This window comes from Pedobacter sp., assembly GCF_041645105.1.
Classification (GTDB): Bacteria; Bacteroidota; Bacteroidia; order Sphingobacteriales; family Sphingobacteriaceae; genus Pedobacter.
Map to the genome: position 1 here is coordinate 519,045 of NZ_JBAZQQ010000002.1, position 57,671 is coordinate 576,715.

Here is a 57,671-nt window from a genome sequence, read left to right on the forward strand (position 1 = left end):
CTTCATCTAGATATTCACGTGTAAAACTTAAGAAATTCCTGAAACTGCCATCTTCATTCTGCATATATTGTATATAGCTCAAATACACAGGCAATAGTTCTAAAGCAACTTTACTTTTATTTTGCTGATATGCGAGGATGGCCATTATTAATGCCCTGGAGTTATCATCCAGACAATAGCCTTCCTTTAAGTTGGGAATGCCATATTTAGCATGCTGAACTATTCCAGTATCATCAGTTAAACGCTGAATATGAGCCAGATTGAAGGATGGCATAGCATCAGCATCAATAATTTGTTTATTTGGTCTCTCTTTCTTGATTAAAGATTTTGAGATGGCTTCTTCCAATACATCAATGAATACCTTTCCAGTTGTAGGCCAACGTAAGTGTAAACCATATTCATAAGCATTTGCTTTTAATATATTTAACTTCTCATTGTCTTCAAACAGTTCATTTACAATTTTTGCCAATCCATCTGCATCTTTAAAGTCAAAAAGGCAACCTCGGTTGTCTTCCAGTAATTCTTGTGCATGCCAATAGGGTGTAGAAATTACTGCGGCACCAGCTCCAATGGCGTAAGATAAGGTTCCACTTGTAATCTGCGCTTCATTTAAATAAGGTGTAATGTACATATCGCAGGCTGTTAAATAATCAAACAGCTGCTTTTCAGATACAAATTTGTTTATAAAAGTAAGGTTGTCCTCCACATTGAGCTTTCTGGCCAGACGCTTTAAGCTATCGCGATACTCCTCTCCCGAATTTCGGATCACTCCTGGATGTGTGGTACCAAGAACTACATACATTACATCAGGGTTCTTGGCTACTATTTTTGGTAAGGCTTCAATTACTGTTTCCAGCCCTTTGTTTCTACTGATGAGGCCAAATGTGAACAGCACCTTTTTATCTTTAAATGGCAAAGAGGTCTTCACAGGATTATCTGCTAAAGCCTCAAGATCAGGAACACCATGTTCAATTAGTTGAATTTTACTAAAAGGAATACCATAAATGCTGGTTAAAAAGCTCACAGCTCTATGACTCATTACTACAATCCTGGCCGAATGTTTAGCAATTTCCCTGATAATGGTCAGTTGCATATAGGTCGGATCTTTTAATATAGTATGCAAAATAGTGACCAGCGGCTTTTGCAGCCTTGCAATAAGGGGAAGAATGTAAACACCATTTTCACCACCATATATACCAAATTCATGTTCCATAATACATACATCCACCAAACTGGTATTGATGTAATCAGCGGCACGGATGTAATCTTTCTGATTCTCTTGTCTGATTTGATATTTAACTTCTTCCGGATATTCGTAGCTGTCGATATGTTCAGTATCATTCAGTGCAACTACATAACTATCCTCAGAAACTGTTGTTTTATCGAAGCCTATTGCTCTAACAAGATTGTGATTAAATGTGGCGATTCCACATTCGCGTGGCGGGTAAGTTGAGATATAAGCGATTTTCATAATTTCAAGGATTCTTATTATGATATTAACAATCTGGAAGGCAGATTGTTCTGTCTGAGTGCTTTTTCTTTATAAGAAACTATTAAATGTGTGTCTGATTTTAGTTTTGGTAGGTTTATTCCATGAATTAGTGTGTATTATTTGTGTAGATATGGAAGTTTTTGAACAAAAAAAGTCCTGAATGGGCTATCTTTTTTGAGATTTAGCTCATTCAGGACAAATTGCTAGAATAATAGAATAATCTTATTTGTTGTTTAAGAATACAAACTTATGATCGAACATATCCAGTTTTATCTTACTGTCCTTATCTACTTTTCCGGATAATATCTCTTTAGATAGTTCGTTTAAAATTCGTTTCTGTATCACTCTTTTTAAAGGACGTGCTCCAAACTGCGGATCATAACCTAATTCTGCCAGCCAGTCTAAAGCTTCTGTAGAAGCTTCAATCTCAATGCCCATTTCAGCAAGTGTATCCTGAACATGTTTAAATTGAAGGTTTACGATATCCCTTAATTCAGCACGATTCAATGGAGTGAACATAATTAATTCATCTATTCTGTTTAAAAACTCAGGTCTGATGGTTTGTTTTAGCAGTTCAAACAACTCATTTTTTGTTTTTGCAACTACTTCATCATGATTTTCTTCATTTAGGTTTTTAAAGTTATCCTGAATTAGATGAGAACCGATATTGGAGGTCATGATGATAATTGTGTTTTTAAAATTCACCACACGACCTTTATTATCTGTTAATCTACCGTCGTCTAATACCTGTAACAGTATATTGAATACATCAGGATGCGCTTTTTCGATCTCATCCAAAAGTACTACAGAATATGGCTTGCGACGTACAGCTTCCGTCAGTTGTCCACCTTCATCATAACCTACGTATCCTGGAGGAGCACCAATTAATCTTGAAACTGCATGACGTTCCTGGTATTCGCTCATATCGATCCTTGTCATAGCATTTTCGTCATTGAACAGAAACTCAGCCAATGCTTTTGCCAGCTCTGTTTTACCCACACCAGTAGTCCCCAGGAATATGAATGAACCTATTGGTTTACGTTTGTCCTGCAAGCCTGCGCGTGAACGACGAATTGCATCAGATATGGCCTCAATAGCTTCATGTTGTCCGGCCACACGTTTGTGTAATTCGGCTTCCAGATTTAATAGTTTTTCCCTTTCACTCGAAATCAGCTTGGTAACAGGAATACCTGTCCATCTACCTACAACACCTGCAATATCATCAGCGGTAACCTCTTCTTTCAGCATTCGTCCTTCAGATTGCTGAACTTCCAATATTTTTTTCAGTTCTTCAACCTTATCTTGTGCTTCTTTTATTTTACCATAGCGTATTTCAGCTACTTTACCGTAATCTCCTGCACGCTCAGCTTGTTCAGCTTCAAGTTTATAATTTTCAATCTGTTCAATTTCATTGTTGATGTTGTCAACCAGATCTTTCTCTCCCTGCCATTTAGCTTTAATCTGATCCCTTTCGGCTGATAGGTTAGCAATCTCTTCTGCTAAGGATTTTACTTTATTGGTATCGTTTTCACGTTTAATTGCTTCCCTTTCAATCTCAAGCTGCATTATTTTCCTGTTCAGTTCATCAACTTCCTCAGGTACGCTATCCATTTCCAGGCGAAGCTTTGAAGCGGCTTCATCCATCAGGTCAATTGCTTTATCTGGTAAAAACCTGTCTGCAATATAACGTTGAGACATTTCTACAGCAGCAATAATTGCCTCATCTTTAATCCTCACTTTATGGTGCGTTTCATATCTTTCCTTTAGTCCACGCAGTATAGAAATAGCATCCTGTGTATCTGGTTCATCAACCATCACTTTTTGAAAGCGGCGTTCCAGCGCCTTATCTTTTTCCAGATATTTCTGATACTCATCAAGCGTAGTTGCACCTATAGCACGTAGTTCTCCACGGGCTAGAGCTGGTTTTAGAATGTTTGCAGCATCCATTGCGCCTTCGCCACCACCGGCACCAACAAGAGTATGAATCTCATCTATGAATAAAATGATGTCGCCATCACTTTGAGTTACCTCTTTAACTACAGCCTTTAAGCGTTCTTCGAATTCGCCCTTATATTTTGCACCTGCAATCAGCGCCCCCATATCCAAAGAGTAAACAGTTTTTGTTTTCAAGTTAGTTGGCACATCACCTTTTATAATTCTATGTGCAATACCTTCTGCAATTGCAGTTTTACCGACTCCCGGTTCACCAATCAGAATTGGATTGTTTTTCGTTCTTCTTGATAAAATCTGAATGACACGTCTTATTTCTTCATCACGACCAATTACAGGATCTAGTTTACCTGATTCTGCATATTCGTTTAAGTTACGGGCATATTTATTTAGTGCATTGTAAGTGGCCTCAGCATTTTGATCAGTCACATGATTATCGCCACGTAAAGCAACAATAGCCTTTTTAAGGTCTTTTTCTGTTACACCCTGATCTTTTAAGAGTTTAGCTGTATTATCGTTTACTGAAAGCAGACCTAGCAGTAAATGCTCAACAGAAACAAACTCATCCTTAAATTCCTTTAAGTACGATTGTGCTTTCTGTAAAGCAGAGTTACTTCCTGAAGTTAAATACGGACTGCTGCCTGTAACTTTAGGGAATTTCTCTATTTGTCCATCTAATTGCTGATTGATCACATTTAGATTTACATTCAGCTTCTTTAATACATAAGAAACTACATTTTCATCAACAGTAAGCAACCCTTTTAAAATATGGGCTGTCTCAATAGCTTGTTGCTGATTGCCCTGCGCTATTTCGGAAGCCTGTTGAATTGCTTCCTGTGCTTTTATTGTAAAGTTGTTAAAGTTCATAACAGCTATTTAACAAAGTAAATGCCTACTTGTTTTTTTTATCGAAATCGGAAGTTTTGTCGGTAATTATCAATTGTTTATGACTAAGTTACCTCGTAGTAGCAGTTTTTTAAGAAATAATGTCAGTTATTTTCTTGTAATTAATAAAAATAGGGTTGAATTAAAGTGAGAATTTTGTAGATCATTATTATAATTACAAGATGAATACAGAATAATCTCCTGATTATTCTTTACGCAGTCTAAAATCTGCCCCATAATGAGATTAATTTACAGTCTTTTTTCCAGTAATAATTTGGTGTCATCCAACATTTTTCGGGTTAATTTGCGATCTTTGGTGGTACTTTACATCCTAATGCGAGCTCTGATAAGGAGATTGGGCTGTCATATCTTGCGATACTAATGAAAGAATTTATAAGATTATATCTGGATGCCTATAAAGGGCTATCAACCCCAGCGTGGATGCTGGCACTAGTCATGTTGATTAACAGAAGCGGAGCCATGGTTATCCCTTTTTTGGGTGTTTATATGGTTAATCATCTTCATTTTAGTCTTGAAGATACCGGACTTGTTTTAAGTTGTTTTGGTGTTGGTGCTGTTGGTGGCTCATTTTTAGGCGGCTGGCTAACAGATAAGTTTGGGCATTTTAAAGTTCAGCTGATCAGTTTAATTCTAACTGTACCCATGTTTTTTTTATTACCTGAATTAGATACGGTAGTTAAACTTGGGGTTGGTGTATTCATGCTGAGTATTATTTCAGAAACATTCAGACCAGCAAACTCTGTTTCTATTGCTTATTATTCAAAACCAGACAATATCATCAGGTCTTTTTCTTTAAACAGGATGGCATTAAATCTTGGGTTTTCAATAGGGCCAGCATTAGGCGGCTTTCTTGCTGCAATTTCCTATACATTCTTGTTTTACGGTAATGCTATAGCCGCTTTTTTTTCTGCCCTTTTGTTTTTTCTTTATTTCCGGAATCGAAAGGGGAATGAAAAGAAAGTAATTGAACAGGAAAAGGATAATGATGTTCCAAATGTGAACCGTTCACCTTACAGAGATACATTATTTGTGTTATTTAGTATATTGAGTTGCATATTCGCCATTTGCTTTTTTCAATTGCTTAGTACATTACCTTTGTATTATAGAACAATTTATATGCTTTCTGAAGCAGAAATTGGAGTCATATTAGCCTTTAGTGGCTTGGTCGTGTTTCTTCTTGAAATGCTTCTCGTACACATCGCAGAAAAAAGGATGACAGCTAGAGCTGTTATTGTATTGGGTGTTTTGCTTTGTGGTTTATCATTTCTTATTCTTAATCTGGCGAATGGAATATGGGTGTTATATATGTCTATTTTTGTTCTGTGTATATCAGAAATCCTTGCTATGCCATTTATGGCTACGGTAACCTTACAGCGTTCATCTTTAAAAACAAGAGGTGCTTATATGGGAGTTAATGCCTTATCTTTTTCAGCAGCACATATTTTCTCACCATTCCTAGGTACAAGGATTGCTTCGGAATATAGCTTCGAAACCTTATGGTATGGGACAGCTATCGTGTTGTTGTTAACAGCAATAGGATTTCTTGTTGTTATGAAAAAGATGAAATTGGCTGATTTTTAAATATAAAATTTCTAATTAAGGGTAACAATTTGGTATTCCGGTTTATATCTAATAAACCAAAACCAATATGTTATGAAAAAGCTTATTTCTTCTCTGGCTGAGATTCCATTTTCAATAATTGCCCAGCAGTTTCCAGAAGCACCCATGTGTTTTTATGCTTTAAAAACAGTATTGTCAAATTTTATATTCCAAAATGGTTATAAAACACTATTAGCAATGGATATGAAAACTCATGGCTGTGTATTTAGTTCAGAAAAACCAATAACTATTACAAAAGTGGGTTACAGAGCATGGAAGCCTGGTATTTCATATAGTTTCTCGATTTGGCAGGTAGGTAAGGATCACTCATTGAGTACTTGTTTTATTTCTCCACGTGATACAGAAAAGATTGAGTTCTTTACATTGAGGCGCCCGGTTTTTATAGAAAGTGGTAAAACCTATTACATTACACGTACGTATGTTGAAAGTGCTGCGAGTAACAATCAGAGTGATTATGTAGGCTGGTTAAATAGTAACGAAAGGGGGACTGTTTATCCGGTAAAGCAACAAGTAGTGACTCTTATTAACGGTTTTTTTAGCGATGATATTAATCCTCTGCAAAGTGATAGTATGTCTAATATCCGAACTACTACTTTATTGCCGTTTATAGATTTTGAATATACCCTACAATACAGATGAAGAGCATATGAGGTATCATGAAAAAGGGTGCTTTTAGCACCCTTTCCTATGTATGATTTGTTATTTTAATATCTCTGCAAGTCTTTCTGTCTGATGATCAGCCAGTTTTTGTAATGGACCAGATGCCAGCATTTTCATCATCATATTCAGGTCTGCCGATATGATATGCGATGCTGTAGTGCCTCCTTTTCCGTTATCTGCTACTGTCCATTTTAATTCCAGATCAAAAGGAGCTTTTTCTGTTGGAACAGCGATTAGCTCTTTGTTTTCTACGCGACTGGTGATTTTAATAGCCAGTTTTGCCATGTTCTGTATCGTAAAACTCGCCTCATCTTCTGTAGAAGACCAGTTGTAGATATTTTCAGGCATAAGTTGCTGGTGATTATTCATATCTGCTAAAAAAGCATATACTTTTTCTACAGGTAAATTGACGTCAGTCGTACTTTCAATAACTGTCATGATGATCAGGTTAGTTTTTCTAATTCATTACCCCACTCTGCTGGGTTTCTACGCCATTTAGTTAAAAGATCAATGTCTTTCTCTGCAATAAAGCTATGTTCAGCAGCGTATTCAATGAGTGTATTATAGTTAGATAATGTTGCATAACGACATTTAGCAGCCGCAAAGTTTTCATCAGCCTGATCAAAGCCATAAGTAAAAATGGCTACCAGTCCGGCAACAGATAATCCTGCATTTCTCAAGGCATCAACAGCTTGTAAACTACTTTTTCCAGTTGAGATCAGGTCTTCTATTACAACTACTCTTTGTCCTTCAATGATTTCGCCTTCAATAAGGCTTCCAGTTCCGTGTTCCTTCGCTTTAGATCTAACGTAAGCAAATGGTAATCCCAGTTCCTGAGCTACTAGGGCACCCTGCGGAATACCTGCAGTGGCAACTCCTGCAATAAGGTCTACAGATCCGAACTCTTCCTGTATTAATTGGGTAAGTTTTTGTCTGATGTAGGTTCTTACAGATGGATGGGAAAGGGTGATCCTATTGTCACAATAGATAGGCGATTTCCAACCTGAAGCCCAGGTAAATGGGTTATTAGGTTGTAACTTAATTGCTTTTATTTGTAATAAAAATTCAGCTACCTTTAATTCAATATCACTTTTATTATACATGGCTCAAAAATACAGAATTCTTTACAATTTGTGTTAACACTACGTTATTGTTATAATGCGTAGTGCGTAAAATTGAAGAAAATGCTCGGTTAAATAAATAATTCCTATAGACACAAATATCGGCAATTATATTTGGCGTTAAAAGAGGTTTTTTGACTTAGACTGATTATCAGATGAATAGGGTTTTTTATTGTTGGACTCTATTGAAATCATAAAACTATTTCCATACAAAATTTTGTTAAAGGCCTTTATTTTTAAGTCAAAAAAATATAATTCTGTTTTTTGATTGTCACTTGGTGGAAAACGCAGTAGTTTTTTTATCCCAATTCTTTTTAAAGAGGTCTTATGACCTTTGTGGGCTTGTAATGACAAGCAATTTAGAACTGAAATGAAAGAAATTAATATAGAAAGATCTGTTACAAACCGTAAAATTGATTCATTTGAACGTTATTTATATGATATGGGTAAGTATCCATTATTAGCGGTGGAAGAGGAAGCGATACTGGCTAAAAAGATTCGCAGAGGCGATCAGGCAGCTTTAAATAAACTGGTTAATTGTAATTTGCGGTTTGTTATAACTGTTGCTAAAAAATACGAATTACCTGGTATTTCACTTCCTGATCTTGTTTCTGATGGGAATATAGGATTGATAAAAGCAGCGAAACGTTTTGATGAGACTAAAGGCTTTAAGTTTATAACATATGCTGTTTGGTGGATCAGGCAATCTATTCTGCACAGTCTGGCGATAAATAAGCGTATGATACGGTTGCCCGGAAATCAGTTAAAAGGTGTCCTGGATTTAAGGAATGCAGAAACTGAACTAGAACAGCATCTACACAGATTTGCAACTGTAGAGGAGATTGCAGAATATATGGATTTGCCTTGCCGACTTATTTTGGAATATATTTCAAATACAGCTTATACTTATTCATATGATGTGCCGATATCATCAGATGGACCGGCGACCAAAGTGGGGACGATTAGTGATACTGAATCGGACTCGCCGGATGCCCAATTGGAAAGTGATACTATAAATATTAATATTGGTTTATTGATGAATGTATTAACTGCAAGAGAAAGAGAAATACTTTGTCTTGCTTATGGAATCGGAGCGGTAAGGTCTTTCGAAAACAGAGAGATAGGGGCGATGTTGGGTATTAGCGCAGAGACAGTCCGCCGTGTAAAAGGACATGCATTGGGAAAATTAAAATCAAGGAAAAATATTGCTATGATGAAAGAATACGCATAAATTTACACACGAAACAATTATAACCATACAGCTTAGAAGTAAAGAATCATTCCTATGAAAACTTACAGGATTTACATCAACGATATTACCTTATATATAACTTCGATTGTTCCTCAGCTTAATGAAGAAATAGAGCGGTTGACTGTACTTGGTTTTAATTTTCAGACATTTTATGCGCAGTTGGATAAGGTTTCTGGTAAAACCTTTGTATTGCTTACAGAAGATCCAAAGTCTTTGTTCAAAAGTATTAAAGAAAGCTGTGTCATTATTAAAGCCGCTGGTGGATTGGTAGAAAGTGCGAAAGGGAATTACCTTTTTATTTTTAGAAATAAGAAATGGGATTTGCCAAAAGGAAAGGTTGAAAAAGGTGAAGGAATGAGGGAGGCAGCATGGCGTGAAGTAGAGGAAGAATGTGGAGTCAAAATCTTTACTCAAGAGGAGAAATTGTGTAAAACCTATCATGTATACACCTTAGGATCTAAAATAGTCCTTAAGAAAACAAATTGGTACCGCATGACAGTTAAAGGGGAACCTAAATTGATTCCTCAAAAAGAAGAAGGTATTACCAAAGCCAGTTGGTTAAGCAAGGCCGAATTGGAGCCTGTAATTGCCAATACATATCCCTCTATTATGGATGTCCTGGAAGCAGGCGAGCTCTTGCCACAGCGGGTCTTATAGGTGAGAGATTGCTTCTTTAGGTAAAAATGGACTTACGTCGCCATGGTTACGAAGTATATCTCGAACAATGGTCGAACTAATCGCTGAATATTCAGGTTTGCTGAGTATGAAAATAGTTTCCATTTCAGGCATCATGGTTTGATTGATTTGCGCAATGGCTCTTTCGTATTCAAAATCTCCGACTGAACGAATTCCTCTTACCATATAAGTTGCGTTGATCTTCTTGCAGAAATCAACAGTCAGTCCTTCATAAAGTTGAACATCTACTTTCGGACTATCTTCAAAAACAGATTTTACAATCTCTTCTCTTTTCTCTGCAGATAAGTAGCTTTGTTTAGAGCTGTTTAATCCTATACCAACAACAACTTTATCAAATAAAGGTAATGCACGCTTAAGTATATCAACATGTGCAATGGTTATGGGGTCGAATGAGCCAGGGAATAATGCAATCCTCATATTGTTTGGGGTTTTTCAAAAAAGCTAAATGAAGAGTTACCGTAACGTCTTGTTTCTTTATATCCGGGTTGGTCTTTCATTTTTAGTAAAGATGGATGTTCTACTATTAACAAACCATTATCAGTAAGTAAGTTATTGCGCATCACCAGTTCTGGAATAAGTGGAATTGTACTCAGGTCATATGGTGGATCGGCAAAAATGATCTGATAAATATGTTTGTCACTTTCCAAAAATTTAAAGACATCAGCTTTTTGAGCATCAATTTCTGTAAGGTCGTATTTTTTGATAACCGACTTTAACCAGAATACGCAGCCAGAGTGTTTGTCGACCGAAGTAACTTGTTTAATTCCTCTTGAAGCAAACTCAATGCTAATGCTCCCTGTACCACTAAACAGATCGAGAACATTACATTCTTCAAAATCATAGGTGTTATAAAGTATGTTAAACAGGGCTTCTTTTGCCATATCTGTAGTAGGTCTCACCGGTAAACTTTCCGGAGCATGAAAGCGGATTCCTTTTAATTTCCCTCCAATTATTCGCATATATCAAGGGCTAAAAGACTACTGTAATAATGAGCAGGCATATCATCTAGAATTCTGTGGTCAATCTCCTTGACAGGGGGTAAATTGAATGTAATGGTGTTGAAATACTTTTCAATGCAGAGGTAGCTTTCGTCGCCAGTATGAATGATACCACTTAAATGAACTTCAGTGTTAGAGGTGTCTATATTGATCTGACTGATGATCAGCAGCAGATAGTAATTGAATTCTTCTGCATTATCAATCTGATAATAATTTTGAAAGATTAATTTTTCACCTACAGTATACAATACATTAAAAGACGTTGCGGTGAAATCCAAAGTTAAAACGGTCTTATCCTTTTCTGCAGCCAATGCAAGAACAGGGGCATTTTGAGTATAGAGTCTGCAGTTTTTTAGTGAAGTAGCAAGTGCATCTTCTGTAAACTGTTGCAGACTAAATATAGAAGTAAAGCCAAAGCTGTTAAATGGCCTTGTATATAAATTATTGGAATGATCGGTCGTAAAAAAACTCGCGTATTGGTTTAATTGCTCCGGGTCATATAGTTCATTAGGAATATTTATGGTATTTTCTGTGTAAACAGCAGCTTTGATTTCATTAAATGGCAGCGTTAAATAAATATCATTTTTAAGTTTTGCCGCTAATCTTGCCGGAACATTATCACATTCCTGTTCATCGTAAACTGCTTTAAGTTGTCTGCAGCTTTTATCAATGATGGCGTAGGAGAAACTGTCTGGTGTTATTTTTAACAACAGGTCGCAATCTGCAGCCGTATTCAGTTCAAATTCCGGATCAACCAGTAGTATGCTGTTTTTATTATCCATATTAGCAAAATTAATCCTTTTTTCTATAAGATCACCATCGCATATTTGTTAAATGGATAAAGCAGCAATTATTGAAGCTTCTTATGAATTCAATCCCACTACGGAACAGCTTGATTTTTGTAGAGAAATGGCTTCTTTTTTATCGCATGATTTAGGGAATCAGTGTTTTATATTGAGGGGCTATGCGGGGACTGGTAAAACTACTTCTGTAGGCGCTTTGGTAAAGGCATTGACAAAATTTAAATTCCGGTCGGTATTATTGGCGCCAACAGGGAGAGCTGCTAAGGTAATGAGTAATTATACCGGTCGAAAAGCGCTTACTATACATAAGAAAATATACAGAAAACGTGCTGCAGTTGGCACAGATTTATCTTTTCAGATAGCACCTAATATAGCCGAGCATACCTTATTTATTATAGACGAAGCTTCTATGGTTGCCGACGAATGGATTACCCAGACTGGGTCATCTTTTTTGAAGGACCTGATGGAGTACGTGTATAATGGGAAAAATTGTGCAGCGATGTTTGTGGGAGATACAGCCCAATTACCTCCGGTAGGAAGTATTGAGAGTCCGGCATTAAACGCTGAATATATGGCTGCTAACTTTGGTATGCAGGTTAAATCTGTAGAACTTAAAGAAGTGGTTCGACAAGAAAAAGAATCAGGAATATTGGCCAATGCAACTATGCTGAGAAAGTTGATTGGTGACCTGGAAGAAGAGGAGGATGGAAATGTTGTGCTCCCGAAGTTCATTACTAAGAATTATAAAGATATTTTTAGAATGACTGGTTTAAAACTGGTTGAGGGCTTAGAATACGCTTATAGTAAGTTCGGTATTGAAAATTCACTGGTGGTATGTCGTTCAAATAAGTCTGCCAATGTTTATAACCAGCAAATCAGGGCCCGTTTACTGTATCGGGAAGAGGAGCTGACGGGAGGCGATCAGATCATGGTTGTAAGAAACAATTATTTTTGGCTTCCGGAAAATGAGTCTACCGCCTTTATTGCCAATGGAGATATGGCCCGAGTTGTTCGGGTCCGACGTATAGAAGAAAGATATGGTTTCCGTTTCGCAGAGGTACAATTAGAGTTTTTAGATTTTCCGGAGGTAGGAGCTGTTACCTGTAAAGTGATGATGGATACTTTGACCGTTGAAGCGCCAAATTTATCTTATGAACAGAATAGCAAGCTATTCGAGGAGTTAAACCTGGATTATGAACATATTAAAAATAAGCGTGATAGGTTTAATGCAATTAAGGAAGATCCTTATTATAATGCGCTACAAATAAAGTTTGCTTATGCTGTTACTTGTCATAAAGCTCAGGGCGGTCAATGGGATGCTGTATTTGTAGACCAGGGATATTTGACTGATGACATGGTAGATATGGATTTTTTAAGATGGTTGTATACCGGAGTAACAAGAGCAAAAAAAGAATTATTTTTAGTTAATTTTGCTGCTAATTTATTCTTGGCTGCAGCTGAGGATGAATTTTAATACTAAACCTCTGCATATGAAATTTGCCTACTCTGTTAAACAAAAAATGAAGATTTCGGTTTTGTTGTTCTGCATTATGGCTTGTACGTTATTGATTCGTTTTTTGGAAGATAAAAGCGTAAAAAGTATGAATGAGTCATTCGTATCGATGTATAATGATAGATTAATACCAGCGACATACTTATTTTATGTAGCAGAAAATGCTTTTTTAAAAAAGTCATTATTTGAAAGGACATTATATGGGGCAGAGCAAGCTTTTGATCCGGCAGAACTTAGGCGAGAGTTGAAAAGACGGAATACTTCAATGGATTCACTAATTAATAAGTATGAGAAAACTTTTTTGGTAAAACAGGAGAAAGATCAGCTACATGAATTGAAAAAAGCCATAATCGCAACTGTCGAAGTTGAAGATAAAATACTTATGGTTGCTGCGGAGCAAGGGATGGAACCGGCCAGAATAATTTATAATAATGAAAGAGCGAAGACATCAATCGAAACGATCAAGAAATTGTCGGGTTTAATGAATATTCAAAAACAAGTAGGAGAAGAACTGATTAAAGATTCTGCATTTATGGTGTCGGGCAGCAAATTATACTCAGGTTTACAGGTAGCCCTGGCAATTGTCATTGGTATTTTAATAGTAGGAATAGTTTTTACCTCTAATGTTGTAAAAATCAGTAACGATAAATTTAATCTGAATTAGTTTAAAGGAAGGGAAACTGTAAATGTCGTTCCCTCATTTTCCTTACTTTGCAGGGTGAGTGTTCCTTTATGTTGTTCTATAATTTGTCTGGAAATATGAAGTCCAAGTCCGACTGATTTTTCTCCTCTAAGTCCAGGTCTGCCAGCCTTTGAGAATTGATCGAACAGAAGTGATTGCAGGTCTAAAGGAATGCCAATTCCAAAATCTGTAACCTTGATCATACATGAATCATCAAATTTTAAAACATCTATATTGATTGGGCTTCCAGATTTTGAGAACTTCAACCCATTTACAATCAGGTTATCAATTACTCTCGTTAATTTAGATGTATCTATAGCTGCTACAAGTTCCTGGTTAGAAGCATTAAAAACAATTTGACGTTCATTTTTTAGATTTTTCTGCCAGTTATAGCAGATTTTGTCCATAAAAGCAATGATGTTGGTGTTTTGAAGTCGGAAGGGTGTTTTGTCGTGTTGCGCAATTTCTAATAAATCGTCAATAATACTTTTCGCTTGTCGTGTTGAACTTAATATAAGTTGCATTTCTGTATTGTCATTCTCTTTTTGCTCTTCTAATACAATTCTTGTTAATGCTTCAATGTTATTGAGCGGGTTTCTTAAGTCATGAGCTACAAAGCCAAGGATTTCACTTTTCTGATGGTTTAGTAATTGTACTTCAAGATTTTTTTCTTCTAGCTGCTTTACTTTTACAAATTGTTCCGCTCTAAAGTAATAGCTATATCTTGAACAAGCATACATAAAAAATGAAAGAACCCCTGACATGATGATATTGAGTAGTTTTTGTAAGCTATTGATATCTGGAATCATCATGGCCACCACAAATAGAAAAACTATATAGATAGAAATAAGTATAATGTGTTTAAGTTCAAGAGCGAAGAAGATACTTACGGCCAATACACCTGTCAGAAATATGGTAAGTGTATTTTTGGGGTTAAACTGAGAAAACAGGTAACTAATCGTGAAGGAAGTTGACAATAGAAACAAACAGAATACCAGTACTATTGAGTTTCTGATACTTGTACTCCAATTCTCGCGTTTTATAGCATAGCTACTTAGAATGATAAATATAGCCGAACCACAAATCTGGATAAAGTTTAAGATATTGTAGCTGTTCAGATTGGGCATTGATGCCAGCTCTTCATTATAAAAAATGCTGGTCATACGCACTCCAATCGCTATCATGAGTAAAACTGTTGCAAGAATGGCTACTTGCTTAATGTTAATATAGCTGTAAGTATTCCTAAATTCATAAGTATACTTATCCGGGATTTTATATCTGAATAGATGGAACACCTTTTTATTTTGGTAGTAAAAATAATGAATGGAAACGAAATTATATGATTATTATATTATTTTTGCTGAAAGTAGTAGATATGAGCCCGATTGCAGCTATTGAATTTAATTATGCCTTTCTTATTAAGCTCTTAAAATTCGGCATTGTAGGTTTCGCTGGGTTAATTGTTGACTTTACCGTTACTTATATCTGTAAGGAGAAATTAAAGATTCATAAATATGTTTCCAGTTCTCTTGGCTTTACGATCGCTACTGCAACTAATTATAGATTGAATCGTTTTTGGACATTCGATAGCCATGATGAGGCAACAATGACCCAGTTTGGAAAGTACTTTATGATCTGCCTGGTAGGGCTGGTTTTAAGTAATATTTTAATCTATATCCTGAATGATAAACTGAAATGGAATTTTTACTTTGCTAAGGCATGTGCAATTGTCATTGTATCATTGTGGAATTTTTTTGCAAATTATCTGTATACATTTACCAATTAAATCCTGCTATTAATGTTGGAAACAAGAAAAAGAGCTGAGCAAACCTTGTTTGTTTTTTTAGGACTATGGACTTTAATCAACATTATTCAGGCAACTTTTGTAGAGGTACATGCCGATGAAGCCTATTACTGGGTTTATTCACGTTTCTTAGATTGGGGCTATTTTGATCATCCTCCTATGGTGGCCTTGTTTATCAAAATTGGAGATGCAATATTTCCATCTACCCTGGGATTGAGATTACTTACAGTTATTACAAGTACATTGTCTGTTTACCTTTTATGGAAAATAGTAAGCAAGTATGCATATAATGTTATGCTATTTGTATTGCTTTTTTCGTCGATCGTCTTGTTCCATGTTTATGGATTTATTACTTCTCCGGATGCACCATTGTTCTTTTTTACGGTATTGTTTTTATATATCTATCAGCGTTATGTAGAGGCCGATAAGTTTAAATGGGCATTTTTACTGGCCCTGGTTATAGCTGGTATGTTGTACAGTAAATATCATGGTATATTGATCTTGTTCTTTACCATTATTTCTAACTTTAAATTATTAAAAAGGCCTACTTTCTGGTTTGTTGTAGTCATTTCTATTATTGCCTTTATTCCTCATATCTGGTGGCAGATTCAAAATAATTATCCTTCCTTTTATTATCATGTAATAGATCGTTCGTCGGCTTATTATAAATTTAGTTTTACTACTGAATATATCATGGCGCAACTGGCACTGGCCGGACCGCTTGTTGGTTGGTACATGTATAAATCTGCTGTTAAGTTAAAACCGGAAGATGCATTTATCCGTGCAGTGAAATTTAATTGTGTAGGTATTTTCATATTCTTTTTGATCAGTACCTTTAAAGGAAGGGTTGAGGCACACTGGACTTTGCCAGCGATGATTTGCTTGTTGATTCTTGCTTATGTGGCTATATCCAGGTATCCTGTTCCTAAATGGCTTGAAAGGTTGGCTATAGTGAATATCTTTCTTATAATTCTTGTCAGATTGATCCTGATTTTCCCTATTGATGCTTTGAAGAAAGTGAAAATTGTAGATTATTATTATGGAAACAAGGATTGGGCAAAAAGTATAAAAGAGAAAGCAGGTGATGCACCTGTGATATTTAGCAATAGTTTTCAAATTCCTTCAAGGTATAATTTCTACACCCATAGTACTAAAGGTTTTGGTTATGATTCCAGGTATTATAGGAAGAACCAATATGACATTTGGCCATTGGAAGATAGCTTAAGAAACAAAAGAGCTTACTTTATTACGCATCCGGATGCAGGATTTGAACAGTTGGATACGATTAAGACTAGCAAAGGTGTTTATTATGGAGCTTGGTTAGATCAGGTTAGAATGTATCAAAAGGTTTCTGTAAATCCATTAGTGGTGCCGGAAGAAGTAAGGGCTGGTCAGACTCTAATGCTGGACTTGAAAGTTTATAACCCTTATGATGAAACTATTTCTTTGGGTAATGCTGATCAGAAGTGGAAATGTTATCTGGAATATGGCTTTAAGCATGGTCCTGATTTGGGGGAGTTTAAAGCTGTTGATGCGGATATCGAAAATGTGGTTATCGGTTCTAAACAATCTGTAATTATAAAAGCTTCGGTTCAGGTACCGGTTGAAGAAGGGAAATATAAAATGATTTTCTCTTTGAGGACGGATCCGTTTGGAGGAGCAAGGAATAGTGGTATGATCGCTATTAAAGTGAAAAAATAACCATTCTCCTCTAGGACTGGAATCTTTGCCTGAAGGAGGCAAAGTTCCTATGTCCTTTCGGAGAAGGTAATTTTTTTGTCAAGCATGATGTATAAATAGCAGGATGTTTAAAATTGGTGTATAGCTGAAATGATCAGATAATTGGATCGTTTCAGCTATTGTTGTTTTATGCTGTTTCTGTTATTTACGAGGTCGCTATAAAATCCTGGAAAATGATTATATTCAATTATGATTTGATTTTTTTATCCTAAAAAGCAGAATATTTATGTCGCAATAGCCCCTTAATTTGTCTGAATTACACCTTTACGATTTAATGGTTACGAATTATCTTTGATTATATAACGAATGATTATGAAATGTAAACCTTGTGTTATTGCACTTCTGTTTATAATGGTAGGTACAATTAGTAAGTCCCAGGATAGGGATAATCTAAACTATACGTTCAGCTTAACAGAAGCGATAGATTATTCATTGAAACATCAGACAGCGGTATTAAATTCAACTATAGATGAAGAGATAGCCCGAAATACAGTGAAGCAAACTGTAGGTATTGGGCTACCACAAGTTTCTGCTTCATATAGTTTTCAGGATTTTTTAAAGTTGCCTACAACCTTACTGCCTGGCGAATTTTCAAATCCTCCCTCAAGTACGCCTATACCAGTTAAGTTTGGTACAAAGTATAATTCAACAGCGGGTATTGAGTTGAACCAGCTGATATTTGACGGTAGTTATATAGTCGGTTTACAGGCCTCTAAAACTTATAAGGAGCTATCTGTAAGGAATAGTAAACGAACCAGGATAGAAACTGCAGTTGCGGTAACTAAGGCTTATTATGGAGCATTGGTAAACGGAGAACAACTTTCCTTAATTGATGCGAATTTAAGCCAGCTTACTAAATCACTAAATGATACTGAAGCCATGTTTAAAAATGGTTTTGTGGAGAAGATTGATGTAGACAGGTTACAGGTGTTGAAGAACAATCTGGAAACGGAAAGAGAGAATGTAATTCGCTTATTGCAGATGAATATCGATATGCTCAAATTTCAGATGGGAATGCCTGTTCAGGCAAGTCTTAAATTAACAGATAAGATCAGCGATGTGAGAGCAGAGCCTGTTCCGGTAATGGGAACGGATACAACGGCTTATAGGAGCAGGATTGAGTATTCATTGTTAGAGACGCAGAAAAAATTAAATGAGTTGGATTTGAAAAGACAGAAAAGCTTGTTTTTGCCAACATTAAGAGGTTTTGCCAGTGCATCAAAAAACTTTCAGTCGGACGAATTTGCTAAGCATTTTGATCAGAGTTTTCCTACTTCTGTAATTGGGCTTACGCTTTCCTGGAATTTGATTAGCGGCGGACAACGTATTTATCAGGTTCGTAATGCCAAACTGGAGGTCATGAAGACTGAGAATGAGTTGTTCAATGCTAAGAACGGAATTACTAATGAAATTTCTGTCGCGCAGAAAGTATATATCAACAGTCTGCGTTCAGTTGAAAATCAACAGCGAAATCTGACACTTTCGCAAGAAATATTAAGGGTGACCCGCATTAAATATGAGCAGGGAGTTGGTTCAAGTTTGGAAGTAACCAATGCTGAAACTGCAGTTAAAGAGGCGCAAAACCATTACATCACTGCTTTATACGATTTGCTGATCAGTAAAGTTGATCTGGAAAAGGCGGCGGGAAGAATTAATTATTAACCTCAAAAAATAGTTTTAACGATGAAAACATCACTATATACCCTGGCATTAGCACTTATCTTATCCTCCTGCTCAGAAAAGCCGAAAGATAAAAAGGCCGAATTAGAGAAGCTTAAAAAGGAGCGTATTGCCCTGGATGGAAGAATAGAAAAACTGGAAGCTGATTTGGGACAGAAAAAAGTTCAGGCTGAGTCGAAAGATGTTGTCGTGTCTGAACTTTCTGAAACGCATTTCAGGAATTATGTAGAGGTACAGGGTAAGGTTGATGCTGAAGATAATGTAGAGATCATGCCAGAATCTCCGGGAACAGTGACTGGTATTTTTGTAAGAGTGGGACAACACGTAAATAAAGGACAAGTATTGGCTCAGCTGGATGATAAGGTTTTGAAACAGAGCGTTGCTCAGATGCAGACACAACTTGATCTGGCTACTACAGTATTTAATCGTCAGAAAAATCTATGGGACCAGAAGATAGGTACAGAAGTTCAGTTTCTTACGGCAAAAAGTCAGAAGGAGGGATTAGAAAAACAGTTGGCAGGATTGAAGTCGCAGGCTGCAATGAATAAAATTAAAAGCCCTGTTTCGGGAACTGTAGATGCAATGGAGCTAAAATTAGGTGCTTCCGTTGCTCCTGGCTCGCATACTGGTATTAGAGTGGTAAATGCTAATAATCTTAAGGTTAAAGCATTGGTGTCTGAAAACTATGGAGGTAAGGTGAACCAGGGAGATGATGTTGAAGTTTCCTTACCTGATGTACCTGAGACTTTACAGGCAAAGATTTCATTTGCAGCAAAGGTAATTGATCCGGTATCAAGAGGGTTTAATGTTGAAGTGAAATTACCTTCAGGTAAAAGGTACCGCCCGAATATGTTAGCTGTATTGAAGATTGTAGATTATAGAAATGATAAGGCGTTGGTAGTTCCTGTAAATGCTATTCAGAAATCTGAAACAAGTGAGTATGTTTTTGTCGCAATGAATGGAACAGCAAAAAAAGTAGATATAAAAACTGGAAAAGTATCTGATGGTAAAGCAGAAGTACTTTCGGGTTTGAAAGCTGGTGATAAGGTAATTATAACAGGATTTCAGGATTTAAATGATGGGGACTCTGTTAAATTATAAAAGATTATTCATAAAAAGATATGAAGGATATTAATAAAGAGTTTCGACCGTCTAGCTGGGCGATTGATAACAGAACTGCCATTTATGTATTTACATGTTTACTCATGATTGCCGGTTATTTCTCTTACCAGAGTCTTCCTAAAGAGAATTTTCCAGAAGTAGTCATCCCTAAGATTTTTGTGCAGACAGTTTATTATGGAACATCTCCGGCAAATATGGAGAATCTGGTTACAAAACAGTTAGAAAAGGAAATCAGAGGGACATTAGGTTTAAAAAAAGTAACCTCAAGCTCATTTCAAGACTTTTCTTTTATTACTGCTGAGTTTAATGCCGGTGTAGATATCAAAGATGCGAAACAGCGAATAAAGGATGCTGTGGATAAAGCAAAAACGGATCTGCCCTCTGATCTGCCTGATGATCCGGTGATTATGGATATCAATCTTTCAGATTTGCCAATTATGTATATCAATATTTCAGGTGATTACGATCTGAAAAAACTGAAGGAATATGCTGATGATATTGAGGATAAGGTAGAAGGATTGAAAGAGATTGCCGGGGTAGATATTGTAGGTGCATTGGAACCGGAGATACAGATTAATGTTGACTTACGTAAAATGGAATCCGCTCAGCTTTCATTTACAGATATTGAAAATGCTGTGCAATATGAAAATCTTACCATCTCCGGTGGGTCTGTGAAAATGGATGGAATGCTACGTACCTTAAACATTAAAAAGGAATTTAAAGACGCGCAAGAGATTGGCGATATGATCGTTAAAACACCGACTGGTGGTTCTGTATATTTGAAAGATATAGCTGAAGTGAAGGACTCCTTTAAAGAGCAAAACAGTTATGCCCGCCTGTATGGCAAAAATGTAATTACCTTAAATGTACGTAAGCGAAGCGGGGAGAATCTGATTGAGGCATCAGATAAGATCAATGTTATGTTGAAGGATATGAAAGGAACGGTATTGCCTTCTAAGCTTGATATTACTATTACTGGCGACCAGAGTGACCAGACTCGTATAACACTACATGATTTGATCAATACCATTATTATTGGTTTTATCCTGGTTACCTTAATTCTGATGTTTTTCATGGGGGTAACGAATGCCTTGTTTGTGGCCTTATCTGTGCCACTCTCCATGTTTATTGCTTTTCTTTCCATGCCTGTTTTAGGGGGGATATTCGATTTCAATTTTACCATGAACATGATGGTGCTGTTCTCCTTTTTACTAGGTTTAGGTATTGTGGTGGATGATGCAATTGTGGTGGTGGAAAATACGCATCGTATTTTTGATAATGGAAGGGTACCTATTGTTCAAGCTGCTAAAACAGCTACAGGGGAGGTGTTTTTGCCGGTGTTATCGGGTACATTGACTACCCTGGCTCCATTTTTTCCACTGTTGTTCTGGCCTGGGATCATCGGTGAGTTTATGTATTTTCTACCAGTTACGTTGATTGTAACCCTTTCTGCTTCTTTGGTTGTAGCTTATATCATAAATCCTGTTTTTGCAGTCGATTTTATGAAACCTCATGATGATCATGAAAACGATAAGCCCACTTTTAATAGAGCTGTTAAAATTACTTTGCTGGTTTTTACTGTAGTAGCATTGCTGGGATACCTTGTTAATTTTGGAATAGGGAATTTTGTGGTATTGATGGCCTTACTTTATCTGTTGAATCATTTTGTACTGAGCAGGGTGATTAAGAAATTCCAGACTGTGATTTGGCCTAAGGCAATTAATGGTTATCACAACCTGATCGTTTGGGCTTTAAAACGTCCGCGGACCATGATCTGGAGTACAGTAGGTTTGTTTTTTCTCACTTTGTTCCTGGTCAGTGTAGTACCACCAAGGGTTGTGTTTTTCCCTACTGCAGATCCTAACTTTGTTTATGTTTATATCGAATTACCTGTGGGTACCGACCAGGCTTACACAAGTAAAGTGGTGGAAAAGATTGAAGCAAAAGTTATTAAAGTAGTTGGTCGCAATAATCCTGATGTATCTTCTGTCATTTCAAACGTGACTGTTGGAGTTACTGATCCACAAGGTGAAGATCAAGGTGAATATGCCAACAAGGGGAAAGTTACAGTTGCTTTTGTCCCTTTTGGTAAACGAACTGGAGAAGCGACCACAGGTTATCTTACTAAAATTCGTGATGCTGTAAAGGGAATTCCTGGTGCAGAAATTAGTGTGGCACAGGAACAGGGTGGTCCACCAACAGCTAAGCCAATCAGTATTGAAATTACCGGTGATAACCTGGATTCTATTGCGATAACATCGGATCGCTTAAAAAAGTACTTGGATAATAAACAGATTGCTGGTGTAGAGGAGCTTAAGTCGGATTTTCAAAATAATAAGCCTGAGATTATTTTTGATATAAACAGGGAGAGAGCAAATAGAGAGGGAATTTCAACAGCTCAGATAGGTGGTGCCTTGCGGACAGCACTGTTTGGTAAGGAGATATCAAAATTCAGGGATGAAAATGATGATTATGAAATCAATGTACGTGCTCAGGAGGATCAGCGGAATAATCTGGAAGCATTGAGAAACATGAAGATTACGTATAGGGATATGGCTATGAATGGTATCATCAGGCAGGTGCCGATCTCTTCTTTTGCTGATATTGATTATGTGAATACTTATGGTGGAATTAAGCGTAAGCAGCAGAAAAGGATCATTATTCTTTCGTCTAATGTTTTATCGGAGTATAATGCCAATGAGGTAGTAGCAAATATTCAATCTGAGATCAATGAATTTAAAGCACCTGACGGGGTGGAAATTAAGATGGCTGGTGAGCAGGAGGAGCAGTTGGAAACTGCGGCATTTTTAGGGACTGCCTTAATTAGTGCCTTGTTTATCATTCTGATTATTCTAGTGCTTCAATTTAATTCAATCACTAAACCAATTGTGATTTTAAGTGAAATCTTGTTTAGTATTATTGGGGTATTGCTTGGTGTGACCATTTTTAGAATGGAGTTGTCTATCGTTATGACTGGATTAGGGATTGTTGCACTGGCCGGAATTGTTGTGCGTAACGGGATCCTGTTGGTGGAGTTTGCTGATCTGATGGTGAGTCAGGGGATGGAGGTTCGGGAAGCTGTGATTGAGGCAGGGCGCACCAGGATGACCCCGGTGTTGTTAACAGCAACGGCAACTATGTTGGGCTTGATTCCGCTTGCTGTAGGGCTAAATATAGACTTTGTGACGATGTTTACGGAGTTTCATCCACACCTTTATTTTGGTGGTGATAATGTGGCTTTCTGGGGGCCTTTATCGTGGACGATTATTTTTGGATTGAGCTTTGCAACTTTCTTAACACTGGTCCTGGTGCCGTGTATGTATTTGGTGGCGGATAGTAATTCGAAAAAGGTTAAAAACCTATTAAAAGGGAAAAAATAACCATTCTCCTCTAGGACTGGAATCTTTGCCTGAAGAAGGCAAAGTTCCTATGTCCTTTCGGAGAAGGTGATTTTTTTGTCAAGCAGGGTGTATAAGTAGCATGGTGTATAGCAGCAGGGTGTTTAAGTAGCAGGGCTTATAATAGCAGGACGTTTAAAGGACTGGTATTTCTGTGGCTTTGATTTCTTGTATCAGTTGATCGATTTGATTTTTAGTGATGTTGGGCATGCAGATGATGTGCGACCAGCCACCTTCGGCTGCGAGTTGCCATTTTTGTCTGATTTTTACATCAGGCTCAGGGAAGTTTACTGTGATGGCATTGGCATTGCGCCATGCGGGGATACCGATTTCTTTGAGTTTTTCTTCTGCATAAGCGGCGGTTTCAAGGCAATGTTGAGCACGTTTTTTTAGGCCGGTTATACCCAGTTTTTTGATGGTATACCATAAGAAGAGTGGGCTATGTCCATTTCTAGAGCCTGAAATAGTAGTGTCCATACTACCGATGTAGGCTACAGAACGGGCAATGCGGTCGCGGTTTGATTTTTTGGCTACAACTACGCCGCAGGGCATGGGTGATCCTATGAATTTATGACCGCTAATGGCAATGCTATCAGCGCCGTCAGCGAAATCGAATGCTGGTCGTGGTTCAATTAAAGCACTGTAGCTGCCGGATAAGGCACCGTCTGCATGAATGTAATAATGTTTGATGGCCAGTTTCTTTAGGATGAGTTTGATTTTACTGACGTCGTCACGTGCTTCAGTCATGGTAGTGCCTATATTAGCCATAATGATAACAGGCATATGACGGTTCATTCTTATGGTGTTTTCCAGATCTTCGTAATCAATCTCTCCGTTGTCTTGGGTACTAATTACAATGTTAGACATATTCAATAGGTGCAGGTTCTTTTGTACACTGTAGTGCGTAGCCTCTGAGTAGTAAACCATTCCCTTTGGATGTAGCTCTCTGGCAAGGTACAAGCCATAAAGGTTTCCTTCAGAGCCACCATTGGTTACATACCCCCACCAATCGTCAGTTTGTGCTCTGAATAGATCGGCAAAGAATTGCACAACTTCTTTTTCTAATTCACGAGAACCAACAGCATAAGTGGATGGAACAAATGGATCACCAAGGTTATTCATAGGATATTCCAGAAAAGGGGTCAATTCTGAATAGTCGAAATCTTTGGATACAGGATATCCCATGAAATGTCCGGTATTCAATTTTACTTCTTCCAGTAATTTTTCCAATGTTTGGTTTTCGCCTGATGATAAGGAGTTTATGCTCATTTTTCTTTATGTAAGTTAGTTTTGTTTAAGTCGCAAATTTACACACAAAAGAATAATATGTTATTTGTGTTTATGGAATTAGAATATTATTCTGTATTTTATTTTTATTTAAAATTATGGTCTGAATTTACGTCTGAAATTTTGCACTAGCATTAATGAAATTTTGTGCATTAACAAACAATCAAGATTTACTTTTACATTTGCAGCCTAAATAAAAAGGGGGACGTAATGAACGGGCATCTGGAAAACATACAAACATCAATTATCCCATTAAGGGAACAAATCATTAATCATAAAGTATATGCAGTAATTGAAGACCTAAAGGATTTACGAATCTTTATGGAATATCATGTATATGCAGTGTGGGACTTCATGTCTTTGTTGAAATCTTTACAGATCAATCTAACCTCTACAAATGTACCATGGTTTCCTGTAGGTTCTGGTAGTACACGAGCATTGATCAATGAAATTGTTGCTGGTGAAGAATCAGATATTGACGCACATGGTGTTCAAAAAAGTCATTATGAAATGTACCTTGATGCCATGCAACAATGCGGTGCAAATATTAATGATATCACCCAATTTATTGAAACGTTAAAAGCTACAGGTAATTTTGAGGAGGCATATACCACTGCTAATACCCCATTAGAGGCCAGAAAATTTGTAGATTATACCTTTGAAATAATTAATAGCGGAGCAGCACATTTACAAGCCAGCACCTTTACATTTGGACGTGAGGATTTGATTCCAAATATGTTTCTAACTATCGTAAATGACCTGAACAGAAAATTTCCTGATCAGATCTCTCTCTTTAAATACTATTTAGACCGTCATATTGAAGTAGATGGCGATCATCACAGTCACCTGGCCCTGGCTATGACTTCAGAGCTTTGTGGCGAGAGTGAATCCTATTGGAAAGCTGCGGAAGCCGCAACCATTAGATCCCTTCAAAAGAGGATTGAATTATGGGATGGCGCTTATCAAAAGATCTGCTCTGCGAAATTAAGCTAAGGCTAACTCAACGGCCTGATAATCTGTACTACAGTAATTGTGGCAATATACTGCTATGCATATTATATGATCGTGCAATTTAATAAGTCATGCAACTATGACAAACGATTTGCAAGACCTGTTGCTATCATTTGCTGCTTTATTTAGGTCTTTTACTGTGGATCTGAGTTTTGACCAGGAATTTTGGTTGCTCAGAGGAGACATAGGATTAATTTTTTTCTTCCTTCAAAAAGAAAAAAACTTATTCCAGTCTCCGAAGAGTCTGCCTAAATTCCCTTTTTAACATATTTTAACATTATATTTCACTATTTGCTGCTGCGAAAAAAATAAGTTTGTCTAATTTTCGCAATAAATAAAAATGTGTGTATAAATGGAAGAAGTAACTAATATTACTGAGCATTCTTCGTATGGAACAGATATCCGTGCACTGAATGAAATGATACAAAAGGAAAGTGCTTTTATTGATCTCCTGATCATGGAAATGGATAAAGTGATTGTTGGTCAGCGGTATATGGTAGAACGTTTGCTGATTGGTTTATTAGCTGACGGACATATTTTATTAGAAGGGGTCCCAGGATTAGCAAAAACATTAGCGATCAATACTTTGTCGAAAGCAATTGACGCTGGATTTAGCAGGATTCAGTTCACACCAGATCTATTACCAGCGGATTTGCTTGGTACAATGATCTATAATCAAAAGAAAGAAGAATTTATAGTTAGAAAGGGACCATTGTTTTCAAATTTTATCCTTGCCGATGAGATTAACCGTGCGCCGGCGAAAGTGCAAAGTGCTTTATTAGAAGCGATGCAAGAGCGTCAGGTTACTATCGGCGACAATACTTTTCCGCTGCCAAAGCCATTTCTTGTTTTGGCAACACAAAATCCGATAGAACAGGAAGGAACCTATCCTTTACCAGAAGCTCAGGTAGACAGGTTTATGCTGAAAGTAGTGATCGGTTATCCGAAAAAGGAAGATGAAAAGAAAATTATGCGTGCAAATATTGCACCTCAGGGAATGCCGACACCAAATGTAGTTGTTCATACTGATGATATTTTAAGAGCAAGAAAGGTAGTTAAAGAGGTGTATATGGATGAGAAAATCGAACAATACATCATTGATATAGTTTTCGCTACCCGTTTCCCTGGTGATTATAAGCTGCCAGAATATAAAAATCTGATCAGTTTTGGAGCTTCCCCTCGTGCCAGTATCAACCTTGCATTAGCAGCAAAAGCTTACGCCTTCATCAAAAGACGTGGTTATGTAATCCCGGAAGATGTAAGAGCAGTTTGTCATGATGTTTTAAGACACCGTATAGGTTTATCTTATGAGGCAGAAGCTGAAGATATCAATACAGAAACCATCATTACAGGAATATTAAATGCTGTAGAAGTGCCTTAATTATGGATACCAAAGACCTGTTAAAGAAAGTTAGAAAGATCGAGATAAAGAGTCGTGGCTTAAGTAATCAGATTTTTTCTGGAGAATACCAATCAGCCTTCAAAGGGCGTGGTATGGCCTTTAGCGAGGTGCGGGAATACCAGGTAGGGGATGAAATCCGTACCATCGATTGGAATGTAACGGCCCGTTTCAACCATCCTTACGTAAAAGTATTTGATGAAGAAAGGGAAATGACAGTAATGCTGCTGGTAGATGTGAGTGGATCAAAGAACTTTGGAACACAAGTTCAGTTGAAACAGGAGCTAGCTACTGAGCTTTGTGCCGTAATATCTTTTTCTGCAATACAGAACAATGATAAAGTGGGGGTACTGTTTTTTAGTGATAAGGTGGAAAAGTTTATTCCACCGAAAAAAGGTAGAAGCCATATTCTGATGATCATCAGAGAGCTGATAGATTTTAAACCGGAGAACAAAGGTACCAATGTTGCAGAGGGATTACGCTATTTTACCAGCGCCATAAAAAAGAGATGTACGGCTTTTTTGATTTCAGATTTTATGAGTGGTCCTTTTGAAAATGAACTTAAAATTGCCAATCGAAAACATGATCTGGTTGCTTTAAGATTATATGATAAGCATGAGGAAACCTTTCCGAATTTAGGGTTGATTCCGATAAAAGATGAAGAAACTGGTCAGATTGAATGGGTAAATACAGCAGATAGAGATGTGCGCATTGCTTTTGCAGCAGCGGCATTGGAAAGAAACGATAAGCTGGAAGAGCAGTTCAGGAAATCTGGTGTAGATTTTACCAAAATCGGTACCCATGAATCTTATATTAAACCATTAATGACTTTGTTTAAGAAAAGGGAAACCAGGAGATAAGGATATGAAACAATATTTTAATTTCAGCTGGTGTTTGATCTTGTGTTTAGCCGGTTTAACTTATACGGCAAATGCTCAGAAAATAAAAGTTGAGGCTACACTGGACCAGACTAGTATCAAGCTGGGAGATCAGACTATTTTGCGTTTAAAGGCACATTTGCCAGTGAATGCTAATGTAGATTTTCCAGTACTTGCAGATACTATTTCCTCGAAAGTACAGATTGTAGAAATGGGCAAGACTGATACCCTTTCTGACCAAAAAAATCCAGGGATTACGACCATCAGCAGGCAATATACCATAACATCATTTGATTCTGGCCTGCATATGATTCCGTCCTATGCTTTTGGGAGTAAAGATGGGAATCTCACTACACAAGCAATTCCTTTAGAGGTAGCCGAAGTAAAAGTGGATACCACAAAAGCTATTTATGATATTAAAGAGCCATTAGCCGTGAGCTATTCATTTATGGATTGGTTAAGGGACAATAAAAAATTAGTAGCATTTTCGGTTTTAGGTGTTTTGCTTATTGCAGCACTGATATGGTACCTGATAAAAAAACGTAAAAACAGGCCGGTAAAAGTTGAACCAGCCAAACCTGCTGTGCCACTGGATATCCAGGTTTTAGAAAAGCTAAGTACTTTGAAAGTGGAGAAACTTTGGGAGCAAGGAAAAGTAAAAGAATACCATAGCGAGTTAACAGATATCATCAGGGATTACCTGGAAAAGAGGTATCATATCAATGCTTTGGAACAGACTTCCGAGGAGATATTTTCGGGATTAAGACATCTTGAAATCCCTGAACAGCAAAGAAATGGCTTAAGGCAAATGCTCTTGTTGGCTGATCTGGTGAAGTTTGCAAAGGCTAGCCCTTTAAATATTGAAAATGAACAGAGTATGGAAAATGCGATTAGTTTTGTAATGAACACAAAACCTGCTCCATTTACAGATCATAAAGTACAAAATAACAATAATGAACCTGTTTAGCGGAATTGAATTTGCCAATAAAGGCTTTCTTTGGTTGCTGATCATCATTCCTTTGATGATAGGTTGGAATATCTGGAGGAAGAATAAGCTTCAGGGAAGTTTACGGATGTCGGCTGTAAAAGGATTTTCATCAGTTAAAAAAAGTAAATATGCCAGCTTGAGGCACTACGGAATTGTATTGCGTATTTTGGCATTTATTGCATTGATTCTTGCCTTAGCTAGACCACAATCTGCTTTCAGTTGGCAAAATTCTACTACTGAAGGTATTGATATTATCATAGCTACCGACATCTCGGGAAGTATGCTTGCCGAAGATTTAAAACCAAACCGTTTGGAAGCAGGTAAACAAATTGCTATCGACTTCATAAAAGACCGTCCGGAAGACCGTATTGGTTTGGTTATTTTTAGTGGTGAGAGCTTTACTCAGTGTCCGCTCACTATTGATCATGATGTACTGATTAATCTTTTTGCTGAGATTAACAATGGAATGATTGAAGACGGAACAGCTATTGGAATGGGATTGGCGACAGCAGTGAACCGTTTAAAAGAAAGTGATGCTAAAAGTAAGGTGGTGATTTTGCTTACAGACGGTTCTAACACTACAGGCTCTATACCACCTTTAACGGCAGCAGAAATTGCCAAGCAAATGAATGTGAGGGTTTATACAGTGGGCGTTGGTACTAAAGGTTATGCACCTTACCCTGTAAAAACACCTTTTGGTACCGAGTATCAGCAAGTACCGGTGACTATTGATGAGGGAGTATTGAAGAATATCGCCAAATTAACAGGTGGACAATATTTCCGTGCTACTAATAATGCCACACTGAAAAAGATTTATCAGCAGATCGATCAGTTAGAGAAAGCGAAGATTGCCGTTACTCAATACCATAAAAAAACGGAACGTTTTGTCCCATTTTTGTTGATTGCATTGGGATTGCTGATGTTGGAGTTTTTGTTAAGAAATACAATTTTTAAAGGAGCCTTAACTTAATGATATGTTACGTTTTGAACACATAGATTTTTTATGGGGACTACTGTTAATCCCTTTGATGGTGGTTATCTTTCTGGTGGTTCGCAGATGGAAAAAGAAGGCATTATTGTCGTTGGGCGACGAACATACTGTTAGAAGAATGATGCCTGAAGTTTCTTTAAGCAGACCGGTTTGGAAGTTCAGTTTATTCGCATTGGCTTATGCCTCATTGGTAATAGGAATAGCAAATCCTCAGATCGGAACTAAAATTGAAGAAGGGAAGCGTAATGGAGCAGATCTGATGATTTTGCTGGATGTATCGAATAGTATGCTGGCCGGTGATCTGGCTCCAAATAGATTAGAAAATGCCAAACGGGCCATCTCTCAAATGATAGATAATTTACGCAACGACCGCATAGGTATCATTATTTTTGCAGGAGATGCTTATGTGCAGTTGCCTATTACTACTGATTATTCTGCGGCTAAGTTATTCTTAAATAATATCACAACAGATATTGTTCCTACACAAGGTACGGCTATCGGGGCTGCAATAGATATGGGGATGAAGTCCTTTAACTTTGTAAATGGCACCAGTAAGGCCATGATTTTGATGACTGATGGTGAAAACCATGAAGACGATGCAGTCTCTGCTGCTAAATCTGCCAGTGCAAAAGATGTTGCCATTCATGTTATTGGCTTGGGATCACCTGAAGGTGCGCCTGTTCCGATTTATAAAAATGGAAAGCCTGTAGGCTTTCATACAGATGAAGCAGGTAAAACGGTAGTCAGCAAGTTAAATGAAGAAATGTGTAAAGAGATTTCAGAAGCAGGTCAAGGTGTTTATGTGAGAGCAAGCAATGCTAACAGCGGTTTAAACATTGTGATGGATCAGGTGAATAAAATGGAGAAGAAGACCTACGATAGTAAGAACTTTAAGAATTATGAAGACAGATTCCAGTTTTTTGTTGGATTTGCGCTTTTGTTATTGGTTTTGGAATTCTTCATTTCTAACCGTAGAAATCTAAAATTGAGTGAGTTGAATTTATTTGAAGTGAGGTCATGAAGCAATTTATCATTGTTATATATATAGTATTACAGGGATCCGTTGTCTTTGCTCAAAAAGAAAAGAGAGATATCCACAATGGTAATAAGCTATATCAACAGCAGAAATATGCAGAAGCAGAGGCTAGCTACAGGAAATCTGTAGAGAAAACAAAGGAGTCTGTAGCCGGTAATTTTAATCTTGGTGACGCCCTATATAAACAGAAGAAGTTCGATAATGCTGCACAGAAATTTAATGAGATTGCTACTACGTCTGATAATAAATCTGTAAAGGCACAAGCCTATCATAACCTTGGAAATTCATTGCTGGAATCTAAAAAGCTGGAAGAAAGTATTGAAGCCTACAAGAAATCATTAATGAATAATCCTAAAGATGACCAGACGCGTTACAATCTTGCTTATGCTCAGGAAAAGTTAAAGCAGCAACAGCAGCAGGAAAAGGACAATAAGGATAAGAATAAGGATAAAAAGGATCAGAATAAAAAAGAACAGGACAAGAAAGATCAAGATAAAAAGGATCAGGATAAGAAAGACCAGGACAAGAAGGATCAGGAAAAGAAAGATCAGCAAGACAAGGATAAAAATGATCAGGATAAAAAGGATCAGCAGGGGCAACAGCCACAAGCTGATAAATTATCAAAAGAAGATGCTGAGCGAATGCTTGAAGCCTTAAAAAATGAAGAGAAGAATACCCAGGATAAGTTGAAAAATAAAAAGGCAAAAGGGGTAAAGAAACGTATTGTTAAAGACTGGTAAAGGAGTATAGCGCGAATAGAATGAAAATTAGGTATTATTTATTATCGGTGTTGCTTTTATGGTCGGCCTTTAGCTTTGCACAAGGCTCTAAAGTTACTGCTACCGCCTCCTCAACTCAAGTGGCAGCGGGAGAACAGTTTGAAGTTTATTTTACAACAAGTGGGAATATTTCATCATTTGATCGGCCATCATTTGCCGGATTTAATGTTTTATCAGGTCCGAATCAAGCTTTTAGTCAGAGTTCTGTGAACGGACAAACCACTTCGAGTATGACAATCAGTTTTGTATTGTCGGCCGCCAAAGAGGGAGAATATACCATAGGATCTGCTACGATGACTGTGGATGGTAGAGATTATAAATCTAACCCTTTACGGATCAAGGTGACAAAGGGTAGAGCTGGAACTCAACAACAACAGCCGTCTGGGGCAGGGGGGCGACAATCAGGAGCGTCACCAAGTGGTAAATCATCTGATATTTCAGGACGGTTGTTTATGCGGGCTATTGCCAATAAAACGAATGTATATCAGGGAGAGCAGATTGCTGTCACCTACAAGCTATATACAAATATCCCTATTGTAGGAAATGAAGCAGATAAATTACCTGATTTTAATGGTTTTTGGAGCCAGGAAATAAAGGGATCTAATAATATAGACTGGAAACAAGAGGAATATAACGGACAAAGGTATCATGTTGCAGTATTAAAAGAAATCATTTTATTTCCAGAGCGTTTTGGCAAGTTAACACTTGATCCATTGATCATGACTTTTCTGGTACGCACCACGGTACCATCTAATGATCCTATAGAACAGCTTTTTGGAGGAGGCTCTTATGAGGATGTAAAGTATAAGGTGAAAACAGCACCAGTAACGATTAATGTAAAGCCATTGCCAGATGCCGGTAAACCAGAAGGCTTTGATGGCGCTGTTGGGCAGTTTTCTATAGTTGGTTCTGTAGATAAATCTTCGCTTAAAGCTAATGAAGCATTAAATTATAACCTTAAAATTACCGGTTCAGGTAATCTTAAACTATTGAAAGCGCCCCAGGTGAATTTTCCTGCAGATCTGGAGAAGTATGATCCTAAGATTAATGACCGTATTACCGAGAGTATGAGTGGTGTTAGTGGGACAAGAGATTATACTTATCTGTTGATTCCGAGGCATGAAGGAAATTATACCATTGAACCATTAAAATTCTCTTACTTTAATCCTGCCACAGGAAAGTATGTAACGCTTAATGCCGGACCTTTTGAATTAAAAGTTGCAAAAGGTGCTCCAGGATCTAATGTTACCGCATATTCTTCAGGTAATCAGAAAGATATTAAAATGTTGGCTAAGGATATTTCCTATATCAAAACAAATACTTCTGGACTGTATAAAAAGGGAAGTGCTTTTTTCGGATCGGGTACTTATTATATTTTGCTTTTCCTGGGCCCATTGTTATTTATCGGTGCATTTATTTATCGAAATCAATACAGAGAAAAAAATAGAGATCAGGTAAAGGTAAAAGGAAGAAATGCAAATAAAATTGCAACTAAACATCTTGCGAATGCGCAAAAGCAATTAGCAGCAGGAAATAAAACCATGTTTTATCAGGATGTTTATAAAGGCTTGTATCAATACCTTAGTGATAAGTTTAATATACCTGCTGCTGAGTTGAATAAAGAGCATATAGTAGAGAAGTTAACTCAAGCTGGGATAAAAGAGGAATTGATTAGTCAATTGACAGATACACTAGACTTATGTGAAATGGCCAGATATGCTCCGATGGGAGTATCTGCTGAACAACAAGTATTTGATAAGGCTAAAAGTATCATTAACGACATTGAGAACCATGCGTAATTTATTAAAATATAATTTTTGTACCTGCCTGCTTTTATTGACCATGTCATTTTGTGGCTCGGCAAAGGAAGTCGATGCAGAAGCTTTATTTAAGCAAGGAAATGCTGCTTATGCTAAAAATCAGTTTAAAGAGGCTGCAATAGCTTATCAGGAAGTATTGGATGCAGGGTATCAATCGGCCGAGGTTTATTTTAACCTGGGTAATGCAAATTACAAGCTTTCAGAAATTTCTCAAGCGATTTTAAATTATGAGAAAGCCTTGAAAATTAGTCCTGGAGATGCTGATATTCAGTTAAACCTGCAATTGGCTAATCTTAAAATTACGGATAGGATAGAAGTGGTACCCGAGTTTTTTCTGACTAAATGGTGGAAAGCTTTTATTTATTTCTTTTCATTAAATACGCTATCTGTTCTTACTGTACTGTGCTTTATTGGAGGCTTTGGTTTTTTGATAGCTTATCTCTTTTTAGTTGCGCCCTTACCTAAGAAAGCAGCATTTTATTCAGGCATCACGACCTTGCTATTAGGAATTGTTTTCCTGATTATGTCTAGTGTTCAATTTCATTATCTGAATGATAATAAGCAGGGGATTGTATTTGCAGGATCAGCTGATGTTAAAAGCGGTCCAGACAGTAAACAAAAAACTTTATTCGTAATTCATGATGGTACCAAAGTAACCATACTGGATAGTGATGCAGACTGGATAAAGGTTACTTTGCCTAATGGAAGTGCTGGATGGATAAAACACTCGGATATTAAAGAGATTTAGGCCTTAGTTCATTCGCTACTCCTTTAATAAACAGGTAGTTTATTGTTCCACCAATCAGTCCGCCAACAATAGGAACCAAGCGTCTGCTGGCTTTTGACCCAAGACTTAAAAGTATACGTTCAGCTACTTCCTCCATGACATTTTTGCTGATTGCAAGTTTTGTATCTGCCTTAACTGACTTTGCTACAATTTTAAAGAAATCTTCAAAGCTGATTTTGTAGGTTCCTGTATTGTGATAAGAGATTGCTAAGGTTACTCTGAATTGCTGAGTAATAAGATTGATGACATCTAATGGAGTTCCGATGAGCATGGTGCCAATGCCGCCAACGCCAGTAATTACGCCAGAACCAGCAGCCAGTAATGCACATTGATTGATGAATTTATCAATACCCATACTGTCGACACCTTTTTTAATGTTAAGCTGATTAATCTGATTAAAGATCTGTTTAAATCCACCTTCTGCAAGGTTTTTAAAACCTTGTCGTACATCCGATTTCACTTTTTTAAAATTAACCCTTCTAATTGATGGTAAATTCATAATCTTTTAATTTATAAACTATTGAATCTACTTTCGTGCCAAACTAAAAGCCTCTGCGATTATTGAGTTTATTCTCTGGTGGAAATGGAGAATGCTGTTCAGTGAAGGAAAATGAAATTGGGACATTGAATTTCATTTTGACTGGAAGGCCATGTATTTTTGCAGGAATCCATTTAGGTGAATTCTCTATTACACTTAAGGCTTCAGTATCTAGTGATGGATACAATTTTCTTATGACTTCGATATTTGTAAGGGAACCATCGGTATCAATAATGAAACTTAAAAACACCTTTCCCCGGATGTCATTTTTCATTGCATCCTTAGGATAATTTACTGATCTCTTTATATAGCTATAAAAATTATCCATCCCTCCTTTAAAGGTAGCGGGTTGATAGAGAGAAGTGTATTTAGATTTAATCCCTTTAACTTCACTTTCTCCAGTGATAAATTTTCCATCGTGGTATTCTTCTTTATAACTGTAAATGCCATCGTTGCTTTTCATAGTCCAGATGCCATACTTAAGCCCATTTTTATATTCGCCATCCAAAATAGCACCGTCATATGAAGAAATATTCATAGTGACACGACCATTTCCATCTTGAACCATAACGCGATTGGTAGAATCAGCCTGATACATGACAAGTGTATCCGTTTCACGTGAGCGATTATTCGATTTGCTTTTTTCTATTTGTGAAGGCTTAATTTCGACCATTTTATTTAATAATCCATTTTCAAAGTAATAATATATTGGACCATTAATTATATTGTTCTTATAAGTTGTCATTTGACGTTTCTTTCCATTTTTGTAGTAGGAAATGTACTGGTCTTCATATCTTAGAGGACTAAAGGACGACAAGCTACCTCTGGTTTTAATTTTTCCATCCGGATAAGCTTCAATTAACTTAAAATAATTAGAACCACTATCAGGCTCTTGAATGATCCTGATGAAATCAGCACTATCGATACTGTAAACTCTTTTGTTATTGTTTTTATAAAAGTAAGTGTTTTGTTTCTTTTGAGCTATGGCACAATTAAATGTACCAAGGAGAATGAATAGCGAGAATAGTTTTTTAATGGTCATAAATGAAAGCGAAATGTTTTATACAAACTTAATGTTTTTCGAATATTTTTTGTTCAAAAGTTAAGGTGACTTTATTGTAACCCAAGCCTTTTAAAATAGGGGCTAATACATGGAGTGCATTTGAACGCGTTTGTTGTAAGATATCAGATTTACGAACCTCGTTATAAATTTGTTGTTCAGCACTTTTATATGCTTCATCAACAAGGTCTGCCTCTCTGAAAAAGGCCATTTTAGTATCATATACACGGGAAGCTTTATGGTCAATTTTGATATAACAAATTTCTGGTTGAGGAAGTTGTACTACTGCAGAGTCTCCATATACTTGTATATGTTCTGATTTAATTTTAGTGAGGTCAATACAGCCAACGGCATCAGCTTTGATGATCAATAATACACTGGCATCAGGTAAAAATGGTGTTTTGTTTTTGTGCTCCAGCACATCGCTGATGCGATATTTTACCAGTTCAAGTTTACCCATAGCTTCGACCCGGTCAACTAAAAGCTGATGTTTACTTTCAACGGTTGTTTTTAAACTCCACTTTGAAGTAACTAACCAGGCAATAAACCCGATTACTGCCAAAATTATAATAATTCTTATTAATCTAACCATATTTTAAAGTAACCAATTTACAGGCCAAATGTTGTATGTAAAGGCTAAGTTACTTCATCAGTAGACATTTTTATTTTCAATCTCATTCTTTTTTCTTGTTAATTTGCATCAATTATGACAGAAAATGAATTTTTAGTGTACTGCCAAAGTCAGGTTTCTGGCCCATTAAAAGACGATGACATCATATTGATGTTAACAGCCTGGGGCAGCATTAAGTATACGCAGGGTTACAATCAGGCCACAGAAGATAAGGAATCGGTAAAAGATGATGAATAAAGCTTAACCACAATATTATGGCTGCATTAGATATAATGGATATAAAAATCCTAAACCTTTTACAAAGGGACTCTTCACTTCATGTGAAAGAGATTGCCTCTAGAATAGGACTCAGCCAGTCCCCGACTTATGAGCGAATAAAGAAGCTTGAAAATGAAGGATACATTGATAAGTATGTTGCATTGGTTAATCGGGAGAAGTTAGGTAAGCACCTCATGGTTATTTGCACAGTGACACTTAAGGAGCAATCAATAGCCGCTTTAAAAGAGTTTGAACATTCTATTATAAAATTTAAGCAAGTTCTGGAAGTGATGTGTATTGCAGGAAGTAGTGACTATATCCTCAAAATTGCGGTAGAAGATGTAAATACCTATCATTCTTTTGTGATTGAAGAAATATCGTCTATTGCTAATATATCTAAACTGAGCAGTAGTTTTGTGCTTAAAGAGCTTAAAAAGGATACTGCTATCGAGATTGGATAAATCTCATAAGTAGGCTTATTTTATAAACCCCTGTTTGACTACGCCACAATCAAATTGTTCTACATTGCTGGGTTTTAGTTTAGCCAGATATTTTGTCAGCTTAGATAGTTGTTTCCCACTTCTAATTGTAACAGGGTGAATCCATATATAATACTCATCTAATAAATCATGTTGAATTAGAAGGGATACCAACTGGCAACTACCCAATACAATTATATCCTTTCCTTGCTGCTCTTTTAGTTTTTTAATTTCTTGTAGTATATTTCCATTAACTAGATGAGAGTTCCTCCAGGGGAGTCTGCTCAATGAACTGGAAACTACCACTTTGCTATAGAGGTTCATCATGTAAGCCATGGGGACATCCATTGCAGGTATACTTAGATCATTCTCCTTAAGCATCCAGTATCCGGCAAATGCATTGTAGGTATTTCTTCCAAGTAATACAGTATCGCATTCGCTTAGTATTCGGCTCATTGAGTTACACATTTCATGATTCCAATATGGGAAATGCCAGTCCAGGCTACCGTCAGGATCAGCGACAAACCCATCTTCGGTTATATTAATTGACAAAATGATCTTCCTCATTTAACTTCTGTATACATGATCTTCCGGATATGTTATCCAGGTCTTCAAAAAACAATTTTTTTTGTTATTCAAAGGTAGATGAGATTTATAGGGTCGATACTGTATAAACCCGACTACATTACGGGCCATTTGCGACTCTTCGTATTTATTTAATAGATCAGTATTAATTAATTCTTTAAATTTGATCAATGTAAAACTCAGCATATATTGTTTTCAATAAAGCCATATGAAACAGATATCGATTTTAGTGCCCTATGAAGCTGTTCCTTCTACAATATTGGATCCCAAAGCCATCTTTACTGTTGTCAACCAGTTTTTGGTGAATGCTGGAAAAGAACCCGTATTTGACATTCAGTTGGTGGGGCTAACTGAAAAGGTGACACTTAGCAACGGAGTGATATCAGTGAATACTGATACTATAATTTCTAATCTTGAAAAAACAGACCTTATCATTATACCTGCATTATCAGGTGATATGAAATCTACAATTGATCTTAATGCAGATTTTATACCATGGATCGTTAATCAATATAAGAAAGGAGCAGAAGTGGCCTCCTTTTGCCTCGGTGCATTTCTGCTGGCATCGACTGGCTTACTGAATGGAAAATCATGCTCTACACATTGGTTTTCTGCCAATGAGTTCAGGTCAATGTTTCCGGAAGTATCCATGACCGAGGGGAGTATTATTACAGAGATTGAAGGGCTTTATTCCAGTGGAGGTGCAACATCTTATCTGAATTTGATGTTACATATCATTGAGAAATATGCTGGTAGAGAGATATCTATTATGACAGCCAAGTATTTCGCTATTGAAATAGATCGCCAAAGTCAGTCGATATTTGTGATGTTTAATGGTCAGAAGAAACATGAGGATGAACCTATTAAACAGGCTCAGGAATTTATTGAACAAAACTATGCTAACGGATTATCTGTAGATATCCTTGCAGATAAGTTTGCCATTGGCAGGCGCCATTTTGAAAGACGTTTTAGAAAAGCAACAAGCAATTCACCTGCTGAATATATTCAGCGGGTAAAAGTTGAAGCTGCCAAGAAGCAGCTTGAAAACACTTCAAAGAATATAAATGAGGTGATGTACGAAGTAGGTTATGCAGATGTAAAAGCTTTCAGAACTGCCTTTAAGAAGGCAACGGGTATGTCTCCTATGGATTATAAGCATAAATATAATCGCCAGGCGGCAGCATAAAACTTACTTTGTAAATTGTTTTATGATTCTTGATAGTTCATCCGGACTGCCAAGGCCTGACTTGAACGGTTGATAGTAACCTGAATCGATTGCTATAAAACGTTCAGCATCACGAGCCTCAGACCAACCAGATTTTACAGAAGAAAGTACTGCTGGATTTTGGTCATGTAACTTCAACAGAATGGTAACAATTTCTGTTTTCAATCGCTGTGGTAATTGTTTATTTAACAATACTGGTCCCAAAGGGATTTCTGGAGACATTTTAATTAATCTTACTTTTTTATCATTCTCTTTATTAGCAATAAATGAAAAATAATCAACACTGCCCATTGCAGCAAGATCAGCCTGGCCACTAGCCACTGTCTGAATCGTTTGTTGATGCGTTTTTACATAATTTACTGATTGAAACTGAGTCTCAGCATTAATGATCCCAGCCCCTGTAAGTATTAATCTAGGCACTAAATTCCCTGAAGTAGAGCCCTCGGCAACTAATGCCAGTCTCATGTTTTTGGCTTCTCCTTTGATAGCTTCAAATGAAGTGATCTTCGAATTCCAAGGCACAACGAAGGCAGTTTTGTAATTGTCTTTTTCCCCAGTTTTCACCTCCAGTGCAGCAACAGCTTCCATTGTGGAAACTTCATTGCTGGCATCAAAAAGCATATAACCGAAAGTACTGATAAGTGCCAAATCCACCTTATTCTCATTGAGTGCAGTAATCAGGCTAAAGACTGTCGGATAACTCTTGCTTACTACTTTATATCCTGTCTTTTTTTCTAAATTGGCAGCTAAAGGTTGGATATTCTTCAATCTGTCATTATCGGAATACTGGTAAGTCGCGATAACAATAGTCTTGGAGAATTTATGATTTTTTTCTTGTGCTTTTGATGTAAAGGAGCTGCTAAGCAGAAGAACGAAGACAAAAAAGTTTCTCATAATATAAGTTTTTAAGCGTTTATTTTATGGCCAGTTGCTGGTCATCAGCATTAACTATTTGCTTGAAAAATGCATTGAAAGCCTCGGTTTCCTTTAAAGGTACTATGTCCTTTTTTAAGAGAAATCTTCGTTTCAATATAATCTTGTTTTCAATCTGTTGGTTTTCAATACTAAAATCTATAAAATCATTTGAAAGATTTAAGTTTTTAGGTAGCTGTACCATGCTTTTACCTGCAGGAAGTTCTAGTGTTAATTGTTCATTGGACTCATCTATACTAAAGATTTGAGTAAGGTCAATTCCAAATTTTCTGTTTGGTACCATTTGTAAAATAGAGGCGGGGATTTTATTGGACCATGGGATGGAGAATATAGACATTCCCGCAACAGGCTTAAACACATTAATGAGTCTATAAGAAGATTGGGCACTCAGTGTATCTGAAGTTGCGGTTGCAGGGTCCAGATTTTTAAAATTAAGTGAGTAGACTTCATTCTCCGGATAAGTAGCGCTGATGTCTGTTTTCATCTTTTTTAATTGATCTTTGTTACTCATGTCATTATAAGACGAACGAACATAGCTGACAGCAGAGCCTGTATTTTGATTTGTTTCACTGATTACCATATCCATATTTTCGATTTTTATTCCCGTCTGGTAATTCAACGTATTGTAGCCTCTTATTCGAGGATTAAATTTGATCAGTTCATTAGATTTAGTTCCTACTTCAAGTACATTTGAATTTATAAAACCAGTGCTGAATGTATTGAATGGCAGATTTCCTGAGGTAAGTTCCAGCCAGTAATCCTGATTGTTTATAGTTGCTTTTGCGATGCAGTGATTAAAGTCTATGCTAGGCAGCGGTAAGGTGCTTTGGCCATTATCTCTGGTACTCACTAAGGCTAAATTTGCCTCTATCCCGGCTTCTTTACACATTGCTACAAATAGGGTGGAAACATCTTTACAATCACCAATACGTGTGTTGATCACAGTAGATGGGTTTTGAGGAATTACTCCATTTTGTCTGAATGGCACCGAGCTATAGGCAATATTCCGGGTGATATAACTATAGATTGTTTTAACTTTTGCTAAAGGATCTGCATTCTTTTGATTTTGAAAGAGTTCTTTTACAGTAGATTTAACTTCGTAACTGCTACGTGCTTTTGCTGTTGCAATGTTGTTGTACCAATCAGATACAAATTGCCAGTTGGGGATAGAGGATAGATACAACTTATTAACTACATCTTCTGATGGAGGCATTTTGTCTTCATAAATTAAAGCATTTTGGTTTCCTTGTTGCCATATATACAGATCAAATTCATCTTTTTTGTTTTTTTGAGGAACAATAGCATCTTGAGAGAATACGTATTTGAATGGCTTTTCCTGATGAATTAATAATGAATATTTTTTATTAATAAAAGACAAGCCATCTGAGAAATAAAAAGAATCGGAAAAATGACTTGCCATTTGTCCGGTAAAATAATTTTCGATGGTATATCGAAGATTAACTACATCACCAATTTCAACATTAGTAAATACGAGGTTGTTTCCATTTTGCTCTGCAGGTACTTTAGTCCCATTTACTTTTATAACTTCCGCAACTTCGATATTATAACTTTGATCATTGTTGTAGGGGATATTGTATTCGGTATAGGATTCTAATCCCTTTTGGGTAAGTATTTTTGTCGTCTCGAAATGTTTTTCTTCAGATCCACCATTTTCATATACAACTTTTTGCACTTCTCTATTTAATACGATTACCTGATCATCAGGATGATCAGATGCTTTTGGAGCAGCATTGATTATGGCTTTAATATCTGGTTGTACAAAATAATCGAATACAGCTTTTTTCTCCTGTAACCTTCTAAGAGATCTGATAGCCTCATAATTGTTTGGACTAATCTGAAGTGTTTTATTGTAAGCCTCAATACTTTTCTCTTTTTGTTTACTAACGTTATATAAGAGCCCAAGTGAGGTATAGGTATCTGCATGATTCGGATCAATTAGAAGTGCCTGCAAATATATTTTTTCGGCATTGTCATATTGCTGAAGGTTATGGTACTGTGCGGCAAGATCTGAATATACCCCAAATGCTATGGGATTATTTTTTAGTTCATCTTTGTATATTGCCAGACCTTTCTCGCTATCTCCTTTATCAAAATAGATTCCCGCAAGGTATTTTGCAGATGCATAATCATCATTTTCTGCTATGTATTTTTCCAGAATAGTAATCGCATTTGGATCTTTTTTAATTTCCTTTTCGACTGCGTATTTAACACCAACGATATCAACCGAATTAGGGAATAACGCATATGACCTTTCAGCCAATGTAATTACCTCCTGCTGGTTTTGGAGTTTAGCAGCAACATTCATCTTCTTTAAGAAGATATTGTCATTCTCACCATATATCTTTTCCAGTTTCGCGATGGTTGCTGTTGCATTGTTGTAATCTTTCTGGTTAAGATACTCATTGTACATAAGTTCAAGAGCATATGAAGATTCCGGATCATTTGTTTTTATAGCTTCCTGAAGCATTTCAATGCCTGTTCTGTTATTCGCTTTTGAAAAAAGCTCAATCATCATCATGTTCAGATAAGTGCTTTTTGGGAAGCGGTTTTTTAGTTTTTCGAGCAAACTGCGGCATTCAAATATATCACCTTGTCGGAGGTAAAGTCTTGCCAACATTAATTGATTTAGATAATTATTTGGAGATTTTTTTAGCTCAGTTTCAAAATAATTAAAAGCTGTAGGTTTTATTTTGGTCGAAATGTAACTGTTTTCTTTTGTGTAATTTTGAGGAGTGGTAGTTGTAGTGATGTTGGAAAGTGGTATTCCTTTTTGATCCGTTAATCGAATCATGAAATTAGATCTGTCGGCATAACTTTCTCCTATTTGAACAAGGATTCTATTATAACCTTCATTTAGTTTAATTGAATTGATATAGGAATCAAGATCGTTATTTCTTTCTTCTGCCACGCTGAGTATAAGCTGATCATTAACCCATACTTTAACAGAGCCGGAAACACCTGTTCTTAATTCGGCAGTTATATTTGCTGGGCTTTTCACAAAAGTTTGTGCAAACTGAACTGCATTTTTGTAATTGTTGTAATAGGTGAAATCAAACCATTTATCCAATCGGTTGTATGGCACTGTTCGCCAGCCAAACTTACGGTTTCGTTTTCCGGAGAATACCGCATTCAGTTCAGGATGATCAATTACTTCGTATGTTTTATCAAACCCACTTGTTGAAATGTTTTCAAACTCACCGGTAATAAGCCAATTTTCGAGTTCACCAATCTGACCATAAGCCTTATTGGCCATCTCATAGTTTTTGATTTCCTGATAGTGTCTTCCAGCAAGAGAAAGGGCCATAGCAGATAAAGTTCCATCAACATCTTTTCTTTGAGATAGGCTATTGTAGAAAGCCATTTGTGCTGGTGATTTTCGGTAGCCAAGATAATTTGCCGGGCTTCCCCACAATGCAAACAAATAGGGTTCTGATTTTTTTGAGGTTGTATATAATTTGTTTAGATATGTAAAAGCTTCATTTTCTGGCTTATCCATTTCAGAGATAAGGCTTAAGCCTATGTTCGCATCATCTTGTGTTTTTGGATTTTTTGCTAGTTGTAAGAATAAATTTCTTGATGACAGACGGTCATTTTGTAAGAATTTACTCCATGCATTGTCGACGGTAACCTGTGCATTTAATTTTACGGAAAATAACAGGGAGAGGATTAAAAGAGTTTTAATTTTCATTTATTTAGAGAGTTAGTTTGGCTACTGTTTAGTATTCAATTATATGAAAAAAAGACGTCATTTCAGGATCGCTCTGGATATTTGTAGTATTAATTATTTTTCATTCATCAAATTCAATAGTTTTTAAAACAGAACTAAAATTGTTTTAAGCAAGATTCTTATAAATTCGTTTGGATACGCTAATCAAAAAATAATAGTACAATTATGATTTTAAGAGTTCAAACCATTCAGGCTATCGTTTTTTTAATTTTGATTTTATTTGGCTTTAAGACATTTGCGCAAAAGCCAGAGAAGCCTAACGTTTTGTTTATTGCTATTGATGACTTGAAACCTATTTTAGGTTGTCATGGCGATCAGTTAATTAAAACACCTAATATAGACCGTTTAGCTAAAATGGGTACGGTTTTTAAAAGTAATTATTGCCAGCAGGCTGTCTGTGGTCCAACCAGAGCCAGTATAATGACTGGAATGCGTCCTGATGTAACCAAGGTATGGGATCTAAAAACAAAGATGAGGGATATGAATCCTGATATTTTGACCATTCCACAACACTTTGCGGCTCAGGGATATTCCACCCAGGCTATCGGTAAAATTTATGATCCAAGATGTGTGGATAAGGATTTGGATAAAGTGAGCTGGACAGTCCCATATTACCAAACAGATAATAAATATTATGCAGCATCAACAGGGAAGACAGTTTTAAATTATTACCAGGCGAAAGAGACTAAGGCCTTGGTTGAAAAAAAGAGGAGGGACGATAACGGAAAGATTTTAACAGATCTGGAGTTGTTAGCTACTATCAGGCCTTCTATGGAAAGTGTTGATGTACCTGATCATGCTTATATTGATGGAGCCAATATGCTTCAGGCAAAGGATATTTTAAATGAACTCCAAAAGAAAAACGAACCTTTCTTTTTTGCGGTGGGCTTAGCTAAGCCTCATTTACCTTTTAATGCACCAAAGAAATATTGGGATCTCTATCAGCGGGATGACATGCCTGTTGCAGAGTTTCAGGAGCAATCAAATCATGCAATAGATGTAGCTTATCATAATTCGGGAGAGCTCAGAGCTTATACAGATATTCCACCTATCCTCTCTAATACTGATCAGAAAAGTTATGGCATAACCTTACCTTTAGATAAACAAAAAGAGCTGATACATGGATACTATGCTGCAGTTTCTTACGCAGATGCCCAGGTGGGCATTTTATTAAACACGCTTGATTCATTAGGTTTAAGTAAAAATACAATTATTGTTCTTTGGGGTGATCATGGATGGCATTTAGGTGATCATAACTTATGGTGTAAGCATTCTAATTATGAACAAGCCACCCGTAGTCCATTGATCTTCTCGGCTCCTCATATTAAAGCCTCCGCTACCAGTTCCCTTTCGGAATTTGTAGATGTTTTTCCCACATTATGTAATTTGGCAGGAATTCCAGTACCAAACCATTTAGAGGGTAAAAGTTTGGTTCCATTGATGGAAAATCCTAATTCATCAATCAAAGATTTTGCAATAAGTCAGTACCCACGGAGTTCCACTGGTATGGAATCTCAACGAATGGTTGATGCTTCGTCGAAAGTTATGGGGTATTCACTTCGGACAAAAAGATATCGGTACACGATTTGGATGGAGAATTTCAGAAGTAATCTGCCATTTAAGGCATCTTCTATTATTGGTGATGAATTGTATGATTATGAGGAAGATCCTGGGGAAAGGTTTAATGTTGCAGCTGACAAAAAATATGAACAGGTCGCTAAAGATTTAAAGAATAAAATGATAGGTTATTTTCGTAGTAAAGAAAGTCGGTAAAATCAAAACTCTGTAAACACAAAAAGCAGCTCTTAATGAGCTGCTTTTTGTGTTTTGTGGAGCCGAAGGGGTTCGAACCCTTGTCCAGTCGTGCGATAAATTATGCCTTCTACATGCTTATTTTCCAATTAATTGTAGGGATCTGGCGGGCTGGAAACCGACCTAACCGTTCACCTTAGGTGCTTTATCTCACAACTGTATCGCACCTTACAATTGCCAGCGTTGTTATTTCGATGCCCCATATTCTAACCTAACATCGCAGCAGTTAGAGGGACAAAAGCTATTTAATTCTAAATTAAGCAGCTAAGGCGTAGTTATTTTCGCCAATTATAGTGTGAACGTTCACTTTAAGTGCTCTCCGTACAACGCACTGCATGCTAACATACCTAGCATCACCCTGTCAAATCCAAAACGGCCCCAGTATGTCCTGATGGTGTGTGGTTAACAACTCCTTTCCAACCATCAGGATACAAAAATACTAAAATTATGCCATACTTCTACCAGGATATTGCTTTAAAGCAATATCAAGGCAATCCATAGCTTTATTAAGGTCTTCGGTATTAAGTACATAAGCCATTCTGACTTCGTTTTTTCCTGATCCTTCTGTTGAATAAAATCCAGTAGCAGGAGCCATCATTACGGTTTGTCCATCATTATTAAAGCTTTCCAGTATCCACTGACAGAATTTATCAGCATCATCAATTGGTAATTTCGCTACTACATAAAAGGCACCACCTGGGTTGGGACAAAATACACCTTCAATTGCATTTAATCTTTTTACCAATGTATCTCTGCGCAAGGTATATTCTTTGTTTACCGCTTCGAAATAACTATCAGGAGTATCAACAGCTGCAGTGCCTGCAATTTGTTCAACCATTCCCGGACTAAGTCTTGCTTGTGCAAATTTTAATCCCGACTTGATTACTTCTTTGTTTTTGGTGATTAAACAACCTAATCTTGCACCACAAGCACTATATCTTTTTGAAACTGTATCTATGATAACTACATGCTCATCCAAGCCTTCCAAATGCATTGGTGAGATAAATTCTCTGCCATCATAACAGAATTCGCGATAAGCCTCATCGGAAAGTAGGAACAGGTCATATTTTACGCATAAAGCTTTTAAAGCTTCCAATTCTTCTCTTGAGTATAAATAACCCGTAGGATTATTAGGGTTACAAATGATGATTGCTCTTGTACGATCTGTAATTAGTTTTTCAAACTCAGCAATTTCCGGAAGTGCAAACCCATTTTCAATATGAGACAGAATAGGTTTGACAACTACATTGCTCATACAGGCAAAACCATTATAATTTGCATAAAAAGGCTCCGGAATGATAATTTCATCACCTTCGTTTATACAGGTCTGCATAGCTATGGTAATCGCTTCAGATCCGCCAACAGTAACCAATATATCTTCAGGCGTAATGTTATAGCCTAATTTATTGTAGTACTCTGTAAGCTTAGTTCTGTAACTAAGAGTTCCTTCTGATGGGGTGTATGCCCAAACATTAAAATCAATGTTTTTAATAGCGTTAAGCATTCCTTCAGGTGTAGCAATGTCAGGCTGACCAATATTCAGGTGGTACACTTTTTTACCCTCCCTTTTTGCCTGATCAGCAAATGGTGTTAGTTTTCTTATAGGCGAAGCAGGCATTTGGAAGCCCTTTTCTGAAATATTTGGCATAATGAAAAATTAATAAGTTAGTTTTTCTAAAGGGTACAAAATTAAAAAACCTCGTTGATTAACGAGGTTTTAATCAAATATCTTTTCTGATTTCTATTTAGATGCCGCTGCTACAGTTTCGCCTTTAATGTATAATACCTTAGTAGTAGTTTTTGCATTTGAAGTAATTGTAATGCTTTTGCTAAATGGAAGTGCTCCACCTGTAGGGTTGTAAGTAACTTTAATTGATCCCGATTCGCCTTTTTTAACTGGAATCTGAGTGTATTCAGGAACTGTACATCCACATGTAGTCTCAACCTTAGTAATAATTAAAGGCTGATCACCAATGTTAGTATACTTAAATTCAAATGTAGCAGGTTTATTCACAGGAATTTTACCAAAGTCATGTGTTTCTTTTTCAAACTTGAATTCAGCTGGTTTCGACTGTGCATTGACTGCAACACTTATACCTAGGATTAGCGTAAATAACAGAATTAGTTTTTTCATTTTAATGTTGTTTTAAAACAAATTTAATGTTTTCATTTATAAAACAAAAAGTATTCCATTATATAAATTCGGCTACACAGTTAAGTCATACTTTAGATTTTGTGTATCTTTGCCGCATAATTGATTTGCTTATGATGCCAAATAGTAAACTTACCACTAATCCAATAGACACCTCGGAGTTAAGTTTTGATGACTTCAAGACCATCGTTGTAAACGACTATAAAATTGCGTTTGAGAGTAGACAGGCTAGTTTATTAGGACGAAAGGAAGTATTAACAGGCAAAGCTAAGTTTGGTATTTTTGGTGATGGTAAAGAGCTACCTCAGATTGCTATGGCGAAAGCCTTTAAAAATGGCGACTGGCGTTCGGGTTATTACAGAGATCAGACTTTTGCTTTCGCAGCAGGGATTTGTACCATTAAGGAATTCTTTGCACAATTATATGCTAACCCAAGTTTAGAAGCCGATCCTGCTTCTGCAGGCAGACAAATGAACTGCCATTTTGCATCTCGTTCTATAAATGAAGATGGAAGCTGGAAAGATTTGACAGATATGAAAAACTGTTCGTCTGATATCGCACCTACTGGTGGACAAATGGCTAGATTGGTAGGTTTAGCTTATGCTTCTAAATTATATAGACAAAATCCTGAACTCGAATATTTAAAGAATTTCTCAGTAAAAGGAAATGAAGTAGCATTTGGTACTATAGGAAATGCCTCCACTTCTGAAGGCGTGTTTTTTGAAGCCATTAATGCTGCTGGTGTTTTGCAAGTGCCAATGGCCATGTCGGTATGGGATGATGGTTACGGAATTTCTGTTCCTGCAAAGTACCAGACTACTAAAGAAGATATATCTGAAATATTAAAAGGTTTTCAGCGCGATGAAAATGGTGCTGGTTACGAAATATTTAAAGTTAGAGGTTGGGATTATCCTGCTTTATGTGAAACTTATCAACGTGCAATAGACGTATGTAGGGAGGAACATGTTCCTGTATTGATTCATGTTACTGAAGTAACCCAGCCGCAAGGACATTCAACTTCTGGTTCTCATGAACGGTATAAAGATAAAGCCAGGCTAGAGTGGGAAAAGGAATATGATTGCATTGTTCAGATGCGTAAATGGATGCTGGAATCAGCAATCATTTCTGAAGAAGAAATCTTAGAGTTGGAAGCTAAAGCCAAAACCTTGATTCGTGAAACTCAGAGAGAAGCCTGGAACGAGTTTTTGGCATCAATAAAAACTGAAAAGGATGAGGTTATCGCATTGATCACCAGTATGGCTAACGGCGATCCTACATTGTTAAGAATCACCAGTCTGTTAGCAGGTACACCGGATGCACAGAGAAGAGAAGTAATTTCTTCTGCAAGAAAGGCTTTACGATTGACAGTTAGAGATACATCTTCGGCGCGAAGTAGTCTTTTAAATTGGTACAATGAGCAGATTGGATTAAATGAAGATAGATACAACTCAAAATTGTTTACTGATGGGGCTGAAAGTCCGTTTTTAGTGAATGAGCTAAAACCTGCATATCATGAAGATAGCAAAATGGTGGATGGACGTGAATTGTTAAATGCTTGCTTTGATTCTAATTTTTCACGTGACCAGAGACTTGTTGCTTTTGGGGAAGATCTAGGTGCCATTGGTGATGTAAACCAGGGTTTTGCAGGTCTTCAGGCTAAGTATGGCGATTTAAGGATTACAGATACTGGCATTAGAGAAATGACTATAGTAGGGCAGGGTATAGGTCTAGCTTTACGTGGACTACGTCCGATTGCCGAAATACAATATCTGGATTATCTATTATTTGCCTTAAATGTATTAAGTGATGATCTGGCAAGTTTATCATACCGTACTAAAGCAGGTCAAAAAGCTCCTGTAATTATTAGAACCCGTGGACACAGGCTGGAAGGTGTTTGGCATTCAGGTTCTCCGATCGGTATGATTTTAGGTTCATTAAGAGGTATGCATATTTGTGTACCACGTAATATGACACAGGCGGCAGGTATGTATAATACCCTTTTCCGTTCTGATGAACCGGCATTAGTGATCGAGTGTTTGAATGGGTATCGTTTAAAAGAAAAGCTCCCTGAAAATATAGGTGAATTCACTGTTCCATTTGGGAAGGCTGAAATAATTAAAGAGGGTACTGATATTACAGTTGTATCTTATGGTTCAACTTTAAGAATTGTAGAGGAAGCGGCACAGGAATTAGCGCAATTTGGAATTTCCATAGAGATTGTAGACCCTCAGACTTTGTTACCGTTTGATACAGAGCGAATTTGTGCTCAATCATTAGCAAAAACCAACAAATTATTGGTGGTTGATGAAGATGTACCTGGTGGTGGAACAGCTTTCTTATTGCAACAAATATTGGAAGAACAGAAAGGATATTATCATCTGGATGGACAACCTAAAACATTGAGTGCAAAAGCACATCGTCCTCCGTATGGATCGGATGGAGATTACTTTAGTAAGCCATCTGTTGATGATGTAATTGAAGCAGTTTATAGCATGATGAATGAGAGTAACCCAGGTAAATATCCTGCTATTTTTTAGGTAAAAAAATGCCTGTATCCGTTCGGACTCAAAATCTTTGAAGGAAAGATTTTACATGTCCTCATCGTACACAGGCATTTTTTTAATTAAGCAGTGAATATCTAACTTAATTTACTGGAGTTATTTCTTAGCAAATGATCTGCAATAACCAAAGCTGCCATTGCTTCAACAATCACAACAGCTCTTGGCACTACACATGGGTCATGTCTGCCTTTACCTTTAATCTCTGCTGCTTCACCTGCTGCATTAATAGTTTGTTGGTTATGCATAATTGTAGCAACTGGTTTAAAAGCGACAGTAAAGTCGATTTCCATGCCATTAGATATTCCACCTTGTATACCACCAGAAAAATTAGTGAGTGTTTTAGGTTGCCCCTCATTGGCCAGGAATATATCATTGTGTTCAGAACCTCTCATTTCACTACCACTAAAACCAGACCCGTATTCAAAGCCATGTACAGCATTAATGCTGAGCATGGCTTTACCAAGGTCAGCATGTAATTTATCAAATACAGGCTCTCCAAGTCCTACAGGACAGTTTTTAATGATGCAGCTTACTTTTCCACCTACTGTATCTCCATCTTTTCTAACTCCATCAATGAACTCAATCATTTGATGCGCAGTTGCAGGATCAGCGCAGCGTACGATGTTTTCTTCTCTTACTTCCAGCAATGAAGGAATATCACTATGACTTAAATTTGGTGCCTGAATCTGACCTACGGCTGAAACATGTGCAAAAATTTCGATACCATGATGTTTTAATAACAACTTGGCAATAGCTCCAGCAGCTACACGTGCAGCAGTTTCCCTTGCTGAAGAACGGCCACCGCCACGGTGATCACGAATACCATATTTAGCATCATAAGTATAATCTGCGTGAGAAGGACGATATACATCAGTATTATGGCTGTAATCTTTACTACGCTGATCTTCATTAGGAATCAGCATAGCTATTGGCGTCCCTGTGCTTTTACCTTCAAAGGTGCCAGATAGAATCTGTACAGTATCACTTTCCTTACGCTGCGTTGTGATTTTAGATTGTCCAGGTCTGCGTTTATCTAATTCCGACTGGATAAAATCCAGGTCGATAGGTAAAGCTGCCGGGCAACCGTCTAAAATAACACCTATAGCTACTCCATGTGATTCACCGAAGGTGGTGATGCGAAATAACTGACCGAATGTATTACCTGCCATATAGATTTATGATTTTAATGTTTTAAATTTCTTTTATTGTAAAACCTGCTTTCTCCAGATCTTTCCAGAAATCAGGATATGATTTCTCTACAACCTGGTAATCTTCCATCTCTATTTCATCAATGAACAAGCTTAATGGAGCAAAGGCCATAGCCATTCTATGGTCATCATAAGTTTGGAACTGAACTTTCTTTGGGAAGCTTAATTGAGTACAATCTAGAGTGTATACCTCATTATCTTCCGTTAAAGTAACGCCAATTTTGGCTAGTTCCTGTTGTAACGCCAGTACACGATTGGTTTCTTTAATTTTTAAAGTTTCCAATCCTGTAAATGAAAGATTGAGGCCTTTTGCTGCTGCGCAAACGATAATGGTTTGTGCCAGATCAGGACAGTCTTTTAAGTTTAATACTTCGTTTATGGCAACAGATGTTCCTGATTTTAACGCTATTCCATTAGGAGTTTGTGAGGTACGGACGCCAAAAGGAACCATAATGTTTCTAATTGCGCTATCTCCCTGCAAGCTACTTTCTTTTAAGTGTGGCAATGAAATGCTTCCCTGATCGGACAGGGCAACAATGCTATACCAGTAAGATGCAGCACTCCAATCAGGCTCTACAATTAATTCGCAAGCCTTAAAAGCTTGCTTATCAATGTGGATGGTATTGTTCTCCCACTGATGTTGTATGCCAGCTTCCTGAAGCATGCTTAAAGTCATTTCCAGGTATGGTCTGGATGTTAATTCTCCTACTATTTCTAAAGAAAGACCAAGTGGAAGTGAAGGGGCAATCATTAATAGTGCAGACAAATACTGACTACTGATGTCACCTTGAATTTTTACAGTACGGCTGTTTTGCGCAAAACTACTGCTGATATCCAGGGGTGGAAAACCATCTTCTCCAGCGTATTTAATGCTTGCACCCAGTTTTTGTAATGCTTCAACCAATAATTTTATCGGACGCTCTTTCATTCTTCCAGAACCTGTAAGATGGAAGTTACCATTTGCAATAGAAAGGTATGCTGTTAAAAAACGCATTGCCGTTCCTGCATGACCTACATCAACAGTAATAAAAGAATTGTTATTGCGACCTGCTTTTACCTGACTAAGTATGTTGTTTAGGGTTACCGTATCAACGGCATCAGATAAATTAGCTACTTTAACAATGCCTTGAGACAGGGCACTGATGATCAGCGCCCTGTTGCTTTCGCTTTTTGAACCCGTTAGGGCTATTTCAGCATTTATATCTTTAATCCCTTTAAAAGAAACAATTGCGTTTTTGCTCATTGTTACGCCTTAACTTCTGTATGTGTTTCTGCTGCAATTCCCTCTTCAGCTTTACCAGCATTCATAATTTCAGTTTGTTTACGGATAGACTCACCATGAACAAGTTCTAAGAACTTTTCAGTAAAGTTTAAGTCTAATTTCAATGCTTTTGCAAATGAAGTACCTTTTCTAATGATTGCATCCCAACGATTAACTTGTAAAATAGTTACCTGGTTATCACGTTTGTACTCGCCAATTTTACCAACAATTGCCATACGCTCACCAAGCTTTTGCAATAAAATATCATCAATTTTGTCAATTTGTTTACGTAATTCAGCAAGTTGATCTGTGAATACTTCATTTTGAGATTCTGGTTCACGAACAGTTAAACGTTCAGCAAGTTCACCAAGAGCTGCAGGAGTAAGCTGTTGTTTAGCGTCTGTCCATGCAATAGAAGGATCTACGTGAGACTCGATCATTAAACCTTGCATATCTAAATCTAATGCTTTCTGAGAGATGTAAGGGATTAGCTCACGGTTACCACAGATATGACTTGGATCATTGATGATTGGCAGATCAGGTAATAATGTTTTCAATTGGATAGCAAGTTCCCACATTGGTTCGTTGCGGAACGAGCTTTTCTCGTAAGAAGAGAAACCACGGTGAATAGCACCTAATTTAGTAATACCAGCACGATTGATACGCTCTAATGCACCAGCCCATAATTGTAAATCTGGGTTAATTGGGTTTTTAACCAATACCGGGATGTCAACACCTTTTAAAGCATCAGCAATTTCCTGTACTGTAAAAGGGTTTACTGTTGAACGGGCACCAATCCAAAGGATATCTACGCCAGCAGCTAAAGCTTCTTCAACGTGTTTTGCATTTGCAACTTCAACTGCAGTAGGTAATCCAGTTTCAGCTTTTGCTCTTTTTAACCACTCTAAACCAATACTTCCGATACCTTCAAATTCTCCCGGACGAGTACGTGGTTTCCAGATACCAGCTCTTAAAACAGATACTTTTCCTGTTGCGGCTAATAAATGTGCTGTAGTTAATAATTGCTCTTCTGTTTCTGCGCTGCAAGGACCAGAGATAATTAAGGGTTCGTTTTTGGTGTCAATCCATGAGCTTAATGGCTGGATGTTCAATTGTAGTTTCATTTTTTTGGGGTTTAAATTGTTGTTTTTATTTTACGAAGGCTGTGTTTACTGAAGATTATACTTGATCATTCTTCTGATACTCGCCCATAATATTAAAGTTTACGGTGTATTTCAAGGCTTGGCGTACAGCTTTGTCATACTTTTCCATGTTTTTCCATTCAAGGTCAACATAGAAATGATATTCATTGCGTTTTCCTAGAACAGGCATACTCTGAATTTTCGTTAAGTTCACCTGTTGTTCTGCAAAGATGTTTAGTACTTTAGATAAAGCACCAACAGTGTTACCTACCTGAAAACAGATAGAAGCTTTATTTATATTTTTTAATTCTTCTGTTTTATCAGCTTTAAGAATCAGAAAACGGGTAAAGTTTTTCTTGTTTGATTCAATTCTTCTTTCAATGATATTCAATCCATACAATTCAGCAGCAAGTGTATTTGCAATAGCAACAGTATCAGTTAATTGTTCTTCTTTGATTTTTTTAGCGCAAGCTGCAGTATCATTACCTTCAATTACCTGGATATGTGGGTAGTCATAAAAGAAATCAACGCACTGGCGAAGGGCAATAGGATGCGAAGTTGCAAATTTTACATCTTCAAATTTAACTCCTGGCAAAGCCATAAGATGAAGTTGAATAGCTAAGTATACCTCACCAACAACTGCGAAATTGTATTCGCGGATTAAAGAGTAGTTTGGTAAAAGACTACCTGCAATAGAGTTTTCAATAGCCATGATTACAAAGTCTGACTCTTTGTTTTGAAGGCTTTCACAAGTTTGTTTAAAAGAACTACACTCGATGGTCTGAATGTCCTTTCCGAAAAATTTGAAAGCTGCTTCTTCGTGAAAAGATGCTTTGATACCTTGAATTGCTACTCTTATTGGTTGTTCCATTGTGGTTAATTTTACCTTTTATAGTTTGTTTTTTGCATTAAACAAAAAAAGTCCCGGCGGTTGGCCGGGACTTTTCGTATACATTTATCGTGATGATATCAGTGCATATTAGTCCCGGCTCTTACTAAAGTAGTAGAAGTAACCAAACCAATATGTAGTGATGTTATTCATCTTATTTTTATTTCGTTCTTTTCTTGTTCGTTTCGCCAAATATAGCAACAAAATTTAATTTGTCAAATATTAAATATAAAAAATATTTTTTTGTTGCAAATTCAATGTGTTCTGGAGTTCAAAACTTTATAAAGTTCTATTACCCTGCGATGTTATTAAAATGGGCAAAGCTTTCTAAAATGTCGTTTTCTGAAACTCTGCAATTATAATCGCATTTACCAATGCTGCTCAACAGAGAAAACATGATTTGTCCATTTTCATTTTTCTTATCGCTCTGCATGAATTCCATTAATTGAGGAAAGCTTTCTGTTTTTATATGGTATTCTGGATATAATTTAGTGAGATAATCAGTTATATCATTTAAGTCATCGACACTTAATGTATTGTTTTTCTGTGAAAGGAAAGCTTCACAGATCATTCCAACGGCAATAGCCTCACCATGTGTTAAAGGCTTTTTATCATTAATGAGTGAATAAGTTTCAACTGCATGCCCAATAGTATGTCCGAAGTTTAGGATTTTTCTTAAACCTTTCTCATGAGGATCTTCAGTAACTACTTCATTTTTTATCTCTACGGAACGATAGATTGCCTGGGCTTCAATACTCAGGTAATCGCTGTTCTTAAGTTCATTATAATAATTGCGGTCTACAATTAAGCCATGCTTAATCATTTCTGCAAAACCAGATAATAGTTCCCTGTCGGGCAATGATTTTAAAAATGCTGTTTCAATATATACTGATTGAGGAAGAGTGAACGTACCTACCATGTTTTTAACATTGTCAACATCAATTCCGGTTTTTCCCCCAACTGAAGCGTCAACCTGTGAAAGTAGGGTGGTAGGAATATTAATGAAATCTATACCTCTTTTATATGTACTTGCTACAAAGCCACCCATGTCGGTAATTACACCACCACCTAGATTAACCATCAGGCATTTACGGTCGGCACCAAAGTCAAGTAATGTTTTCCAAATGCCTATACAAAAATCAATGTTTTTGTTTTCCTCACCTGGGTCGGTTTCTATCAGATCGAAATTATTGAAATCATCTAACATCTCACGAAATAGGGGGACACATAACTCCGAAGTGTTACTGTCTACAAAAACAAATATTTTACTGTATTTTCCGGATTCAAATACCTCTTTAAGAGGAGTTAGCTGAGTTTCAAAATGTATAGTATGTCCGGCGCTGTCTAGTTTGTTCATTAAATAACTGTTATTTTTTGTCCCATAAAGTCAATTACATCACCCACACGAACTTTGAGTCTTTTACGGTAGTCAACTTTTCCGTTGTATTTTACCAGACCATCTTCAACAACGGTTTGTGCTTCACCACCACTTTGAACTAGTCCTGTTGCTTTTAGTAATTGAATGAGGGGAATAAATTCACCTTCTAATTTAAAATTTATCATCGCAACGCAAACTTACAATTAATTATAAAGTGTTTTACCACCAATAGCAAGGGAATTTATACTTTTGCAGTCAAATTGACTAACTGACATTCGTAAATGGAACTATCCCCCAAGAAAGTATTAAATTTCGATAATACCGAAATTGCTTTCCGTAATAAATCTAATGGAGATTTAAACGCTGCTTATTGGCTATTTAAAGTGATTAGCAGTAACTTTCTAACAAAGGTCGGCCCTCCGGTTACTAATCTTTTTCTGAATATAGGATTACCAATTAAAGGCGTCATTAAAGCTACAATCTTTAAACATTTTTGTGGAGGAGAAACCATCGCAGAATGCGAGCATACTATTGAACAGCTAGCTTTAGGTAATGTGGGTACGATTTTAGATTACTCTGTAGAGGGGGAAGATGAAGAAGCTGTATTTGATTTTACTTGTGCAGAGATCATTAGAACTATTGAGCGTGCAGCAGGTGATAAACGTATTCCTATTACCGTGTTTAAAGTTACAGGTATTGGTCGTTTTGGTTTACTGGAAAAATTAGATGCTAAAAAAGCTTTAACTATCGAGGAGCTTGCTGAATTTGAAAAGGTAAAACAGCGTTGTGAGAAAATTTGCAGGACTGCCTATGAGAAGAATGTGCCTATTATGGTTGACGCTGAGGAAACCTGGATACAGGATACTATTGATGAGCTGGCTATTGATATGATGCGTTTGTTTAATAAGGAACGTATTATTGTTTATAACACTTATCAGATGTATCGTCATGATAAATTGGCTGATATGAAAGCAGACCACTTAATTGCCAAGGCATCTGGTTTCATTTTAGGCGTGAAAATGGTTCGTGGTGCCTATATGGAAAAGGAACGTAAGAGAGCTGAGGAAATGGGTTATCCATCACCAATACAACCGGATAAAAAATCTTCAGATCGTGATTATGATGCTTCTTTAAATTATTGTATGGAGCATATCAGTGATATTGCCTTTGTTTGTGGTACACATAATGAGGAAAGTTGCAGGGTATTGGCCCAGTTGTTAGACGAGTATCACGTACCGCATAATCATCCGCACGCATATTTTGCGCAACTGTTAGGTATGAGTGATAATTTAAGTTTTAATTTATCGGATGCTGGTTATAATGTTACTAAATATGTTCCTTATGGCCCGGTAAAAGCTGTGATGCCTTACTTATTTAGAAGAGCTCAGGAAAATACTT

Annotated in this window: 49 protein-coding genes and 1 other RNA gene (2 of these 50 cut by a window edge); 26 read left to right on the forward strand and 24 right to left on the reverse strand. The window is 36.9% G+C overall.

What is annotated here, in order from left to right; all coding sequences use genetic code 11:
* Window positions 1-1,471: the 5' portion of a glycosyltransferase gene (locus WC623_RS08425; protein ID WP_372849905.1), read on the reverse strand. 809 nt of this gene lie to the left of the window's left edge; 1,471 of the gene's 2,280 nt are visible here — the first part of the coding sequence; it begins with the start codon at window positions 1,469-1,471; its stop codon lies beyond the left edge, outside the window.
* Window positions 1,472-1,714: 243 nt separating this feature from the next.
* A complete protein-coding gene (gene clpB / locus WC623_RS08430) occupies window positions 1,715-4,309 on the reverse strand; it encodes an ATP-dependent chaperone ClpB (protein WP_372849907.1) in 2,595 nt (864 codons plus the stop codon).
* A gap of 399 nt (window positions 4,310-4,708) precedes the next feature.
* On the opposite strand from clpB, the gene WC623_RS08435 reads away from it, so the two are divergent.
* On the forward strand, window positions 4,709-5,929 hold the full coding sequence (locus WC623_RS08435; RefSeq protein WP_372849909.1) for an MFS transporter: 1,221 nt from the start codon (window positions 4,709-4,711) through the stop codon (window positions 5,927-5,929).
* Between the two features lie 72 nt (window positions 5,930-6,001).
* Window positions 6,002-6,607 (forward strand): hypothetical protein, encoded by a 606-nt coding sequence (locus WC623_RS08440; RefSeq protein WP_372849911.1) that lies wholly within the window; start codon window positions 6,002-6,004, stop codon window positions 6,605-6,607.
* 60 nt (window positions 6,608-6,667) lie between these two features.
* Here WC623_RS08440 and WC623_RS08445 read toward each other — a convergent pair whose 3' ends face one another.
* Both WC623_RS08445 and pyrE read right to left on the reverse strand, forming a co-directional pair.
* Window positions 6,668-7,066 carry an SRPBCC family protein gene (locus tag WC623_RS08445; protein ID WP_372849913.1) on the reverse strand — a complete coding sequence of 133 codons (399 nt, stop codon included), beginning with the start codon at window positions 7,064-7,066 and terminating at the stop codon, window positions 6,668-6,670.
* Window positions 7,067-7,071: 5 nt separating this feature from the next.
* Entirely contained in the window at window positions 7,072-7,731 is a 660-nt protein-coding gene (gene pyrE, locus WC623_RS08450) for an orotate phosphoribosyltransferase (RefSeq protein WP_372849915.1), read from the reverse strand.
* 388 nt (window positions 7,732-8,119) lie between these two features.
* Between pyrE and WC623_RS08455 the strand changes: the two genes are divergently transcribed.
* Entirely contained in the window at window positions 8,120-8,980 is an 861-nt protein-coding gene (locus WC623_RS08455) for an RNA polymerase sigma factor RpoD/SigA (protein ID WP_372849917.1), read from the forward strand.
* Between the two features lie 54 nt (window positions 8,981-9,034).
* A complete protein-coding gene (locus WC623_RS08460) occupies window positions 9,035-9,658 on the forward strand; it encodes an NUDIX hydrolase (protein ID WP_372849919.1) in 624 nt (207 codons plus the stop codon).
* Here the strand turns inward: WC623_RS08460 and coaD are convergent.
* Genes coaD through WC623_RS08475 form a run of 3 tightly spaced genes read right to left on the reverse strand, consistent with a single transcriptional unit; the run spans window position 9,653 to window position 11,477 of the window.
* Window positions 9,653-10,114, reverse strand: a complete 462-nt coding sequence (gene coaD, locus WC623_RS08465; protein ID WP_372849921.1) for a pantetheine-phosphate adenylyltransferase — start codon at window positions 10,112-10,114, stop codon at window positions 9,653-9,655. The genes WC623_RS08460 and coaD overlap by 6 nt on opposite strands.
* Window positions 10,111-10,656, reverse strand: a complete 546-nt coding sequence (locus tag WC623_RS08470; protein WP_372849923.1) for an RsmD family RNA methyltransferase — start codon at window positions 10,654-10,656, stop codon at window positions 10,111-10,113. Before WC623_RS08470 ends, coaD begins: the two co-directional genes overlap by 4 nt.
* A complete protein-coding gene (locus WC623_RS08475) occupies window positions 10,647-11,477 on the reverse strand; it encodes a DUF3822 family protein (protein ID WP_372849925.1) in 831 nt (276 codons plus the stop codon). Before WC623_RS08475 ends, WC623_RS08470 begins: the two co-directional genes overlap by 10 nt.
* Before the next feature lie 52 nt (window positions 11,478-11,529).
* On the opposite strand from WC623_RS08475, the gene WC623_RS08480 reads away from it, so the two are divergent.
* Complete coding sequence (locus WC623_RS08480; protein WP_372849927.1) at window positions 11,530-12,972, forward strand: ATP-dependent RecD-like DNA helicase; 1,443 nt, start codon at window positions 11,530-11,532, stop codon at window positions 12,970-12,972.
* 16 nt (window positions 12,973-12,988) lie between these two features.
* A complete protein-coding gene (locus tag WC623_RS08485; protein ID WP_372849929.1) occupies window positions 12,989-13,675 on the forward strand; it encodes an MCP four helix bundle domain-containing protein in 687 nt (228 codons plus the stop codon).
* Here WC623_RS08485 and WC623_RS08490 read toward each other — a convergent pair.
* Window positions 13,672-14,988 (reverse strand): sensor histidine kinase, encoded by a 1,317-nt coding sequence (locus WC623_RS08490; RefSeq protein ID WP_372849931.1) that lies wholly within the window; start codon window positions 14,986-14,988, stop codon window positions 13,672-13,674. The genes WC623_RS08485 and WC623_RS08490 overlap by 4 nt on opposite strands.
* A 44-nt stretch (window positions 14,989-15,032) precedes the next feature.
* Here WC623_RS08490 and WC623_RS08495 point away from each other — a divergent pair, with 44 nt between their 5' ends.
* From WC623_RS08495 to WC623_RS08515, 5 genes are all read left to right on the forward strand, one after another.
* Window positions 15,033-15,479, forward strand: a complete 447-nt coding sequence (locus WC623_RS08495) for a GtrA family protein (RefSeq protein ID WP_372849933.1) — start codon at window positions 15,033-15,035, stop codon at window positions 15,477-15,479.
* Window positions 15,480-15,491: 12 nt separating this feature from the next.
* Window positions 15,492-17,198, forward strand: a complete 1,707-nt coding sequence (locus WC623_RS08500; protein WP_372849935.1) for an ArnT family glycosyltransferase — start codon at window positions 15,492-15,494, stop codon at window positions 17,196-17,198.
* 351 nt (window positions 17,199-17,549) lie between these two features.
* Window positions 17,550-18,899, forward strand: a complete 1,350-nt coding sequence (locus WC623_RS08505; RefSeq protein ID WP_372849938.1) for a TolC family protein — start codon at window positions 17,550-17,552, stop codon at window positions 18,897-18,899.
* Window positions 18,900-18,920: 21 nt separating this feature from the next.
* Window positions 18,921-20,018: an efflux RND transporter periplasmic adaptor subunit gene (locus tag WC623_RS08510; protein ID WP_372849940.1), complete on the forward strand. Its 1,098-nt coding sequence runs from the start codon at window positions 18,921-18,923 to the stop codon at window positions 20,016-20,018.
* 20 nt (window positions 20,019-20,038) lie between these two features.
* Window positions 20,039-23,419 carry an efflux RND transporter permease subunit gene (locus WC623_RS08515; protein ID WP_372849942.1) on the forward strand — a complete coding sequence of 1,127 codons (3,381 nt, stop codon included), beginning with the start codon at window positions 20,039-20,041 and terminating at the stop codon, window positions 23,417-23,419.
* Window positions 23,420-23,572: 153 nt separating this feature from the next.
* Here WC623_RS08515 and WC623_RS08520 read toward each other — a convergent pair whose 3' ends face one another.
* On the reverse strand, window positions 23,573-24,706 hold the full coding sequence (locus tag WC623_RS08520) for a histidine decarboxylase (protein WP_372849944.1): 1,134 nt from the start codon (window positions 24,704-24,706) through the stop codon (window positions 23,573-23,575).
* 228 nt (window positions 24,707-24,934) lie between these two features.
* Here WC623_RS08520 and WC623_RS08525 point away from each other — a divergent pair, with 228 nt between their 5' ends.
* From WC623_RS08525 to WC623_RS08565, 9 genes are all read left to right on the forward strand, one after another.
* On the forward strand, window positions 24,935-25,717 hold the full coding sequence (locus tag WC623_RS08525; protein WP_372849946.1) for a DUF3050 domain-containing protein: 783 nt from the start codon (window positions 24,935-24,937) through the stop codon (window positions 25,715-25,717).
* Window positions 25,718-26,153: 436 nt separating this feature from the next.
* On the forward strand, window positions 26,154-27,116 hold the full coding sequence (locus WC623_RS08530) for an AAA family ATPase (protein ID WP_372850570.1): 963 nt from the start codon (window positions 26,154-26,156) through the stop codon (window positions 27,114-27,116).
* Between the two features lie 2 nt (window positions 27,117-27,118).
* Window positions 27,119-27,994, forward strand: coding sequence for a DUF58 domain-containing protein (locus WC623_RS08535; RefSeq protein WP_372849948.1), 876 nt, complete (start codon window positions 27,119-27,121; stop codon window positions 27,992-27,994).
* A gap of 4 nt (window positions 27,995-27,998) precedes the next feature.
* A complete protein-coding gene (locus WC623_RS08540) occupies window positions 27,999-28,979 on the forward strand; it encodes a hypothetical protein (protein WP_372849950.1) in 981 nt (326 codons plus the stop codon).
* Entirely contained in the window at window positions 28,966-29,970 is a 1,005-nt protein-coding gene (locus WC623_RS08545) for a VWA domain-containing protein (RefSeq protein WP_372849952.1), read from the forward strand. The genes WC623_RS08540 and WC623_RS08545 overlap by 14 nt, the downstream gene beginning before the upstream one ends.
* A 4-nt stretch (window positions 29,971-29,974) precedes the next feature.
* Window positions 29,975-31,012: a VWA domain-containing protein gene (locus WC623_RS08550; RefSeq protein WP_372849954.1), complete on the forward strand. Its 1,038-nt coding sequence runs from the start codon at window positions 29,975-29,977 to the stop codon at window positions 31,010-31,012.
* Window positions 31,009-31,767 carry a tetratricopeptide repeat protein gene (locus WC623_RS08555; RefSeq protein ID WP_372849956.1) on the forward strand — a complete coding sequence of 253 codons (759 nt, stop codon included), beginning with the start codon at window positions 31,009-31,011 and terminating at the stop codon, window positions 31,765-31,767. The genes WC623_RS08550 and WC623_RS08555 overlap by 4 nt, the downstream gene beginning before the upstream one ends.
* 20 nt (window positions 31,768-31,787) lie before the next feature.
* Window positions 31,788-33,605, forward strand: a complete 1,818-nt coding sequence (locus tag WC623_RS08560) for a BatD family protein (RefSeq protein WP_372849958.1) — start codon at window positions 31,788-31,790, stop codon at window positions 33,603-33,605.
* Complete coding sequence (locus WC623_RS08565) at window positions 33,598-34,374, forward strand: tetratricopeptide repeat protein (RefSeq protein ID WP_372849960.1); 777 nt, start codon at window positions 33,598-33,600, stop codon at window positions 34,372-34,374. Before WC623_RS08560 ends, WC623_RS08565 begins: the two co-directional genes overlap by 8 nt.
* Here the strand turns inward: WC623_RS08565 and WC623_RS08570 are convergent.
* From WC623_RS08570 to WC623_RS08580, 3 genes are read right to left on the reverse strand one after another with little or no spacing between them, the layout of a single operon-like run.
* On the reverse strand, window positions 34,361-34,912 hold the full coding sequence (locus WC623_RS08570; RefSeq protein WP_372849962.1) for a hypothetical protein: 552 nt from the start codon (window positions 34,910-34,912) through the stop codon (window positions 34,361-34,363). The genes WC623_RS08565 and WC623_RS08570 overlap by 14 nt on opposite strands.
* Window positions 34,913-34,955: 43 nt before the next feature.
* Complete coding sequence (locus WC623_RS08575; RefSeq protein WP_372849964.1) at window positions 34,956-35,993, reverse strand: TonB family protein; 1,038 nt, start codon at window positions 35,991-35,993, stop codon at window positions 34,956-34,958.
* Window positions 35,994-36,021: 28 nt separating this feature from the next.
* Window positions 36,022-36,603: a DUF4230 domain-containing protein gene (locus WC623_RS08580; protein ID WP_372849967.1), complete on the reverse strand. Its 582-nt coding sequence runs from the start codon at window positions 36,601-36,603 to the stop codon at window positions 36,022-36,024.
* A 114-nt stretch (window positions 36,604-36,717) separates the two neighbouring features.
* Here WC623_RS08580 and WC623_RS08585 point away from each other — a divergent pair, with 114 nt between their 5' ends.
* Window positions 36,718-36,879: a hypothetical protein gene (locus WC623_RS08585; RefSeq protein ID WP_372849969.1), complete on the forward strand. Its 162-nt coding sequence runs from the start codon at window positions 36,718-36,720 to the stop codon at window positions 36,877-36,879.
* A gap of 17 nt (window positions 36,880-36,896) precedes the next feature.
* Entirely contained in the window at window positions 36,897-37,361 is a 465-nt protein-coding gene (locus WC623_RS08590; protein WP_372849971.1) for an Lrp/AsnC family transcriptional regulator, read from the forward strand.
* Between the two features lie 15 nt (window positions 37,362-37,376).
* Here WC623_RS08590 and WC623_RS08595 read toward each other — a convergent pair whose 3' ends face one another.
* Window positions 37,377-37,946 (reverse strand): dihydrofolate reductase family protein, encoded by a 570-nt coding sequence (locus WC623_RS08595; protein WP_372849973.1) that lies wholly within the window; start codon window positions 37,944-37,946, stop codon window positions 37,377-37,379.
* Window positions 37,947-38,172: 226 nt separating this feature from the next.
* On the opposite strand from WC623_RS08595, the gene WC623_RS08600 reads away from it, so the two are divergent.
* Entirely contained in the window at window positions 38,173-39,150 is a 978-nt protein-coding gene (locus WC623_RS08600) for a GlxA family transcriptional regulator (protein WP_372849975.1), read from the forward strand.
* 3 nt (window positions 39,151-39,153) lie between these two features.
* On the opposite strand, the gene WC623_RS08605 is transcribed toward WC623_RS08600, so the two are convergent.
* Window positions 39,154-40,083, reverse strand: a complete 930-nt coding sequence (locus tag WC623_RS08605) for a phosphate/phosphite/phosphonate ABC transporter substrate-binding protein (RefSeq protein WP_372849977.1) — start codon at window positions 40,081-40,083, stop codon at window positions 39,154-39,156.
* Window positions 40,084-40,102: 19 nt separating this feature from the next.
* Complete coding sequence (locus WC623_RS08610) at window positions 40,103-43,831, reverse strand: DUF3857 domain-containing protein (protein WP_372849979.1); 3,729 nt, start codon at window positions 43,829-43,831, stop codon at window positions 40,103-40,105.
* A gap of 204 nt (window positions 43,832-44,035) precedes the next feature.
* Between WC623_RS08610 and WC623_RS08615 the strand changes: the two genes are divergently transcribed.
* Window positions 44,036-45,643, forward strand: a complete 1,608-nt coding sequence (locus WC623_RS08615) for a sulfatase (RefSeq protein WP_372849981.1) — start codon at window positions 44,036-44,038, stop codon at window positions 45,641-45,643.
* Window positions 45,644-45,697: 54 nt separating this feature from the next.
* On the opposite strand, the gene ssrA is transcribed toward WC623_RS08615, so the two are convergent.
* The 3 genes from ssrA to WC623_RS08630 form a co-directional block, all read right to left on the reverse strand.
* Window positions 45,698-46,062, reverse strand: a transfer-messenger RNA (tmRNA) gene (ssrA, locus tag WC623_RS08620).
* Window positions 46,063-46,127: 65 nt separating this feature from the next.
* Window positions 46,128-47,330: a pyridoxal phosphate-dependent aminotransferase gene (locus WC623_RS08625; protein WP_372849983.1), complete on the reverse strand. Its 1,203-nt coding sequence runs from the start codon at window positions 47,328-47,330 to the stop codon at window positions 46,128-46,130.
* Window positions 47,331-47,423: 93 nt separating this feature from the next.
* Window positions 47,424-47,816, reverse strand: a complete 393-nt coding sequence (locus tag WC623_RS08630) for a DUF1573 domain-containing protein (protein WP_349786278.1) — start codon at window positions 47,814-47,816, stop codon at window positions 47,424-47,426.
* Window positions 47,817-47,947: 131 nt separating this feature from the next.
* Here WC623_RS08630 and WC623_RS08635 point away from each other — a divergent pair, with 131 nt between their 5' ends.
* On the forward strand, window positions 47,948-50,371 hold the full coding sequence (locus WC623_RS08635) for a thiamine pyrophosphate-dependent enzyme (RefSeq protein WP_372849985.1): 2,424 nt from the start codon (window positions 47,948-47,950) through the stop codon (window positions 50,369-50,371).
* Window positions 50,372-50,472: 101 nt separating this feature from the next.
* On the opposite strand, the gene aroC is transcribed toward WC623_RS08635, so the two are convergent.
* The 6 genes from aroC to WC623_RS08665 all read right to left on the reverse strand — a co-directional run bounded on the left by aroC (window position 50,473) and on the right by WC623_RS08665 (window position 56,458).
* Window positions 50,473-51,564: a chorismate synthase gene (gene aroC, locus WC623_RS08640; RefSeq protein WP_372849987.1), complete on the reverse strand. Its 1,092-nt coding sequence runs from the start codon at window positions 51,562-51,564 to the stop codon at window positions 50,473-50,475.
* Between the two features lie 22 nt (window positions 51,565-51,586).
* Window positions 51,587-52,846 carry a 3-phosphoshikimate 1-carboxyvinyltransferase gene (gene aroA, locus WC623_RS08645; protein ID WP_372849989.1) on the reverse strand — a complete coding sequence of 420 codons (1,260 nt, stop codon included), beginning with the start codon at window positions 52,844-52,846 and terminating at the stop codon, window positions 51,587-51,589.
* Window positions 52,847-52,848: 2 nt separating this feature from the next.
* The gene (locus WC623_RS08650) at window positions 52,849-53,988 is read right to left on the reverse strand and encodes a chorismate mutase (RefSeq protein ID WP_372849991.1); all 1,140 of its coding nucleotides are present in this window, start codon (window positions 53,986-53,988) and stop codon (window positions 52,849-52,851) included.
* Between the two features lie 55 nt (window positions 53,989-54,043).
* On the reverse strand, window positions 54,044-54,877 hold the full coding sequence (locus WC623_RS08655) for a prephenate dehydratase (protein ID WP_372849993.1): 834 nt from the start codon (window positions 54,875-54,877) through the stop codon (window positions 54,044-54,046).
* Between the two features lie 310 nt (window positions 54,878-55,187).
* Window positions 55,188-56,252, reverse strand: a complete 1,065-nt coding sequence (gene aroB, locus WC623_RS08660) for a 3-dehydroquinate synthase (RefSeq protein ID WP_372849995.1) — start codon at window positions 56,250-56,252, stop codon at window positions 55,188-55,190.
* Window positions 56,252-56,458: an RNA-binding S4 domain-containing protein gene (locus WC623_RS08665; protein WP_372849997.1), complete on the reverse strand. Its 207-nt coding sequence runs from the start codon at window positions 56,456-56,458 to the stop codon at window positions 56,252-56,254. The genes aroB and WC623_RS08665 overlap by 1 nt, the downstream gene beginning before the upstream one ends.
* A gap of 96 nt (window positions 56,459-56,554) precedes the next feature.
* Here WC623_RS08665 and WC623_RS08670 point away from each other — a divergent pair, with 96 nt between their 5' ends.
* Window positions 56,555-57,671 carry the 5' portion of a proline dehydrogenase family protein gene (locus tag WC623_RS08670; protein WP_372849999.1) on the forward strand. The gene runs 65 nt beyond the window's last position, so 1,117 of the gene's 1,182 nt are visible here — the first part of the coding sequence; the start codon lies at window positions 56,555-56,557; the stop codon falls past the right edge of the window.

Bases quoted from the DNA above. Each gene is read 5' to 3' on its own strand.
- WC623_RS08545 (WP_372849952.1), top strand. From the start codon at position 28,966: ATGAACCTGTTTAGCGGAATTGAATTTGCCAATAAAGGCTTTCTTTGG.
- clpB (WP_372849907.1), bottom strand. From the start codon at position 4,309: ATGAACTTTAACAACTTTACAATAAAAGCACAGGAAGCAATTCAACAG.
- WC623_RS08445 (WP_372849913.1), bottom strand. From the start codon at position 7,066: ATGACAGTTATTGAAAGTACGACTGACGTCAATTTACCTGTAGAAAAA.
- aroA (WP_372849989.1), bottom strand. From the start codon at position 52,846: ATGAGCAAAAACGCAATTGTTTCTTTTAAAGGGATTAAAGATATAAAT.
- WC623_RS08460 (WP_372849919.1), top strand. From the start codon at position 9,035: ATGAAAACTTACAGGATTTACATCAACGATATTACCTTATATATAACT.
- WC623_RS08590 (WP_372849971.1), top strand. From the start codon at position 36,897: ATGGCTGCATTAGATATAATGGATATAAAAATCCTAAACCTTTTACAA.
- WC623_RS08520 (WP_372849944.1), bottom strand. From the start codon at position 24,706: ATGAGCATAAACTCCTTATCATCAGGCGAAAACCAAACATTGGAAAAA.
- WC623_RS08475 (WP_372849925.1), bottom strand. From the start codon at position 11,477: ATGGATAATAAAAACAGCATACTACTGGTTGATCCGGAATTTGAACTG.
- WC623_RS08485 (WP_372849929.1), top strand. From the start codon at position 12,989: ATGAAATTTGCCTACTCTGTTAAACAAAAAATGAAGATTTCGGTTTTG.
- WC623_RS08435 (WP_372849909.1), top strand. From the start codon at position 4,709: ATGAAAGAATTTATAAGATTATATCTGGATGCCTATAAAGGGCTATCA.
- WC623_RS08500 (WP_372849935.1), top strand. From the start codon at position 15,492: ATGTTGGAAACAAGAAAAAGAGCTGAGCAAACCTTGTTTGTTTTTTTA.
- WC623_RS08440 (WP_372849911.1), top strand. From the start codon at position 6,002: ATGAAAAAGCTTATTTCTTCTCTGGCTGAGATTCCATTTTCAATAATT.
- aroC (WP_372849987.1), bottom strand. From the start codon at position 51,564: ATGGCAGGTAATACATTCGGTCAGTTATTTCGCATCACCACCTTCGGT.
- WC623_RS08605 (WP_372849977.1), bottom strand. From the start codon at position 40,083: ATGAGAAACTTTTTTGTCTTCGTTCTTCTGCTTAGCAGCTCCTTTACA.
- WC623_RS08470 (WP_372849923.1), bottom strand. From the start codon at position 10,656: ATGCGAATAATTGGAGGGAAATTAAAAGGAATCCGCTTTCATGCTCCG.
- WC623_RS08655 (WP_372849993.1), bottom strand. From the start codon at position 54,877: ATGGAACAACCAATAAGAGTAGCAATTCAAGGTATCAAAGCATCTTTT.
- WC623_RS08455 (WP_372849917.1), top strand. From the start codon at position 8,120: ATGAAAGAAATTAATATAGAAAGATCTGTTACAAACCGTAAAATTGAT.
- WC623_RS08565 (WP_372849960.1), top strand. From the start codon at position 33,598: ATGCGTAATTTATTAAAATATAATTTTTGTACCTGCCTGCTTTTATTG.
- WC623_RS08535 (WP_372849948.1), top strand. From the start codon at position 27,119: ATGGATACCAAAGACCTGTTAAAGAAAGTTAGAAAGATCGAGATAAAG.
- WC623_RS08510 (WP_372849940.1), top strand. From the start codon at position 18,921: ATGAAAACATCACTATATACCCTGGCATTAGCACTTATCTTATCCTCC.
- WC623_RS08505 (WP_372849938.1), top strand. From the start codon at position 17,550: ATGAAATGTAAACCTTGTGTTATTGCACTTCTGTTTATAATGGTAGGT.
- aroB (WP_372849995.1), bottom strand. From the start codon at position 56,252: ATGAACAAACTAGACAGCGCCGGACATACTATACATTTTGAAACTCAG.
- WC623_RS08530 (WP_372850570.1), top strand. From the start codon at position 26,154: ATGATACAAAAGGAAAGTGCTTTTATTGATCTCCTGATCATGGAAATG.
- WC623_RS08635 (WP_372849985.1), top strand. From the start codon at position 47,948: ATGATGCCAAATAGTAAACTTACCACTAATCCAATAGACACCTCGGAG.
- WC623_RS08575 (WP_372849964.1), bottom strand. From the start codon at position 35,993: ATGACCATTAAAAAACTATTCTCGCTATTCATTCTCCTTGGTACATTT.
- WC623_RS08540 (WP_372849950.1), top strand. From the start codon at position 27,999: ATGAAACAATATTTTAATTTCAGCTGGTGTTTGATCTTGTGTTTAGCC.
- WC623_RS08550 (WP_372849954.1), top strand. From the start codon at position 29,975: ATGTTACGTTTTGAACACATAGATTTTTTATGGGGACTACTGTTAATC.
- WC623_RS08615 (WP_372849981.1), top strand. From the start codon at position 44,036: ATGATTTTAAGAGTTCAAACCATTCAGGCTATCGTTTTTTTAATTTTG.
- WC623_RS08555 (WP_372849956.1), top strand. From the start codon at position 31,009: ATGAAGCAATTTATCATTGTTATATATATAGTATTACAGGGATCCGTT.
- WC623_RS08595 (WP_372849973.1), bottom strand. From the start codon at position 37,946: ATGAGGAAGATCATTTTGTCAATTAATATAACCGAAGATGGGTTTGTC.
- WC623_RS08650 (WP_372849991.1), bottom strand. From the start codon at position 53,988: ATGAAACTACAATTGAACATCCAGCCATTAAGCTCATGGATTGACACC.
- WC623_RS08560 (WP_372849958.1), top strand. From the start codon at position 31,788: ATGAAAATTAGGTATTATTTATTATCGGTGTTGCTTTTATGGTCGGCC.
- coaD (WP_372849921.1), bottom strand. From the start codon at position 10,114: ATGAGGATTGCATTATTCCCTGGCTCATTCGACCCCATAACCATTGCA.
- WC623_RS08665 (WP_372849997.1), bottom strand. From the start codon at position 56,458: ATGATAAATTTTAAATTAGAAGGTGAATTTATTCCCCTCATTCAATTA.
- WC623_RS08515 (WP_372849942.1), top strand. From the start codon at position 20,039: ATGAAGGATATTAATAAAGAGTTTCGACCGTCTAGCTGGGCGATTGAT.
- WC623_RS08625 (WP_372849983.1), bottom strand. From the start codon at position 47,330: ATGCCAAATATTTCAGAAAAGGGCTTCCAAATGCCTGCTTCGCCTATA.
- pyrE (WP_372849915.1), bottom strand. From the start codon at position 7,731: ATGTATAATAAAAGTGATATTGAATTAAAGGTAGCTGAATTTTTATTA.
- WC623_RS08570 (WP_372849962.1), bottom strand. From the start codon at position 34,912: ATGAATTTACCATCAATTAGAAGGGTTAATTTTAAAAAAGTGAAATCG.
- WC623_RS08525 (WP_372849946.1), top strand. From the start codon at position 24,935: ATGAACGGGCATCTGGAAAACATACAAACATCAATTATCCCATTAAGG.
- WC623_RS08610 (WP_372849979.1), bottom strand. From the start codon at position 43,831: ATGAAAATTAAAACTCTTTTAATCCTCTCCCTGTTATTTTCCGTAAAA.
- WC623_RS08495 (WP_372849933.1), top strand. From the start codon at position 15,033: ATGATTATTATATTATTTTTGCTGAAAGTAGTAGATATGAGCCCGATT.
- WC623_RS08585 (WP_372849969.1), top strand. From the start codon at position 36,718: ATGACAGAAAATGAATTTTTAGTGTACTGCCAAAGTCAGGTTTCTGGC.
- WC623_RS08600 (WP_372849975.1), top strand. From the start codon at position 38,173: ATGAAACAGATATCGATTTTAGTGCCCTATGAAGCTGTTCCTTCTACA.
- WC623_RS08580 (WP_372849967.1), bottom strand. From the start codon at position 36,603: ATGGTTAGATTAATAAGAATTATTATAATTTTGGCAGTAATCGGGTTT.
- WC623_RS08630 (WP_349786278.1), bottom strand. From the start codon at position 47,816: ATGAAAAAACTAATTCTGTTATTTACGCTAATCCTAGGTATAAGTGTT.
- WC623_RS08480 (WP_372849927.1), top strand. From the start codon at position 11,530: ATGGATAAAGCAGCAATTATTGAAGCTTCTTATGAATTCAATCCCACT.